This is a genomic window from Paraburkholderia sp. GAS38, from assembly GCF_050434965.1.
GTDB classification, from domain to species: domain Bacteria; phylum Pseudomonadota; class Gammaproteobacteria; order Burkholderiales; family Burkholderiaceae; genus Paraburkholderia; species Paraburkholderia phenazinium_A.
Map to the genome: position 1 here is coordinate 402,339 of NZ_JBNDJO010000001.1, position 56,895 is coordinate 459,233.

Here is a 56,895-nt window from a genome sequence, read left to right on the forward strand (position 1 = left end):
GGCGATCGACGCCGGCGATGTCGGCGAGGTGCGCCAGGTGGTGATCTCCAGCCGCGATCCGGGTATGCCGCCCCGCGATTACGTCGAGCACTCGGGCGGCATCTTCCGCGACATGGTGATTCACGATCTCGACATGGCGCGCTGGCTGCTGGGCGAAGAACCGGTCGAAGTGATGGCCATGGCGAGCCGGCTGGTCGACCCGTCGCTCGCGGCGCTCGACGATTTCGACACGGTCATGGTGCAGCTTCGCACCGCGTCGGGCAAGCAATGCCATATCAATTGCTGTCGCGAAGCGGTATACGGCTACGACCAGCGTATGGAGGTTTCAGGCTCCAAGGGCATGCTCCTGCAGGAAAACCTTCGGCCTTCGACCATCCGTCGCTGGACGAAGGAGGCCACCGACGTGCGCGAACCGCTGCTGAACTTCTTCCTCGAGCGATATGAAGCGGCCTACAAGGCTGAACTCGAAGCGTTCGTCGACGCACTGCGCACGAATTCGCCCTTGCCGACCTCGGTGCAGGACGGCCTCAAGGCCCTGCGCCTCGCCGACTGCGCGCTCGAGTCCGCGGTGTCGGGCAAAGCGGTCAAGGTGTAACGCGTAACCCGTAACCCGGAGGAGACAGGACATGACGCGAAAGATCGGTGCCCATGAAACGATAGGCGTGGCGTGCCTCGGCATTACCCACCCGCACACGTCGGGGCGGGTCAAGGCAATCCAGCGCCGTACCGATGCCAGGATGCTCGGCGCGTGGGATAAGAGCCCGCTACTTGAGCCGTTCGTGGATGCGTTTGGACTCGAAGTGCGCACGAAAGACGACATTCTTGCCGACGACAACGTGCACGTTGTTCTCGTGCACTCGAAGAGCGAGAAGATGGCCGACCTGACCATCGAAGCACTGGAGGCCGGCAAGTCGGTGCTGTGCGAAAAACCCGCCGGCCGCAGTTCGGCGGATGCGAGGCGGATCGTCGAAGCGGTCGAGCGGACGGGCGGTCTCGTGCAGGTTGGGTACTGCTGGCGCTTTGCTCCGTCGGTCGACGCCATGCAGGCGGCGCTGAAGAGCGGCCGCCTCGGCAAGGTGGTTCAGGTGCGTGCGCACGGCGGCTGTTCGCACGACGAAGCGGCAACGGCGCACATGACCCAGCCCGGCGACATCGGCGGGGCGGTCTTTGTGATTGGCTGCCACCTCGTCGACCGCATTCTTCTGCATTTCGGCATGCCGCGCTCCGTCAATGCCCGTATCACGAAGTTTCCGAACTTCCACGGCGACGAATCTCGCGAGGACGCCGCCGGCGCGGTCCTGAACTACGAAGACAAGATCGTCGTGGTCGACTTCATGTCATGGGACGTGCTGCCCTGGACGGAAAGCTGGGACATCACGGCCTATGGCACCGAAGGCATCATGTCGTCCCGTTCGCTGCCGTCGAGCTACAAGATCTACGACGCAGGGAAGGGTGCTCATCCGGAAGGATGGACCGAATGGCAGGAAACGAGCTTCCCCGAAATCTGGGCCACGAAGAAAACCGAGTATTCGCCCGACATTGCTGAAATCGGCAATCCGGTTTACTTCGACCGCGAATCGCACGCCTTCTTCGATGCGCTTCGCAACGGTACGCCGTCGGTTGTGCCAGCCATGCAGGCATACAACATCAGCCGCGTCATCGAGGCGATGTTCGCATCGTCGAAGCAGGCCGGCGCAGAGATCGTAATCGAATAAAAGGGTGAACGGCAGACCGCTTTGCGGAGGTCTGCCGACAGGAACTGCTGACGTGAGTCAGAAGCTAATTATGTAATCCTAATCAGGAGACAGATGATGAACATCATCAAGCATTTTATGGTGGTTCTGGGCGCCTCGATCGCCTTGTCCGCGGTGTCGGCACCCGCCTATGCGCAGGACAAGGGCGTCATTGGGATTTCCTTGCCGGACAAGACGGAGTCGCGGTGGATCACGGATGGCAAGAGCATTGTCGACGCGCTCAAGGCGAAGGGCTATTCCGCCGATCTCCAGTACGCCAACTACGACGTGCCGACTCAGGTCAACCAGGTGGAGAACATGCTGGCCAAAGGCGTCAAGGCGCTCGTGATTGCGCCGATCGACGGCAAGACCTTTTCGGATGCACTGGCGCTGGCGCAACAGAAGGGCATCAAGATCATCTCGTACGACCGCCTGATCAGCCAGACCAAAAACGTCGACTACTACGCCACGTTCGACAACTACGGCGTCGGTGTCCTGCAAGGTCAGAGCATCGTTGCCGCCTGGCAGAAGAAGGGCAGCAAGACGCCGTTCAACATCGAGGTCTTCGGCGGCTCGTCGGACGATAACAACGCGCATATGGTCTACGCCGGCGGGATGTCGGTACTCAAGCCGTATATCGACAGCGGGAAATTCGTGGTTCGCAGCAAGCAGGTGACATTCGATAAGGTCGCCACCCGCAATTGGGACGGCGCGACGGCCCAGTCCCGCATGGACAATCTGCTGAGCGCGTTTTACGGCAACAACCGGCTCGATGCCGTGTGGACGCCGAATGACGCCATCGCCATCGGCGTGATTTCTTCGCTCAAAGGGGTGGGTTACGGCTCAGCTCAACAGGTGATGCCGGTCGTTACAGGCCAGGATGCGGACCTGCAGAACGTCAAGGGCATCATTCGCGGCGACCAGACGACGACGGTGTTCAAGGATACGCGCAAGCTGGCCAGCATCACGGCCGATATCGTGGACGACGCGCTGACCGGCAAACCGGTACCCGTGAACGACACGAAGAGCTACAACAACGGCGCCAAGATCGTTCCGACGTATCTGGTGAAGCCCGTCCTGGTCGACAAGGACAACTTCCAGTCGGAACTCGTCTCCAGCGGCTACTACACGCAGGCGCAATTGAAGTAACGAGGTTCTGTGCTTCGCGGGTGCCGGGCGGGCGGTTACGTCCGGCACTGCGCAGACGCGTCATGTACGCGATCGACCCGAGGAATACGGCAATGGAAACCATTCTGGAGATGAGCGACATTCAGAAGAGCTTTGGCGCGGTCAAAGCCCTGAATAACGTCAATCTTAAAGTCCAAAAAGGCGAGATTCACGCCATCTGCGGCGAGAACGGCGCCGGCAAGTCGACGCTGATGAAGATCTTGAGCGGCGTCTATCCGCACGGCTCCTTCCAGGGCAACGTGGTCTACGAGGGTGAAGATCGCGCGTTCTCGGATATCTCCGATAGCGAGCACGTCGGCATCATCATCATCCACCAGGAGCTGGCGCTCGTGCCGATGCTCTCGATTACCGAGAACATTTTTCTGGGTAACGAACAGTCGAAGCGGGGCGTGATCGACTGGCAAGGCTCCCGGTCCAGGGCGAAGGAACTGCTGGCGAAGGTCGGTCTGAGCGACTCTCCCGATACGCTCGTGGGCACGCTCGGGATCGGCAAGCAGCAGTTGGTCGAAATCGCCAAGGCCTTGTCCAAGGAGGTCCGTCTGTTGATCCTGGACGAACCGACGGCCAGTCTCAACGAAAAGGACAGCGACACGCTGCTCGATCTCCTGCTGGAACTGAAGGCGCGTGGTGTGACGTCCATCATCATTTCGCACAAGCTCAACGAGATCTCGCGCGTGGCCGATGGCATCACGGTCATCCGCGACGGTTCGACGGTCGATGCGCTCGACTGCAAGGCCGAAAGCGTGAGCGAGGACCGCATTATCAAGGCCATGGTCGGGCGTGAAATGTCCGACCGTTATCCGAAGCGCGTGCCGAATATCGGCGAGGTGATTTTCGAAATCCGGGACTGGCGGGCCCAGCATCCGACCCAGCGCGATCGCGCGGTCATCAAGGGCGTCAATCTCAAGGCAAGAAAGGGCGAAATTGTCGGCATCGCCGGTCTGATGGGATCGGGACGGACCGAGCTCGCCATGAGCGTCTTTGGCCAAACCTACGGCCAGGACATTTCCGGAACCGTGCTGATGCACGGCAAGCCGGTCGACGTTTCGTCGGTACGGAAGGCCATCAAGGCAGGGCTGGCCTATGTGACCGAAGACCGTAAAGGAAACGGCCTGCTGCTCGACGACAACATCCAGCGAAACATCTCTCTCGCGAACCTCGGGGGGGTGTCGAAATTCGGGGTGGTCAACGACCACGAGGAAAGCACCGTCGCAGCAGATTTTCTGAAGAAGCTGCGTATCCGTGCCCAGGGGGTCACCCATGTTGTCGCCAATCTGTCCGGCGGCAATCAGCAGAAGGTGGTGCTGAGCAAGTGGCTTTTTTCAGGGCCTGAGGTACTCATTCTGGATGAGCCCACGCGGGGTATCGACGTGGGTGCGAAGTACGAGATTTACAGCATCATCAATCAGGCGGTTGAAGCGGGCAAGTGCGTGGTCATGATTTCTTCGGAAATGCCGGAGCTTCTTGGTATGTGCGACCGCGTTTATGTCATGAACGAAGGCCGCTTTGTGGGCGAGTTCACGGCGGAGGAGGTCTCGCAGGAGAAGATCATGCGGGCAATCATGCGAAATGGAGGCATCTAAAATGCGTAAGGCACTTTCACCGGCGGCGCCGCAGGAAGCCGTGGTCAAACAGAGCGAAATCGTTCAGGCGTTCAAGCGTGGCGCCAGCGAATACGGACTGCTGATTTCGCTCATCGTCATCATGGCGTTCTTCCAGGTGTCGACGAGCGGCGTGCTGATGCAGCCGCTGAACCTGACGAATCTTGTCCTGCAGAACAGTTACATCGTCATCATGGCGCTCGGCATGCTGATGGTAATTGTGGCCGGTCACATCGACCTGTCGGTCGGTTCGACGGCGGGGCTGGTGGGCGCGCTCGCCGCGGTGCTGATGGTCCAGTTCAATGTCAACTACGTGCTGGCCACTGTCATCTGTATCGTCACCGGCGCGCTGATTGGCGCGATCCAGGGGTACTGGATAGCATTCTGGCGGATGCCCTCGTTCATCGTCACGCTAGCCGGCATGCTGGTATTTCGCGGTCTTACCAACCTCGTATTGCAGGGGCAGTCGATCGGGCCGTTCCCGGACGAGTTCGCTGCAGTGAGCTCGGGCTTCATTCCGGATGTCTTTCACGGGCAGAATCTGCACATCACCTCCATCCTGCTCGGCATTCTGGTAGGTGTCCTGTTCTTTGTGATCGAACTTCGACACCGCGCGAGCGCAACCCGGTACGGCATGGCGAGTGGATCGTTCTCGATGTTCGTGGCGAAAAACGTCGTCCTCACCGGCCTGATTGTGTTTCTCTGCTCCATCCTTGCGTCGTATCGCGGCTTGCCGACGGTACTGGTCATCATGGGTGTGCTGATCGGCATCTACACGTTCATCATGAACCGCACCACCATTGGCCGCCGTATCTACGCCGTGGGCGGCAATGCGAAGGCAGCGAGACTGTCCGGGGTCAGCGTTCCGGCTGTCAGCTTTATGACGTTCGTGAATATGGGTGTGCTCGCTGCCCTGGCCGGTCTCATCTTCGCGGCCCGCCTGAACAGCGGAACTCCGAAAGCGGGAACGGGCTTTGAGCTCGATGTGATCGCGGCATGCTTTATCGGCGGCGCATCGGCTTCCGGCGGTGTCGGGAAGGTGGTCGGCGCGGTGGTGGGCGCGTTCATTATGGGCGTGATGAACAACGGGATGTCCATTATGGGTATTGGCGTCGACTACCAGCAGGTGATCAAGGGGGTGGTGTTGCTCGCGGCCGTTTTCGTTGATGTGTACAACAAGAACAAGGCTTGAGCGTTGGATTCCGGACGCGTAGGTAGAAGGTGCGTACGAGAAGCAGCAATTGACGGGACCTATCCGTAACGGCGGGTTCGCACGGACCACGGACATCAGTAGCAAACACGGAATCGACATGATCAAGCACATCGTTATGTGGGATGTTCGCGGTGAGACCGCCGAGCAGAAGAAAGAAACGGCGCGACTGGTGAAGCGCGCCTTCGAAAGCCTGATCGGCAAGATCCCGGGACTCACGAAGCTCGAGGTCGGCATGGACGTGAGTGGGGTCGATTACGCCTGCGACGTTGTGCTTTACACCGAGTTCGAGGATCCGGAATCGCTCGAGGCATACGCGTCCCATCCCGAGCATCTGCGCGTCAAACAGATCATCGGCGACGGCCGCATTGCCCGGCACCAGGTCGATTACGTCTGAAGCGGTGAACCATCGGAAATCTTATGTACGAATTTACGTATACGACGCCGGCCTCACGGGTGGTGTTCGGCGCCGGCAGCATGAAGCTCATCCAGCAGGAAGTCGAGACGCTGGGAGCGCGCCGGGCGTTGGTGCTGTGCACGCCTGAGCAGCGTGCCCAGGCAGAGGTCGTTTCGTCGTTGCTCGGTCCGTCGAGTGCGGGCGTCTTCGACGGGGCGCAGATGCATGTGCCCATCGAAAACGCCCGGCGTGCGCGCGAGCATGCGAAGGCCGTCGATGCAGATTGTGCGGTGGCCGTCGGGGGCGGTTCGACGATTGGGCTCGGCAAGGCGATCGCGCTTGAGTCGTCCCTGCCGATTATCGCCATTCCGACAACCTATGCCGGTTCGGAAATGACCCCTATCTACGGCATCACGGAAAATGGACTCAAGCAGACGGGCCGCGATCCCAGAGTTCTGCCGAAGACGGTGCTCTACGATCCGGAACTGTCGGCGGGCTTACCGGCTCATTTCTCGTTCGTGAGCGGTCTGAACGCCATGGCGCATGCGGCTGAAGGCTTGTACGCCAAGGATGGCAACCCGGTCATGTCGCTCATGGCTGAAGAGGGAATCCGCGCGCTCTCGAAGGGTCTGCGTGGCGTGAAGAAAAGCAGCAGCGACCCGAAGGCGCGAAGCGAGTGTCTCTACGGCGCGTGGCTCTGTGGAACGGTTCTCGGCAATGTGGGGATGGCGCTTCATCACAAGCTCTGCCACACCCTCGGAGGGACGTTCAACCTTCCGCATGCCGAGACGCATGCGATTGTTCTTCCCCATGCGCTCGCCTACAACAGCGTCGTCGCGGCGGAGTCCATGTCGCGCATTGCGCGTGCCGTGGATGCGGAGTTCGCCGCCGACGGTTTATATGAACTGAGCCGGGAACTCGGTGTGCCGCGTGGCTTGCGTGAGATCGGACTGCTCGAAAGCGACCTCGATCGGGCATGCGAGGTGGCGCTGTCGAATCCGTATTGGAATCCGCGCCCGATAGAAGCGGTGCCGCTGAGGGCATTGCTGCAACGCGCATGGGAAGGAAGCCGGCCTCGTGCGTGATGAACGCGCGGCTTCCTCAGGCCGGCGCGTCGGCGCCCCGGTATTTGACGTGCTCGATGAATGCGCGCAGCTTGGGCAAGACCTGGTGTCTGCCCGAGTGGTATAGAAAAACCCCTGGCGTGGTCACGGCGAAGGGCGTCAGCAGCGCCTGCAAACGGCCGTCCGCAAGCGGCGCTGCCGCAAGGGGGCCGGGCACCTGGGCCAGGCCCGCGCCCTGAATCGCCGCGCCGAGCAGGGTGGGGTAGTCGTGCGCGATGAGCGGCCCGGAGACGATGGCTTCAACGGCCTTGTCGCCGTCGACAAACGGCCATGGCGCGATCGACCCATTCGAGCGGCGCATGCGCAGGCAGGCGTGGTCACGCAGATCGGCGATGCGCTCCGGCCGGTTTCGCCCGCGCAGATAATCAGGGCTGCCAACAACCTGAAACGGGAACGGCTGCGTTAACCGCACCGCGACCATGTCGGCCGCGATGAACTGTCCCATCCGGACGCCGGCGTCGAACCCTTCGGCCGCGAGGTCGACCAACTCCGCGCTTGCGACGATCTCAACCTCGACCTCGGGAAAGGCGCGGCAGAAGGAGGCGATCAGGGGTTCCAGCACGATTGGCACGACGGCGCTCGGCACCGAGAGGCGTAATAGTCCGGTTGGCCGCTGTCCGAGTTCACGCGCGACCTCGCTTGCACCGACGAGTTCTTCGAAGGCGGGCTTGGCCCGGGCAAGGAATCGTTCGCCGGCTTCGGTCAGGCCGACACTGCGCGTGGTGCGGATGAAGAGCGCGGCGCCGACCCGCTCTTCGAGGATGCGTACCGTCTGGCTGATGGCGGAAGGCGTCACCCCGAGTTCCGCCGCCGCGCGACGAAAACTGCGGTGGCGGGCAACGCTCAGGAAGGCCTCGACACCGTCGAGCGCGCCTTGCCGGACTGTGAAGTTTTGCTTCATGACCCGTCAATACTATCGTGGATAGTCGCCCCGTGGAAGCAGTCCTAATATCGGCTCATCCTGAGCGCGGTGTGCGAGGCCCGCGTCGACCCACCCCTGACCGGAGTTCCGCCATGCCAACCGAAGCCCTCTTCCTCACACAGCTCGTTCTCGGCTATGTCGTGTGGCTGCTTTGCTTCACGGTGTACGTCCTACCCAGACTCAGGTTGATGGAGCGCGCCGACGCGCAACGCGCCATCGCCACGCTGCACAGCTTCCGCTTCTTCGGGCTGGTCTTCATCCTGCCCGGTGTCGTGGGACCCGGCCTGCCGGCCGGCTTCGCCCAGTTCGCGGCGTATGGCGATCTCTTGACCGGCGTGCTGGCGATGCTGGCGCTGCTCACCTTCAGAATGCGTCCGCTGTTCTGGTTCTTCGTGTTCGCCTTTAATGTCGTGGGGACGATCGACCTCAGCGCCGACTATTACCACGCGATCCGGGACGGCCTTCCCGCCGTGGCGGGCCAACTGGGCGCAACGTACGCGATCCCGATCGTCTACGTACCCTTGCTGATGATCACGCACGTCGTAGCGTTCTATTTGCTCGTGCGTCCTCAGACCGGTGCGGGTTGGGCTTTCGCGAGAACTGCAGCCGCGCGCGGCAAACGCAACGCGCCCGTCTAGCGTCAGGCCGATAACAGCTCGACGCGCTTGCGCTGCAGGAACCGGCGCACGGCCGGGTCGCGCTCGAGTCCGATCGCGAGATCGTACGCGCCGAGCGCTTCGGCCGTCGCGCCGGCACGCGCGAGCAGATCGGCACGCGCGGCCCAGTACGGCTGGTAGTCGGCCAGCCGCGGATCGTCCGCATACGGCTCGAGCGCGTCGAGCGCCGCCTGCGGGCCGTCCCGTTCCGCCTGCGCAAGCGCGCGGTTCACGGCGACCACCGGCGACGCCGCAATCGCGAGCAGCGCATCGTAGAGCTGCACGATCTCGTCCCAGTTCGGACGACGCGTCCGGCAGCGGTAGACATGCGCCGATTGCAGCGCGGCCTCGAGCTGAAAGCGTCCGATTGAGTTGAATGCGCTCGCGCGCCGCAGCAGCGCGTTGGCTGCGTCGATCATCGGTGTATCCCATGTCGCCGGGTCCTGAGCCGACAGCGGCACGTAGTCGCCGGCCGCATCGCGCCGTGCATCGCGCCGCGCCTGCGCATACAGCATCAGCGCGAGCAGACCCAGCGTCTCCGGTTCATCGGGCAGCAGTTCAACGAGCAGGTGCGCAAGAAACAGCGCCTCGCCGGCGAGGTCGCGCCGCTCGGTGTCGCCGCCGACCGGATCGGTCCACCCTTCCGCATACGCCGCATAGACCGCTTCCAGCACCGCAGCGAGCCGGCCAGGCAACTCCTCGCGCTCGGGTACGCTGAACGGAATGCGCGCTTCGCGGATCTTGTTCTTCGCCCGCACGAGGCGCTTGCTCATTGCCGCAGGCGACATCAGAAACGCGGACGCAATCGTCTTCGCTTCGAGCCCCAGCACCACCTGCAGCATCAACGGCGTGCGAATCGCCGCCTCGAGGGCAGGGTGCGTGCATGCGAACAGCAGCGCAAGCCGCCGGTCGGGCAACAGGCCCGCTTCACGCTCGTCGATTTCGTCGGCGAGGATCGCGAGCTGGTTCACCACCTCGTCGCCGACACGGCGATGACGCGCGCCGTCGAGCGCCCGGCGGCGCGCAACCGTCATCAGCCACGCTTCGGGATTCGCGGGGCAGCCTCGCTTCGGCCAGTCCGCGAGCGCGGCCGCAAACGCGTCGGCGAGCGCGTCCTCGGCCGCGGCGACGTCGCGCGTGCGCATCGCCAGCAGCGCGACGAGCTTGCCATAGCTGCGGCGCGCGACCGCCTCGGCAATCGAATGCGCGGCGGCGCCGGCGTCAGGGCCGCCGCCGGACGGACTCATGCAACGGACGGCGCGTCGTACGGGGCAGTCCAGACCGGGCGCACTTCCATGAGGCCGTGCGCCGCGCCGGGACAGCGCGACGCCCACGCGATCGCCGCGTCCAGGTTGGGCACGTCGATCAGGTAGTAACCGGCGAGCTGCTCCTTCGAATCGGAATACGGTCCGTCAAGCACCTGCGGCTTGCCGTCGAGGAGCCGCACCGTGGTGGCCGTACTCGTGTGCTGCAGCCGGTTAGCGCCTACCAGCACCTCGGCTTTTTTCAGCGATTCGGTGTAGGCCTGATACGCGGCAACCCCTTGCTGCCGCTCGCTGTCGGTCATCTTGTTCCAGCCGTTTTCTTCCGAATAGATCATCAAAAGGTAATGCATGTGAGCCTCCGTCATGGGGTTAGGGCGGCTGAACGACTTGAGCCGCCATCACAATGACGCTCGGGCCGCATGCTGACGGACAGGTGCGTCGAAAAAAATCGGTAAGGGCGCACCGGCCTCTGCGCCGGTTACGATGGCTGAAGTTTAGTGGACGCGGGAAAGAAGTTGCTCTATCAATAGGCTCGCCGTCCGCTGAACGACCTACGCCGCACCGACGCGGCGCCCCGGAAGATACGCTGACCATGAAAGGAGAGACCTCATGCCGAGTTTTGAGCGAGTGCGACCGGTGCTGCTTATCGACGCTGTCTGGCGCATGGTGCTTCGCCTCGGATTCCGGTTCGCTCGCGTCTGGTGGTCCATTCGACGGCCTCGTCACGAGGGCGCGCTAGTCGCCATCTACGTCGGGACGGCGCTGTTGCTGGTGAAGTCGTCGTACCGGGCGGAGTGGAATTTCCCCGGCGGTAGTGTCCATTCCGGTGAGACACCCGATGCCGCGGCGCAGCGCGAAATGGAAGAGGAGATTGGTCTGCCGTCGTACCCATTACGCCCCGTGGGCAGCGTCTGCGGCAATTGGGACGGGCGAAGAGATCAGGTGCATTTCTTTGAACTGCACCTCGATTGCCTACCCGAGTTGCGGCTCGATAATCGCGAGATTGTCGACGCGCGGCTGGTATCGCCGGAGGAATTGCGCGGCATCGCGCTGACAGGGGCGGTCGCTGCGTATCTCGGCGGAGATCTCAGCTGTTAGTTTGAATCTCCAACGGGTCCCGTTGATGTGCTTTTCAGCTATTTTCAGCCGGTGGGGCAGGCAGGGTTCGCCTCGCCAGCTATAAGCGGGGCCGGCTCGAACAGCTTCAATGCAATATCCTTTAAACGTCGCGATTTTTTAGTAAATCGCAATGACTCGCGCTTATCTTGCCGAATCCTTAATTTGGTCTAGCATGTGTACCATGCCGCTCCGGTGCTGGTATCAGGCGGACGTCCGCGCGGTTCGAAAGCGGTTATCAGGCGAGGAGTTGCGATGAAGAGCGACAACACCAAGGCAATGCAGTGGCGCGTGACGCTTGGTTCGATATACCGGGACAACATCGGGCAATTACAGGGCAGGTTGTTTGGAGGGCTGATCGACAAGAATGGAGCGCTTCTCGATCTGACGGTCTTCTCCCTGATCGCCGCGCAACACGTGATGCTCGATCCCGTCAGCGTCCTGCTGATGTGTCTTTATCAGAAAGTGGGGAAAGCGCAGATCGCCGATTACACTTTCGCACTGTGCGTGCCTGCGCCTTTCCCGATATCGATGGAGGCGCGGGGGCTTATCGGGTTTTTCGAGGCAACACAAAGCGGAAAGGATAAGGTCCATGTCACACGTCTCGATTTCAACACCGTCGCACCGGGGTCCACGAAGACGACTTACACCCTGAAAATCGCGGGACTGATCGGAATACCGAAAAAAATTAGCCGCCGCATACCGAATCTTTTTATGGGTTTCGATTTGACGGCGGATACGAGGCCCAATAAGAAGGTCCACCGGCTATATATGGCGGCAGCATTTGCGCTGGTCGATCAGCGTTTCAAGCTGGTAAGCAAAGGCGGCTACAAAATCGGCGCGATTCTGGTGAGCGGGAGCGGCCAGATACTGGGTTATGGCTTGAATATCTCGTATGCGCAGTTTTTCGTTCATGCCGAATTGATGGCCATCTACGACTATTTCTGCCGCACTGGAAACGTGACGTTACCGCCCGACTGCCGCCTCTATACCACGCTCAAGCCTTGCAAGATGTGCGCGGCCTATATCGTCGGCCGTTTGCCCACACGGCCTGCTGGCTTCAAGATATTCCACGCTCATGACGATGACGGCGGAGCCGCGAAAAGTACCGAACTAGACTTGCTTAACGCATCCCAGCCCGGGGTCAGCGTCCTTATCGGTTCGGACGGCTCAAAGCCGCTAAGGAGCTATTTCGAGCCGAAATACGTTGCCGACGATAAGACGGCTCACCGTCAATGGGAGGACGCAGCCCTTGAATTGACAAAGACTCAATACAATTCTGGAACGGGGGAGGGGATTGTCATGCAGTTGAAAACCGTGGCACCCGCCGAATTTCCAAAAATCGCCAATTCGCTGCTGAGAAAAGGGCAAAAATACAGCGAGAAAAAGGGAACCAACGCAAACGTGAGCAAAGCGCTGGTGCACATCCTCGATTTTCTGGAAACGTTCGGTGTGCTGAAGGCGGGAACGCTGGCTTCGCTATCGATTGCTGCACTCTTGACCGACGAGGAATTGCAGGAAATCGATGAAGCGTACACTGCGGCCGCGGTGTACGAATCTAAAAAAAGGCAGAGAGAACTGGCTGCGGCGGGGCCGTCCACCCCGCGCGGCGACCCGCGGGCGCAACCCTTCGTACTCGACCCGGACGAGCAGGCGCTCGGGCGGCAGCTCAAGCGGTCGGCGCTGCCGGGGTTGCCGGGACTTCCCGGATTGCCCGGGCTTCGGGGGCTGCCTGGCTTGCCCAATGCCCGGCCGGATGCCGCCGACGGACAGGACGAATTTCAGTAAGTCAGGGCGGATCCGGTCTGTGCGCGCCCCACTGAAGCGAGCCTTCGTTACAGCATGCCGTGCGACTTCGCATAGTCGCGCAAGGCATCGTTCATGCGTGTCTGCCAACCTTCGCCGGTTGCACGGAAAGCGTCGAGCACGTCACGGTCATAGCGGACGCTAGTCGCCACCTTGGTCACGTCGGCCGGCGGTCTGCCGCGACGCTTCAGCAGCTCGGCCGCGGCGTCTTCACCGATTCGCTTTGGAAGCGTTTCACGCGCGGGGCGCATCCGTCGAATTTCTTCGGTGCTCAGTTCTCGCGTGTCGTGATCTGCCGCGATGCCGCGATTGATCGCCGCGTCCTCTTCATCGGTCGGCATCACGATGTTTCGTTTGCTCGACATAATCATTCACCTCACGTTTGTTTGCCTTGCGAAGGCTGATGGCGCGAAGCGTTTCGTCGCGCACTGTATAGACCAGGCTTCAGAAGCCTTTCCGGCAGGCTACAAATCGTAAAACCAAAGATCTCGTGACGGAGCTATCTTGATTTAAATACTCGCATAAAAAGTGATAATTTATCTTATGTCAAATCAGATAACCGTTTCGGCACCCACCCCCGAAGCCCTGCGGCCAACCCTATCCACGACCCAAACCTCACCCTCCGCATCCCAGCCAACCCTCATCTCGACAGCGTAAAAAAACGTGCTTCAACGCATCGTCAGCACATTGGTTATCCCACTCAGTTTACGTATGATAAATGCACCACACCAGGCCTTTGACGGCACCAGAAACATGTGCGTCAAAACCTGAGCGAATTTCCATAAAGGGGAAAAAATAGAATGCCTCTAGACCCGATATACACCTCGATGGCGCTCAATGTGAATGGCACCAGCGTGACGGTGCCCTGGAAGGCCAAGGCGATTCTTACCTCCACGAACATGACCGGCGGCACCGGGCCGGCGCAATCGATCCGCCCTCCAGGTTTTCAATCGGGGGACTGCCCGCATCATCATCAGCGTGGTCATTTGATCGGCAACAAGCTCGGCGGGAGCGGAACCGATGAACGCAATCTCGTCACGCTGACTGAGGGCACCAATCATCCCGTGATGTATGAATTCGAGGCGATGGTGTACGAGAAGGTCAAAAGCAACCCAGGCATCGAGTTCACGTACGAGGTGACCGCGCGGTATGATGCGACGCGGTATTCCACTGCTCAGATTGTCGTAGGCGGCGCCGCGATGGGCGCGGCGAGTAATCCGTATTGCCCGATGCCCTGCCCGGAATCGCTGCAGATAGACTTTTTCTACGCCGAATCACCCGGGCATCTTGTTTATCCCCTACCCATTCCGATTTCCACTGGCGAAGGACTGGCTTACCACGCAGGCCCGCTTCTTATCCCCAACGGCGTGTACAAATTTCACGAAGGAAGTCCCAAACACGTTTCTAAAAACTGTTGGGCATCCTGAGGAGACGCTAAATGCCTTTCGACATTTTCCCCACGCAGGAAGATCAGGTACGCCTCGCCGGTCCGGAAACCAAGGTGACCTTGATCAGCGCTTGCGACATGAATCAGATCGGTCTCTTCAACGTGCGCGAAATCCCCGCTGCCGCGGCCGGCGGCGCCGTGCCATCCCGGCAAAACGGCGAACAATGGATCTTCACATCGAGCGTCAACCGCGCGCAAACGGACAGCCTCGACCGGGTCATGGTCTTCGTCGGCATCAAGAGAAAATTTCTGACCAAGGTCGACGACTCACTGAACGGTTGGTCCTGTCCGCGCGGCACGCCCATGGAGATCATCAAGGTGCAGCATGGACTCCCGGTACTGAGATTCAAGCGGTGATCGGCTCAGGCCTCATTTCGATTTCTCCCCCTCATTGCGCAACAGGCCAAGAAAGCTCCACAGCCTTTGTCCATCGGCATCGCCCGACGTCAATTCGCGCAGCAGCACCGGCAAGGGCGTGCGTCCCCACTCGAGCGCCCGCTGGATCAGATAAGGCACGGGGCTATGCGGCTCATAGCGCGCGAGATACTCGGCGATCACTTCCAGCTGCCGGTACGCATCGTCCCGGTTTTGCGGCACGCCGGGGGCGACGGCCTTGGCGCCCGACACGGAAGCCTCCGCCGCCGCGGTCGTATCGCCAGCCTGCGACCGGGCCGGCTCCGGGGCATTCGGATGCATAGTTAGACACTCCGTCAAAACAAGTGCTGCATGAGTCATCGTTTCCATCAGCGGGACGAAACTGGGGGCCTCGGCGCCCAACTTCGGAGTACAGAGCGCATCGAGCTGCTCGATGAGCGGGCGCGCCGCCTCGAGCGCATCGCGTTCGAGCCGCAGATGCGCAGGCGAAGTCGCCCGTACCGCGTCCTGTAGCGCCGTCATCACGCGCCCTGCTTCCTGGCGCTTCGCCGCCGGCACGTCTTGCCGCGCGGCGGCCGTCAGCGTCGCACGCTGTGCGCTTTGCCATTGCGCTAGCGTGCCGCGCAAGCCGTCGCGTCCTTCGAAGAGTTCGATCTGCGCCGACAGCAGATCCGCATAAGCGCCGGCAAGCCACGCGAACGGCGCCGCGCGAAAGCCCTGATCGCCGTCTCGCGGCAGCGGGTGCAGGTCGTCCCAATAGCGCTCGCACAATCCCACCATCAACTGAAAACAGTGCGGCAGCGCGGCCACGCCATAGCGGTTCAACCACGCCTCGCCGAGCCAGGCGGCGATCGTCAGATCCTTGCTGCGGTTCGACAGCACGCGGCGACACCCCGCCTCCACCGCCGGCCAGTCGGCCACCTTCAGCGTGGTCTGCCAGATACCGGCCGGCACGCTCGCATCGTCCGCGCGGCGCGCCGTCCGGATTGCTTCGTACTCCGGATCGTGAATCAACGATACGCCGCAGGGCTCGTCGCCCGGCAGAGGCTGCAGCAGCGCGTCGATGTCGAGTGCCGGCATCATCCGTGATCCGCCTGCGCATTGCCATTCGTGGGATAGATCACCGTCGTCGTCATGCCCCTGCCCTCATAGCCCGGCGCCGCGACCGGCAGATCCGGAATCGCCTGCGGCGTCTTCGCCGCGCCCGCCATGCTGACGCGCAGATACATCCGTGCGGTCTGGATCGTCCCGTTGCGATCGCGCACCGGGACCGTGAACAACAGCCGCGGCGGCAGGCCGGCGCTCGTGAGACTGGCGTCTTCGGGCATCACGTGCAAACGCACGAGCCGCAGCAACGCCCAGGTGTCCGAAGCGCTCCAGGTCGCGGCGCCGTGCTCGCCCGCCAGCGTCGGTTGCGCGGTGTCGAACATCGGTTGCCATGGCGCATCCTTGGCCCAGCGCAGGCTGAGCGAGACCGGCTGCCCTGGCCGCCAGCGCGCCGGCGGTTCGCCCGTTGCCGGATACGTGAGCGTGTCGCTGCCGCTCGCGAGCTTCCATTCGATCACCTGGTCGGCTCCCACCTCGTCGGCGCGATCGACGCGCCATTCGACGCTCAGCTCCACGCCCTGCAAGGTGCCGTCGGCGCCGCGCGCCAGCAAGGTATCGAGCCACGGCTTGGCGCGCGCCAGTTGCGCGATGAACGCGTCGGCGCCGTCCGCGCGCCCTCGCCCGGCCGCAGCCGCTGCCGCGAGTCCCGCTTGCGCCTGCGGCAACTGGTTGTCGAGCAAAGCCACGAACGCCGCCGTCTGCCGCAGGTCGGCGCCGGGTGCGGTCGCGTCGGCGGCAAACGGAAAGTGTCCCGCCAGATAGCGCGCGAAAAAGCTGCGGATCTGCTCGTAGGCCTGCATGCCGGTGCCCATCTGCAATCTGAAGCACTGCTCACGAGCGGACGAAACGAGCCGCGAACCCGCGCTCGCGACGATATCGCCCGCCGGCGGCACGCTGACCTGCTCGAGCGAGGCACTGCAATTGCCGAGGTCCAGCTTGTCCAGTTGATCGCCGATGATCGTCTGCACCGCGATCATCGCGCTCGCCGGGCTCTTCGCGCGGTACTGCGCGAGGTCCGCCGACAAGGCCTTCCAGCGGCTCACCAGTTGGGCATCGGCCGGCGTGAGCGGCGGTTTCTGCGCGCTCAGCCAGTCGAGCGCGCCGGCCGGACCTTCCGCCAGATCGGCAATCGCCGCCGCCTGTGCCGCCAGATAGGCCTGCAGCGCTTGCGGCGTGGCGGCGCCGAACGCGCGCAACGAACCGCCTGTGTGACCGTCCCAACCCGAAAAATCGCCGCGCACCGGGCGAAACGGGGCGAGCTGCTGCAACTGCGCGTCGGCTGTGCGCAGCACCACGACCGCCGCGTCGCTCACGCGCAACGCCACGCTGGTCGCGAGATCGTCGCGGCCCAGCGAATCGAAGGCGGCGATCAGATCCAGCGCGCTCTTATGCAATGCGTCGAATTGCGCCGCGGTGTCCGCGACCGAGCTGCTGCCTTGCTGCGCCGCCTGTTGCGTGGGCGTCGACAGCGCGGCCAGCATGCTTTTCACCGCCTCGTTGCCGGCGGCGGCCAGCAGTGCCGCCCGATAGGCGTCAGGCGCCTGCGCGAGCGGTCCCGCAACGTATTGCCGGTAGGCCGGCAAGACCGCGAGCGCGCGTTGCACGGTGCCGACATCGACGCTGCGGATCACCGTATCGGTGCTGCCGTCGGTCGCTGCGAACGGTTGTGCCAGCAAGGTGCGCAAGGCTTCACGCAAGGGCGGCAGGTCGGCGGACAGTTGCAGTCCGTTGGCCGGCGTGGCGCTCAGCACGCCCGGCAGATTGCCGTTGGCGAGCCAGCGCGCGGAGAACGCCTCGCGGGCCGCCTGCTCGTGCGCGAGCACGGCTTGCACCGGCGCTGCGCCGATCAGTTGCAGCCGTTGCGCCGTATCGAAGGTGGCCGTCAAGCCGGGCACCAGCTCCTTGTCGCGCGCGCTCGCCCAACCGTGATCGGCCGAGTCCACCTGCACCGCCAGCGCATCGATGCCGTTGGCCAGCGTGGACAGGGCCGCGTCCACCGGCGCGGCGCCCGGTGTGCGCATTTGCGCGAGCGTAGTCTGGACCTGGGTTGCGTTAGCTGTCAGCGTGGAGTCCGCATAGACCTCGTCGAACCACGCATCGAACGTCTGCTCAAAGCACGCGCTCACGCGTTGCCGCGCACTCGCGGCCTTCGCGGCATCGAGCGCCAGCGTGCCGTCATCCAGACTGGTGTCGCGCAGCGCCGCATCGACCTGTGTGCGATCCGCGACGTGTTCCGGCGGCAGATCCACACCGGCGGCTTCGTGCATCAGTTGGGTGAGCATGACGAGATTGCCGCTGCCGGCCTGGACCAGTTCGTTGTACTGTCCAATCCAATGCTCGGTTTGCGCGGCCTCGTTGACGAGTTGCGTACCGGAGACGAACGCCGGCAAGTCCTGCGGTCTGGTGCCCGTTTGCGACGCCGCGTCCGTTTCATCGGCCGGGTTCACTTCGCAAGAGGTTTGCGCCAGTTGCGCCGTGAGCCGGTCATACAGCGGTTCGAAGACCAGTCCGCGTAACACGTGCCGCTGCGCGTCGCCGAGCTGGCCCTGCAGGAACAGGTACGACAGCGGCATGAACGGCGAGCTCAGTTGCCAGCGCGGCACCTTGAACAACGCGTCCCGGGCGCTGCGCAGCGCGCTCGTAGCGGCCGCATCGCCGCGATCCGACTCGCGATAGGTGGCGCGTGCGAGCGTGAGCGAATCGTACGCCGTGCTTAGCACACGCGCGTCGCTGCGCAGATGCCACCACGCGAGTCCCATCCCCACGCACCAGCAGACGGCCAGCACGGCGGCGCACACGGTGGCCGCGCGGTGCCAACGGGTCCGCAGGGCCAGCACGCGCGGCATCGGCACGGCGAGTCCCTGGCCGCTCAGCAGCACGTCGTGCCAGAGCCTTCCGGCGAAGGTCGGCGCATTGGCGCGCAAGGCCGGCGCGGCGCCCCCCTCTTCCACAGGCAGCCGTTCAGGCACTGCGCCGATACAGTAGATGCCGCGCAACAGCGGCGCCGTGCCGTCCGCCGCGCCGCGCAGCACCAGATCGAAACGTTCGCGCAGCGGCACGCGCAAGCGGTCGAGGTGCTCGGGGAGCAGGAACAGCGCATCGCCGACGCCGCCGTTCAGCGTGCCGAGTTCGACGATGGTTTCCGTCAGCGCCGCACGCATCGCAGCAAAAGCCTCGTCGAGCCACGCTTCTTCATAGGCACGCCGCGGCGCATAGGGCGACGCCCAACCCAGCGTGGCGCTGCTCGCGGCCCCTTGCAAGCCGTCCGCGAGCGCGTCGAAACCGGGCAACGCATCGCAATCGCTGATGACGATATAGAGCGGCAACATCAAGCCGAATTGCCGCTGCAAGGCGATCAGCTTGCGCGACGACTCGAGCGCCGCCGCACTCATCTCGCGCGGCTCGCCGTCTTCGGTGATCAGCGCGCCGGCCGCAACGACCCACACGAGCGCATCCAGCGGACGTCCGGCGCGGTTACGCAGCAAGGCGCGCAGCAGCCGGCGCCACGCGCCCAGGCGGCGGTCCGCCGCAGGCGCGGCGAGCACGTCCTGCGGTTCGGCGATCAGCAGTCCTTCCGCATCGTTCCAGACGCGCCCGAACCATGCCGCTTCACCTGCCGGTGTCAAACGCCAGCCACGGCAGAGCGCATCGAGCGCGGCCGGTGCGCCGGTCGCCAGAATGCGCGGGACCGAATAAGGATCGCGCACGCTCATGCGCGCATGGGCCGCGCGTATGGTTGCGGCGAAACTGCGCAACGGCCGTTCGTCCTGGCGCGCATGCCACCAGCGCAGCAAGACGGCGAACACCAGCCCCAGCAGCAGCAAGACAATGAGACCCAGCAGGATCGCGATCAGCGTCACGGCCGGTTCCCTCCCCCATCCGCGGCCGTACGTAACACCACGGTGTTGGTATCCACCGCCGGCACCGCAGGTATGGCGGCCAGCGCATTGCTTTGCGGCAGTGCCGGCGCATCCGTCGTCGCAGGTTGTGCGCGCGGTTTGACCGGCACCCGCACGACGGCGCCGGACACACTCGTGCTGCTCGCCGGGGCGGCCGGCGCGTCAGCTAAAGCAATGGCCTGAAACTGCATCACTGAGCGCTGCACATCCGCCGTCGCGACAGACCAGAGCAGATGCGATACGCCGAGCAGCACACACACGCCGACGCCGAGCAGCGCGGCAAAACGCACATGGTCCGGAAACATCTTGCTGAGCGTGACGGTGCGGCGCGGCGCGAGCGCCACGCGTTCGAGCGGCGCAGCGAGATGGGCCGGTTCGGCATCGCGTTGCATGGCGAACGCAAACAGCGCATGACGCAGTTGATCGTGCCGCAGCGCGCCCGCCTCGCCACGCAAGCGTCCTCTGAAGCCGAGGATCAGACACGCCAGATAGACGTTGGCCAGATCGCGTTGCGACGCGTCGCGTTGCGTGAGCAGCGCTTCGATCGCATCGGGCAAGCGTTCGCCCGCCGCGCGCGTGCCGAACACCCGCACCTCGAGCGGTCTCGCCTCCCACGCGGCGTGGCCCGGCCAGTCGGAAAACAGCAGCAGTTCGTCGAGCAGCGCGACAAACGCATACTGCGCCGCTGCAATATCGGTCTCGCCGGCAGCGCCCGTCCAGGCCATCGCTTCGCGTGCGAGCCGCCGGGTGACCGAAGCCAGTTGCGTGGCCACCTTGTCGGCCACGCTCTCGCCCTGGGCGAGCACTTCCAGTGGCGCTTCCGTTGCACGGCCCAGGGCGTCGCGTGTTTCCATGGCGCGCCGGAACGCGTCGACGAACGCACGCGTGAGCGGTGCGCGTTCGTCGCCGGAGAAGGCCGTGTAGTCACTCATTCGCGCCCCGCATCGCCGGCGGGATCGTTCGCCTCGGCCGCCGGCGTGAAAAGCTGCACCGCCCATGGCGCCACGCCGCGCACACCTGCGCCGACGTCGATATGCAGCGGCTGCGACGCATCGAACCAGGTCGTGTCGAGCGCGATCACGAACATCGCCGTGTCGTCGCCGGCGCTGTACGTGGCGCGCTCGTCGCGCGACAACCGGCGGCGCGCCAGTCCGCGCATGCGTTGCCGCGACAAGGTCGGCAAATGCGGGCGCGAGGCAATTGCCGTTTGCTCCAGCCAGGTACTGGCGTCGTGCTCGGTGGCATCGCCCGGCATGCGCAGGCCGATCACCAGTTCGCCCGGCGCGCTCACGCCTGCGTCCGCCGGCGGATCGATCCAGAAGCCGCCCGCTTCGGCCGTGAACTGACGCACCCGATAACCCTGGCGCACCGTCGACAGCGCCGTGTCGATCCACTCGAGCAGCGGCTCGAACGACGCCAGCAGTTCCGCATAGTCGAACGGCGCGAAGGTCGGCACGCCACGGGTCGGTCGCAGGCTCGCGAGACTGCCCGCCATGCCGGCGAGGATGCGGTAAAGGTCGAGCGGATGCACCGCGCGCGAATGCAGCGCGGCCTCGATCTCCGGCAAGCGCATCCACAAGGCAGTGAGTTGCCGCTCGATCTGTCCGGCGTCGTCGCGCTCGCCGGCGCGCCGCGCCGCATCGAGACGGCCGGACAGGAACACACACTTCTCCCGCGCCCGCATCGCGATGCGCATGATGCGCTGACCGAGCGGCGATTCCGGGGCGACGAACGGACAAGGCGGCACATACTCGGTGAGCGCGACGCCGCCCCCCTGTTGCCGCAACTGCATCAACGGCAACCGTTCGTATTCCTGATTGCCGAGATCGGTCATCAGGTGCAGGCTTGGCCGCCACGTGGTGATCGCGGCGGGTTCGGTGCCGGTCGTCAGATCGGGCACACCCTGGCTCTGATGTTGCCGGTAGCGCGCGCCGCGCTGATCGATCTGGCCGCCGCGATAGAGCGGCGGCACGGCCAGATAGACGGTGACGAGCTGTTCCGGCGAGGTGAACGCCTGGCGCACGTCGATCTGCAGGACGGGATCTTCGGCGGCGTGACGGATTGGCAGGCCGTCAGGCAGGATCGCATCGAGCCGCGTGATGCGCACGAGCCCTTCGGCAAGCCCCGCTTCTTCCTGCTCGAGCGCGAGCACGCCCCAGTAGTGCGGCCGGGCCGCACCGGCCAGCAGCGCCGCATGTCCGGCCGCATGCAGGGCCTGGGTCTGGAAATGTTGCGGCAGCAACGGCATTCCTTCGAACCAGCAGATCGTATCCGGAAACAGATTGCGCATGATTATGGTCTAGCGGGCGATCAACTGAAGATCCTGGTCGCCCAGTTCAAGCAGCGGCTTCGATGGACCGCCGTCGAGCCGCACGCGGTGCGCGCCGACTGTCTGGTAGTCGGCGAACACCAGCACGCCGGCCGCGCGCTGCCCATCGAAGGCGAATTTGGAATCGGCAATCTGCTGGCCCGGAACGAGTTCGTACGAGACGACGCTCAGATCTTTCGGATAGTCGCGCCGCAACTGCTCGCGCTGGGCGAACCATTTGGCGGAGGGTAAGCCCAGCAGCGTGTCGAGCAATTGAGGATTCCGTACCAATACGGCATCGACGGCAATCGGAGTATCGAGGTTCGCCTGCGCCGCCACCTGGATGGCGAGCGAGTCGACCTTGACGCGCGGCAGCGACGCCGAACAGCCCGCGACGCATAGCGCCGCCACGAGCGGCATCGACCAGCGCCGGGGCGATGGGCTGCGCCGGCCGGCCGCGAGTCGCGAAGCATTGATCACGTCGATATCCCCTTTCACGTCCTGTCCGTCTGCGCCGGCTGACACCGCCGCCATGTTTCGCATGGACTCCTGGTGCAGCCGCCCTCGTATCTGTTGTCGTATGCGGGCTCTCTCAGTTCCCCGCACACGCTTGCGCATCACATCTCGCGGCGAGCGTAGTCTACAAGTACCACGGTGTACACCGCAATTGCCGCTTCGCCAGGTCGTGACTCTGCCATCAAATTGTCACTACGGGTAAGTTCTACTCCTGCGCGAGGCCTCGTTGCAAACGTTAAATTTTTGTTTGAATTTCGTCGAAGACTATCGTAGAGTATTTTTGTCTGAGCAAATCGGCCGGCGGAAATTTTTTCGGATTCCTGCCGGCTTGGCTTTCCGGGGTTCGGTGCGCCTTACGCTAGTGAAAGGTCAATGACCGCCTTTCAGGAGTGCCTTGCGCCCACTATTTCTGTTGCAGTCACGCAGTGCGGCGCGATCACGATGTCGATTGCCCGAGGGAATGCGCTCGTCTTCGCGCAGGCCTTCACGCAGCTTGATATCGCAGGCGGGATTTATCGCGCGAGAAACAAAAGAAGCGGTGCATGCACCGCGTATTAAACGCGTCGAGAGAACGAAAACAGAGGGATGACCATGGCCGACAGTACCCAACACTGGTTCGAGAGAAACCGCCCCCCGCGCGTCCAGATTACTTACGACGTCGAAACCGGCAACGCAATCGAGAAAAAGGAATTGCCGCTTGTGGTCGGCATTCTGGCCGATCTATCGGGTCAACCCGAAAAGCCGCTCGCCAAACTGTCGGAGCGCCGCTTCGTCGACATCGACCGCGACAATTTCAACGACGTGATGAACTCCATCGAGCCGCGCGTCACGCTGCAGGTCGACAACACCTTGGCTGCCGACGGCAGCAAGCTGAACGTCGCGCTCAAGTTCCAGCATATCGACGACTTCGATCCGGTGCAGATCGTGCAGCAGATCGCGCCGCTCAAGCAGCTCTACGATGCGCGGCTGCGCCTGCGCGACCTGCTCACCAAGCTCGACGGCAACGACGAGCTGGACAAGCTGTTGCAGGACGTGGTGCACAACACGCAAGGACTTGCCGAAATCAAGTCCGCTCATCCGCAGGATGGTGTCGTCGCGCAACTGCCCGCACCGGCAGAGCCGACTGAACCCGCCGGCGACGCGCCCGCCAGCGCCTGAGCCCAGCCCGCCTCGAGGAGACACTGATGTCCGATACGCAAGCCGCGGCTGCGCCCGCGCAAACGGAAACCCTGACCCTGCTCGACCGCATCGTTCACGACGGCCGCATGGCCCACGACGACGAGCAGCAGCAGCACGCCCGCGAACTGCTGGCCGAGTTCGCGCTGCAGGTGCTCGACAAGAAGATGACGGTCAGCCGCGATACGGTCGCGATGATCAACGATCACATCAAGAAGATCGACGAACTGATCAGCGAGCAGCTCAATCAGGTGCTGCACCACGCGGACATGCAGGCGCTCGAAGCCTCGTGGCGCGGCATCCATTACCTCGTGAAGAACAGCGAAACCGGCACGCGCCTGAAGCTGCGCTTGCTGAACGTGTCGAAGAAAGACCTGCAGAACGACCTGGAAAAGGCCATTGACGTCGACACCAGCGCGCTCTTCAAGAAGGTCTACGAAGAGGAATACGGCACCTTCGGCGGCCATCCGTTCAGCGTGCTGATCGGCGATTATTATTTCAGCCGCCAGACCCCCGACGTCAGCCTGCTCGAGAAGATCGCCCAGGTCGCGGCAGCGGCCCACGCCCCGTTCATCTCGGCGGCGCACCCGCAACTGTTCGACATGGGCAGCTTCACCGAACTGAGCGTGCCGCGCGACCTGTCGAAGGTGTTCGAGACCATCGACATGGCCCGCTGGCGCGAATTCCGCAAGAGCGAAGACTCGCGCTACGTGGCGCTGGTGTTGCCGCATATTTTGATGCGCCGTCCTTATCATCCGGACAGCAATCCGGTGGAAGGCATGAGCTTCGTCGAAGACGTCGACGGCACCCAGCATTCCAAGTACCTGTGGGGCAACGCGGCCTACGCCTTGGGCCAGCGCATCACCAACGCCTACGCGCAATTCAGCTGGTGCGCCGCGATTCGCGGTGTGGAAGGCGGCGGCGCGGTCGAGAAACTGCCGGATCATATCTTCCAGACGGCCTCCGGCGACAAGGCGATGAAATGCCCGACCGAGATCTCGATCACCGACCGGCGCGAGAAGGAACTGGATTCGCTCGGCTTCATCGCACTGTGCCACAAGAAGGGCGAGGGTCAGGCGGTGTTCTTCGGCGGCCAGACCGCCAACAAGCCGGCGGTCTACAACACCAACGAAGCCACCGCTAATGCGCGCATTTCGGCCATGCTGCCGTATGTGCTCGCCGCCTCGCGCTTCGCGCATTACATCAAGGTGATCATGCGCGACAAGGTGGGCAGCTTCATGACGCGCGACAACGTGCGTACTTACCTGAACACCTGGATCGCCGACTACGTGCTGCTCAACGACAATGCGCCGCAGGAAATCAAGGCGCAGTATCCGCTGCGCGAGGCGCGCGTCGACGTGACGGAGGTGGCCGGCAAGCCCGGCGCCTACAAGGCGACGGTGTTCCTGCGGCCGCACTTCCAGCTCGAGGAGCTCACCGCTTCGATCAGACTGGTCGCCTCGCTGCCGCCGCCTGCCGCGGCCTGATTCTCGCGGGCCCTACGGCACCTCCCTGCCATCTGCGCGGCGCGGCCATTCCGGCACGCGCCGCTTCTACACGTTTCAGGAGCGCTCAGTCATGGATTCGATCATTCTCGATCTCGGCACCGACATCAAAGGCGAATGCACCATTGAAGGCTATACCGACAAGATCGAAGTGATGTCATACAGCCACAACGTGGCGATGCAGGTCACCAACGACGTCAGCAACTCGGAGCGCACCTCGGGCAAGCCGCATGTCGGCGAGTTCACCGTGACGAAGTTCGTCGACGTCTCGACGCCGACGCTGAACGAATACTGCTGCTCCGGCAAGGCGGTGGCGACCGCGACGGTGATCGTGGGCCGCAACGCCGCCGAAGGCGACGGCAAGATCATGCCGTTCATCACCTACACGCTCAACAACGTCGTGTTCAGCAACGTCAGCGTGTCGGGTGGCGCCGGCGGCAAGCCGGTCGAAACGCTGTCGCTGAACTTCACCAAGATCAAGTGGGAACTGACCGCGCAGAAGGACGACGGCACCAAGGAAGGCACCGCCGCCTCGACCTGGGATATGGCCGCCAACAAGCTCGTCAAGGGTGGGAGCTAAATCTGACGCCGCCACTCGCCCACCGTCTGCGCGCCGGGTCTGCGAGGCAGCATGCCGTCCGCTGACGCCCCGGTTGCGCCGATGCCGCTGTTCGAGCGGCTCGAAGACGACGCCCCGTTCGTGTCCGCCGAAGTGCCGGCGCGGCGCACGCTCACGTCCAATGGGCTGCGCGATTCGGTGCGCGCCGAACTGATCCGGCTGCTCAATACGCGACGTGGGCGCAGCAGCGCCCGCCGTCCGCTCGACGTGCTCGATTACGGCCTGAAAGACTGGAGCGCGAACGACGCCGCGCGCGCCGCGGATCGCAGCGGGCTCGAGCGCGCGGTGGTCGAAGCGATCGCGGCGTTCGAGCCGCGTCTGACGCACCCCAGCGCCCAGATCGAACCGGAGCCGGATGCACCCTGGCGGCTGCGGCTGCGCATCATGGGCACCCTCGACGCCGGCGCCGGTCCCTTGCCGGTCGCCTTCGTCGCACAACTCGCCGACGGCCAGCCGGTCGGAGTGGTCGATGAACGAATCGCTTGACGACCTGCTGCTCGACTACTACCAGCGCGAACTGACCTATTTGCGGCGCGCCAGCGAGAGCTTCGCGCAACGCTATCCGAAGATCGCCCGCCGCCTCGAACTGGGGTCCGGCGAAAGTGCCGATCCGCATGTCGAACGCCTGATCGAAAGCTTCGCTGTCCTGACGGCACGTATCCAGCGCACGCTCGACGACGAATACTCGGAGCTGACCGACGGCCTGCTCGAGCAGTTTTACCCTTATGCCGCGCGGCCGTTGCCGTCCATGACGATCGTGCAGCTCGAAGCGGACCCGACCCAGGGCAGCGTCGCCACCGGTTACGCGGTGCCGCGCCAGACGCCACTGGTCCACGTGACGCCCGACGGCACGGCGGTGCGCTGGCGCACCTCGGCGGACGTGACGCTCTGGCCGATCGCGCTCGAAGCGGCCGAGATGCTCAATGCCGAAGAGGCGCAGACGGCCACCGGCGACCCGGGCGTGCAAGCGGCGCTGCGCTTGTCGCTGCGCTGCACGGGGCTGCACCGCTTCGGCCAGTTGCCGATCAAACGCTTGCGAGTGCGGCTCGCGGGTTCGCCCGTCAGCGCCGCGACGCTTTACGATCTGCTGTGCGCGCATGGCGCGGGCGTTTACGTGCAAGCGCCGGGTGCCCGCGCGCAAGCGCTTGCCGGCAAGCCGGAACCGGTTGGCTTCGACGACGAGGAAGCGCTGCTGCCGCTCGAAGACGGCGTGCACCCGGCGTGCCGCCTGCTGGTCGAATATTTCGCCTTCCCCGAGAAGTTTGCGTTCTTCGATCTGCCGTTCGAACCGCCCGCGGACACCGGCGAGCGCATCGATCTGCTGATTGGACTCGACGCGGCGCCGAGCGGCCGCCTCACGCTCCAGGCGCATGACTTCGCGCTCGGCTGCACGCCGGCGCTGAATCTGTTCGCCCGAACCTCGGAGCCGTTGCGTCCCGACGGCACCCAACGGGAGCTACGCGTGAGCCCCGACGCGCACCGAGAGGCCTGCACCGAAATCTACGCCGTGCGCAAGGTGCGCTCGGTGAGCGGCCGTGAGGTCGTCGAAGTGCCGCCCTACTACGGCGTGCAGCACGGCAGCGGTTCGACACTCTACTGGCACGCCCGGCGCGTGACCGGCATGCATCCGTCGCGGCCGGGCAGCGACATGATGCTGACCTTCGTCGACGCCTGCTTCGATCCGGCGAGTCCCGCCGCGCGCACGCTTACCGCCGAGCTGCTCTGCACCAACCGGCATCTGGCGCACACGCTGGAACCCGGCACGCTGCTGGCGTTCGAGCAACCGGGCCCGGTGGCCAGCGTGCGCATCGCCCATCGTCCGACCCGGCAAAGCTTTGCCGCACTCGACGGCAGTTCGCGCTGGCGCCTCGCTTCGCAGTTCGTGCTCAATCACACGCCGCTGGTCTCTGGCCCGCAGGCGCTGCAGTCCTTGCGCGAGATGCTGGAACTGCACAACCTCGCGACCAACCCCAGCGCGCGCCGGCAAGTCAGCGGGCTCATGAGCGTGAGCAGCGAAGCGATCGTCGGGCATGTGGGCGCGGACTTGTGGCGCGGCTGGCAAAACGGCTTGAAGGTGCGCATCGAACTCGACCACACGCATTTCGTCGGCGCCAGTCCGGTCATGTTCTCCGGCGTGCTGGCCCACTTCTTCTCGCTGTATGCGAGTGTCAATCGTTTCGTGCATACCGCGTTGATGCGCGACGGCAGGGAGATTCACGCATGGCGGCCACTCCAGGGCAGCCCGCTCGTTCTGTAGCGCAGCGGCTCTTCGACGAACCGTATGCCTTCGAATTTGCGCAGGCGGTGCGGCTGCTCGAACTGCTGCGGCCCGGCTCGGTGCCGCTCGGCACCGGTCTCGATCCACGCGCCGAAGCGCTTGCGCTAGCCGGAGCGCTCGCGCCGGTGTTCGCGCCGAGCGCCCTTGGCGCATTGCGGCGCGCCGCGCCGCGTGCCCTCTCCGCGGAGGCCGAGGCCGAGGCGGCGCCCCTCAACGGCGCAGACGGCGCCGCGCCGCAACCCGAACTGCAAGTCAACATGTTCGGACTGGGCGGTCCCGACGGTCCGTTGCCGGACGCGTATCAGGAATGGCTGCAGGACCGCTTGCGGCAGAAGGACACCTCCGCGGTCGCTTTCCTCAACCTGTTTCAGCACCGGCTGCTGGCGCTGCTCTACCGGGCGCAGCGCAAGTACCGCGTCGCCGATCCGTTTCTCGCGCCGGCCCACAGTCCCGCGCAGACCATCTTGCGCGGCTTGACCGGCCTGCCGCTGGCAAGGCGCGATAGCGCGCCGCCGGTCGGCGGCCTCGACGTCTCGGCGACCCTCGCGCGGGCCGGGCTGATGGCTAACCGGCGCCGCTCGCTCGCCGGCTTCGACGTGATCGCGCAGCATCATTTCGGCGTGCCGGTGCGCACCTCGCCGTTCGCAGGCGGCTGGCGCACACTGGCCGACGAAAGCCAGAGCCGCATCGGCCGGCGCGGTCGCAATCATTACCTTGGACAAGGTGCGGTGGTCGGCTCGCGGATCTGGGACGAGCATCGCGGCATTCGCATTGCGATCGGCCCGCTGCCGCTCGACGGCTATGAATCGTTTCTGCCAGGCGGCCGTTGTCATGCGGATCTGCATGCGCTTGCCTCCGCGTATTTCGGCGCCGATCTCTATCATCACCTCGACCTGCATCTCGCGGCGGGCCAGCAGCCCAAGGCGCAGTTGTCGCGGCAAGCGCCTTTGCGACTCGGCTGGACCGCATGGGTCGGCGCGAGCGACACGCCGCCAGCCCGCACCGCGCATATGCGGCTCGGTCCCGTGCGGCCCGGCGAACGCAGCGGCAGCGCAGGATGAGCCTCGATCTGAAGACGCTGGTCGGCACCCTCGAACGCTCGACGCGCGGTGCGCTGGAACGCGCCGCGCAGCGCTGCCTGCAACTGACCCATTTCGAAGTGGAGATCGAGCATCTGCTGCTCGAGCTGATCGACATCGAGGGCGGCGACCTCGCTTGCGTGCTGCCGCACTTCGCACTGGAGCGCGATGCGCTGATCGCCGAGATCAATCGCGCGCTCGAAAAATTCAAGCGCGGCAATACCCGCACGCCGTCGTTCTCGCGCAATCTCGTCATGCTGCTGCAGGATGCGCTTGTTCTGTCTACCGTCGTGCTGCAGGAGCCGCTGGTCAGTTCGGGCACCCTGCTGCTGGCTTTGCTCGAAAGCGATGCGATGTGCGCGCAGTTGTCGGCCAGCGTGCCGTCGATCCTGCGCGTCTCGCGCGCCGCGTTGCGCATGAATCTGAAAGCGTGGCTCGAACCGTCGAGCGAACCCGGTGTGGGAGGCACAGGTTCGCTCGCGGGCGGTATGAGCGGCCTGGGCGGTGTAGGTGGCCTGGGCGGTTCAAGCCGCGCAAGCGGCGCCGGTAGCGCGGCAGCATCCGCGCTCGAGCAATACACGCTGGACCTGACCGCCGAAGCGCGCGCCGGACGCATCGATCCGATCGTCGGCCGTAACGGCGAAATTCGCCAGACCGTCGATATCCTGCTGCGGCGCCGGCAAAACAATCCGATCCTGGTGGGGGCGCCCGGCGTGGGCAAGACGGCGGTCGTCGAAGGCCTGGCCCTGCGGATTGCCGCGGGCGAGGTGCCGCCGCCGCTCGCCGCGGTCGCGCTGCGCGTGCTCGACCTCGCCTTGCTGCAGGCGGGCGCGGGCGTCAAGGGCGAGTTCGAGCAACGCCTGAAGAGTGTGATCGACGAGGTCAAGCGCTCGGCGCAGCCGGTCATTCTCTTTATCGACGAGGCCCATACGATGATCGGCGCCGGTGGCGCCGAGGGGCAAAGCGACGTCGCCAACCTGCTGAAGCCGGCGCTCGCGCGCGGCGAGTTGCGCACGATCGCGGCCACCACGTGGCTCGAATACAAGAAGTATTTCGAAAAGGACCCTGCCCTCGCGCGGCGCTTTCAGTTGGTGCAGGTCGAAGAACCCGACGAGCAGACCGCCGTCGCGATGCTGCGCGGCGTCGCCACCAAACTCGAGGAACATCATGGCGTCGCCGTGCTGGAAGCGGCGATCGTCGATGCCGTGAAGCTGTCGCATCGCTATATTTCCGGCCGCCAGTTGCCCGACAAGGCGATTGCGGTGCTCGATACGGCCTGCGCGCGTGTCGCGTTGGCGCAACACGACACGCCGCCGCAACTGGAAGCCGCACGCCATCGCGAACGCGCGCTGCACGAGGAACTGACGCGGCTCAAGCGTGAACTGGTGCTCGGCGCGAACCACGCGGCACGGCTTGCCGTGCTCGACGCCGAGCATCAACGCAACGCGGCGCTCGCGCGTGAACTCGAGGCGCGTTGGCACGACGAGTCCGCCGCGGTGCGCGAAATCCTCAGCGCGCGGGCGCGGCTCGCCACGCTAGACCAGACCTTGCGCACAGACCCGCAGGGACCGCCCGGACTCAGCGAGGAGCTCGACGACCTGAGCGCCGAACTCGCCCGGCTCGAAAGCGGGCTCGAAGCGATTCGCGACGACGATCCCATGGTGCCGGTCTGCGTCGACTCGAAGGCGGTGGCCGCGGTGATCGCGAGTTGGACCGGGATTCCGGTCGGCAAGATGCTGGCCGACGAAGTGCATGCGGTGCGCACGCTGAAGGTGCGCCTCGCGCAACGCATCATCGGCCAGGAGGCCGCGCTCGACCGCATCGCCAAACGCATCCAGGCCTATCGCGCGGGTCTCACCGATCCCTTGAAGCCGGTGGGCGTGTTCCTGCTGGTCGGACCGACGGGCGTCGGCAAGACCGAGACGGCCTACGCGCTCGCCGATGCGTTGTACGGCGGCGAGCGCAATCTGATCGCGGTGAATCTATCGGAGTACCAGGAAGCGCATACCGTGTCGCAACTGAAGGGCGCGCCGCCGGGTTACGTCGGTTACGGCATGGGCGGCATGCTGACGGAGGCGGTGCGTCGTCGGCCCTACAGCGTGGTGCTGCTCGACGAGATCGAGAAGGCCCATCCCGATGTGCTCGAGGCGTTCTATAACGTCTTCGATAAAGGCACCATGGAGGACGGCACCGGCCTGAGCGTCGATTTCCGCAACACGGTGATTCTGGCGACCAGCAATGTGGGCGCCGAACTGCTGCTGCACACGCCAGCCGACCTGCTCGCCACCGACGCCTTCGCGCGCAAGCTGCGCGACGTACTGCTGGAGGCCTTCCGCCCGGCGTTTCTGGCGCGCATGACCGCGGTGCCGTATCGCGCGCTCGACGACACAGTGCTGCGCGGCATCATCGAAAGGAAACTGGAGGAGTTGAGAGTGCGATACCACGCGTTCACCGGCAAGCAGTTCGATTTCGACGCGGGCATCGTCAACGCGGTGCTGGCGCGCTGCCGTTCGGCCGGCGCGCGCGAAATCGACAACGTGCTGATGAACGAACTGGTCGGCACGCTCGCCCAGTGGGCGCTCGAATGACGCCCGCGCTCACGGCACGCTCTCCTCGCTATGACCACCCGCCTTACTCACTTGTGATGACATGCCCCGTCCCATCCCGACCGACGACACCACCCGCCTCGCGTTCGCCGGCGCGCCGTTCGATACCTTGTTCCCCGCGCAGTTCAGCGGCCGCGAAGCGATCGGCGCCGTCGCCGAGTTGAGCGTGCGCGCCATCGGCGCGGCACCGCCCGTTGCGCTGGCCGGCTTCACGGGCAAGCACGCCACGCTCTCTCTCGTGTGGGGCGAGACGCCGCGCCTGCTCGATGCCGTCTGTACGCGAGCGGCGCAATTGCCGTCGACCGTCGACGGCAGCCATTACGCATTCGAATTGCGCTCGTGGCTCTGGCTGCTCACGCTCGCCTCCAACAACCGGATCTTCCAGGGCAAGACCACACAGCAGATTGTCGAAGCCGTTTTCAGCGGCCACAGCGCGACGGATTTTTCGTTCTCGTTGACCGGCACTTACACGGCACGCGAATACTGCGTGCAGTATGCCGAGACCGACTTCGCCTTCGTCAGCCGCCTGTGCGAAGAGGAAGGCTGGTTCTACTTCTTCCAGCACGAGAGCGGCAAGCACACGCTGATGGTGGCCGACCATACCGATGTCTTCGCGACGCTGCCGGGCGCCGCGACGCTCGCCTACACACCGGGCCTTACCGGCGAGCGCGAAAGCGGCCAGATTCTCTACTGCGAACTGGTCGAGCAAAGCGTGAGCGGCGTGTTCGCCAGTTCCGACTACGCGTATCTGACGCCCACCTCGCAATTGTTTTCGCAGGCCGAGGCCGTGGCCGCCGACCCCAAGGTCTACGAATACCCCGGCCGCTATCAGACGAGCGGCGACGCCGCCTCGATCACCAAGCGGCGCATTGACGAGTTGCGCAGCAGCGCGCGCCGCCTGATCGGCGAAAGCGACTGCCGCGCACTGCTGCCCGGCTACAAGTTCACGCTGAGCGACCACGAGTCGACCGACGCCAACATCGAGTGGGTGGTGGCGAGCGTGGTCCACGACGCGAATCACGACAAGTATCGCAACCGCTTCGAGGCCTTCCCCGGCACCACGGCATACCGCCCGCCGCGCACGACGCCGCGCCCCGTGATGCCGACGCAGACGGCAACCGTGGTGGGCAAGGCGGGCGAGGAACTCTGGACCGATCAGTACGGACGCGTCAAGGTGCAGTTCCATTGGGATCGGGACGGCACGAACGACGAGAACAGTTCGTGCTGGGTCCGTGTCGCGCAACCGTGGGCCAGCAAGCGCTTCGGCGCGCAATTCATGCCGCGCATCGGCGACGAGGTGGTGGTCACCTTCGTCGATGCGGATCCGGATCGCCCGCTGATTACGGGCAGCGTCTATAACGGTGCGAACCAGCCGCCCTATACGCTGCCCGACAACCAGACGCAGTCGGGCATCAAGACGAGCAGTTCGAAGGGCAACGCCGGTTTCAACGAACTGCGCTTCGAAGATAAAAAGGATAACGAAGAAGTTTTCCTGCAGGCGCAAAAAGACCTGAACGCGAAGGTGCTGAACGACGCCACCTGGACCGTCGGCCACGACGAAACCCGCACCATCCAGAATGCGCGCACGCACACGGTGAAAGAAGCCGACGACACCCTGGTGGTGGAAAAAGGCAATCGCAGTGCAACGGTGAAAACCGGCAACGAAACCGTCGATATCGCCGGCACCCGCACCGTCAAGGCCGGCGGCGACGAAACGCGCAGCGTCGGCGGCAATCTCGCGCAGACCGTCAGCGGCAATTTCACGCTGAGCGTGGACGGCAATCTGACCATCAAGGTCGGCGGCACCCTCACGCTGCAAAGCACCGGCGACCTCAGCGCGAAGACCGACGGCTCGATGAGCCATCAGGCGGCGGTGTCCTTGACCAATCAGGCCGGCACATCGTTGACGAACAAGTCGGACGGCACGCTCTCGAACGAGGCGCAAAGCGTGTCGAACAAAGGTTCGGTCGAACAGACCGTGGACGGGGGCGCCATGCTGACCGTCAAGGGCGGCATTGTGAAGATCAATTGAGCCGGCCATGAGCAGCCAACCTCAGGATGTGAGCGTGAAGCACGGCGACTCCGGTGTCGAAGGTACGCTGGTGGGCGGCGCGCTGCACGGCGCCGCGCGCATTTATGCGGATGGCGTGATGCTGGCGATTCTGCGCTACGTGCATGGCCGCCTGGGCGGTCCGGCGACGCTTCTCTATCCGGATGGCAAGCCGTCCGCGCAACTCCACTACCTCGACGACAAGCTCGATGGCAAAGCGGTGTACTACGCGCAGGACGGCACGGTGCAACGTGAGGCGCACTATGTGCGCGGCGCGTTGAACGGCGACAGCAAGACCTATCTGCCGGACGGCACCCTGCTCGAGCACGCCCGCTACCGGCAGGGCAAGCTGCACGGCCTCGTCGAGCGCTTCCATAGCAACGGCCGGCTCGCCGAGCGGCATCTGTATGGCGCGGGCAAGCCGCTTCAGCCCGGCGAACGTTATGCCATGGATGGCCGGCCGCTCGATGCCGAGGGCAAGCCGTTGTCGCGCTGGCGCGTGGGGTGGCGCAAGCTGTCCGGCACCCCACCCGCCCAGCAGTGAGCGCTCAGGGCACCAGCGTACTGGTTTGCCCCGGCTGCGCGACCTTGATGACGCCACCCCATGCGCAGATCAGCGTGCCTTGCGCATCGAGCGCAGGGCCTGGGCCGATCAGCACGGTCGGCGCGCCGCCCGGGATCCATGGCGCGGGCGTGACCGGCACGCAGGGCATCGGCGTAAACACGCCGAGCGCCGCCGCGGTAGCGGCAATCACCGCGGGGTTCGCCACGCTCTGGCACATCGCGAACGGCGTGATGTTGACCACCGGAATGGAATCGAGCAGCGTGGCCGCCGGCACGCCGCCGACCATCGTACGATTGGCAGGCAACACGTTCAGCACGCCTGGCGCGCCGCCGAACGAACATTGCAGCGTGGCGCCCGCGCATACCTGTAGATTTGCCATACGGCCTCACTGTTTCAGCAACCGCTGTGCCCGGCAACGGCCAGCGGGAACGTGTCGTTTTTCCGTCTGGAGTTACCGCCGGGTAGCGCCTATCCTTGTCTCACACCTGAGCAGCAAGGTGAACCCAAAACGGAGAAAATCAAATGACAGTCTCGATCTCGCGTCGCGCTCTCATGCTTCTCGCCGGTCTCGCCCTGGCGGGCGCCGTCACCCTGGCTCAAGCAGCTCCCGTCTCCTTTACCGTACCACTCTCCGGCGATCAGCAGGTCCCACCCGTGCAAACCCCGGGCAGCGGCACCGCTAACCTCACCTATGATGCCAGCACACATGTGGTGACGTGGAACATCACCTTCAGCGGCTTGACGGGGCCGGCCACCATGGCGCATTTCCACGGCCCGGCGCCGGCGGGTAAAAACGCCGGCGTGAAAGTCTGGATCTCGCAGAAAGGCAATATGGAGGTGACGAGCCCGCTCAGCGGTCAAGCCACGCTCTCGGCGGACGACGCCCAGATATTCGAAGCGGGCAATATGTATATCAACATCCACACCAAGGCCAATCCGGGTGGCGAAATCCGCGGCCAGGTGATGCCGCCGAAGGGCAACTGAACTGAGGCGATCGCTCATGCAGCAGCTTGCGCGGTACTGCATGCATTGTGTGTGCAAGCCCGTTCCGCCGGCAACACGCCTAGAGATACACCGCAAGCAGAATAACCGCCGCCGCGCCGATCGACAGCAGCAGCAAGGCCAATAGCACAGGCTTTTGCCGCGGCGCGGCGATCGCCGACGGCAGCGGTTTGTAGCCGCTCAGCATCGGCCGCAGGAGATTGTGTCCCTTCACCACGGCGTACAGCGCGATCACGCAGACGTGCAGCGCGACCGCCGCCAGCAGCACGTCCCACCCCACCGCATGCAGCGTCGAAATGGCGTTGGCGAGCCACGCCGGCACGTGTTCGCTGAGCGGTCCTTCGTCGGCGACCTCGTTGTACACGTACAGGCCGCTAAGCGTTTCCATCAGCAGCAGCGCGAGCAGGAGCAGCACCATCCAGCCGCCCGCCGCGTTGTGGCCCACCTGCAGATCCGGCTCGCGGCGAAACAGATGATGCAGATGCCGCCACGCCGACGCGGGCGACGCCACGAAGCTGCGAAACCGTGCGGTCTCGCTACCGAAGCAGCCCCACAGCAGGCGGAACAGCACGAGGGCCAGCAGCGCTTCGCCGATCCGCACGTGCCAGTCCATCCAGTTCAGCTTCAGCGTCGCATACGCCCCCGCGACCAGCAGCACCACCAGCCAGTGAAACAGCCGGGTCGGCGCATCCCACACCAGCACGCGGCGACGAACCGGTTGCCCCGGCGGCGGTACGGGTTCGTCAGCGTTCATGCGTCGCGCCTCCCGGGGCAAGCGTCTACCGCCATGCCGAATCTATCTAGAACAGATACAAGCCCGCCACGAACACGACGCCCGAGAACAGCAGCGCCGTCACGCAATAGCCCATGATGTCGCGCACGCCGAGTCCGGCAATCGCCAGCGCCGGCAGCGCCCAGAACGGTTGCGCCATGTTGGTCCAGGCCTCGCCGTAGGCGATCGCCATGGCCGACTTGCCGAGGTCCGCGTGCAACGCTTGCGCTGCCGGCATCACGAAGGGCCCCTGCACCACCCAATGACCGCCGCCGCTCGGCACCGCGAAATTGATCACCGCCGAACTCAGGAACGCCAGCAGCGGGAAGGTATGGACGTTGGCAATATCCACGAACCAGCGCGTGATCACGCCGGCGAGTCCCGAATGATCCATCAGCGCCTGAATGCCGGCGTAAAACGGAAACTGGATCATGATGCCCGAGGCGCCTTTCGCTGCCACGCCGACTGCGCGTGCATAGGCCATCGGCGTTTTGTGCAGCACCATGCCGGCGGCGAGGAACACGAGGTTCACCGTATCGATGTCCAGCGTAAACCCCTTCTGCACCGTCCGCACGACGAGATACACCGCGCACACCAGCGCGACCAGCAGCGCCAGCACGCGGCTCTCTTCGAGCCGCTCGGCGAGCGTCGCATCGGCGGGCAGCACGCGTTCCACCGACGGCGGATCTTCGAGCAGCGCCGGGTCCACGGCCACCACGTCCTCGGGCCTGGGCATCATCAGCCGCGCGAGAATCGGCAGCAGCACGATCAGCCCGAACGTGATGAACGCGTTGTAGCCGGTGAAGATCGTGTGCGAGACCGGAATCAGCCCGACGGTCTTTTCCAGCGGATTACCCTTGGTGGCCGCAACCAGCGGCACGGAACCGGAGAGTCCGCCGTGCCACGTCAGGAAGCCCATGTAGGCGCTTGCCACCAGCAGACGGTAGTCGGTGCCCTGCACGCGCCGCGCGACTTCGCGCGCCAGCATCGCGCCCAGCACCAGGCCGAAGCCCCAGTTGATCGCGCACGCCACGGCGCCGCAAAACGCCACCAGCATCACGCCTTGCGCGGGCGTGCGCGCGGAGCTGGCCAGCGCCACCAGCAGCCGCTTGACCGGTCCCGAACTGGCGAGCGCATGACCGGTCACCAGGATCATCGCCATCTGCATCGAGAAGGCCAGCAGGTTCCAGAAACCGCTGCCCCACATGGTGACCAGTTCGGCGGGCGCCTTCGGCGTCAGGCTGAATGCCAGCACAAAGGTCGCAATGGTCAGGAAGATCGCGAAGATCAACGGATCAGGCAGGACGCGATGGACCACCTGGGTAAAGAAACGCGAGATACGCTGAATCAAGTGTCTACTCCTCGTCACCGGTACTAGTTTTTAGTGGGCGGCTTAACGGTGCATTTTTTCTTTCGCCCACGTCCCCGGCCGCGATTCTTGCATGAAATGCAGGCCTTTGCTGCGGCGCGCACAAAGCAAAGCCGGCCGTCAGCTCACACTGACGACCGGCTTTTTACTGTCACGCCCTGCTTTCGCCAAGGGCGTGGCGGGTGCAACACCCTCAGAACTTGTGGCGCAGACCGACGCTGACCAGTTCCTGCGTGTTGGTGCCGCCGTAGCCATACGAACCCACCGAGGCTTGCGCGGCGACCACGGCGGTGCCGTCGGCGCTAAGCGTTTCGCCGCTGGCGTGCTGCCATGCGCCCACCAGGTACACGTCGGTACGCTTGGACAGGTTGTAGTCCGCGCCCACCGAAACCTGGTGGTACGTCGCGCCGGTGTCGCCGCTCGACTTCGTATAGCTGTAGCCCACGCCCAGCAGGATCGCCGGCGTGGCCTGGTAGTCGAGGAAGCCCTGGCCCGTGTTGAATTTCTCCGTCGACGCGAACGCCGATTGTCCGTCCGCCTTGTACTGCGCGTTGCTGTAGCCCGCGCCGAACGTGAACGGACCGGCCACATACTGCGCCGCGACGCGGGCAATATTGATGGACTTCGCGCTCTGCAGGCCGAGGTTGATCAGCGAGCCGTCGAAGGTGCCGTCGGAGGTGCCGCCCCAGCCGGTGCCGGTGGTCGTGGAAGGCCGCACGAGACCGTCGACCGACGGATTGTCGGCCACGAAGTAACCCGCCGCCACCGAGATCGGACCGTTGTTATACGACGCGGCCGCCGACCAGGTCTGTCCCGAGCCGGTCTGTCCCGCCACACCGCCGAACGCGTACATACCTTCGACCTGCAGGCCCGAGAACACCGGCGACACGTACTTGATCGCGTTGTTGGTGCGCGAACTGTTGTCGTAGTTGTCGACGTCGCCTGCGGTGGCGAACGTGCTGCCGAAATAGTTGTCGGCCGTGATGCCCTGCACCAGGTCGACGAGCGGATCATATTGGCGACCCAGCGTGAAAGTGCCGTACTGGTCCGCGCTCAAACCCACGAACGCCTGACGGCCCCATTCGCGGCCGCCTTGCGCCAGCGCACCCGTGCTCGGGTTAAAGCCGTTTTCCAACTGGAAGATGGCCTTCAGACCGCCACCCAGGTCTTCCTGGCCTTTCAGGCCCCAACGGCTGCCGGACAGATCGCCGTTACTCGCATTGCCGACCGACCACTGATTTTGCCCGGCCGCATTGGCGTTATGAACAAAGGTAATGGCGGTATCAATCGTGCCGTAAAGCGTAACACTGCTTTGTGCTTGCGCGGCGCCCGCAACGCCCAGCAGTGTCAGCGAGAGAGTGGAAAGCGCGATTCTTTTCATCATTTCTCCGTGCCAATGAATGATTCAGTTATTGCGAAATGGACAATAACGCGACGCACTCTTCCGGAACACTGAAAAATATTACCTGTCGCGAAAAGTTAACAGGCAGAAAATCCTTACCAAACAACGGACTGACGGACTATTGCGGGAGTGGAAATACTCATTTGACGCAAAGACTAGTATTAATGCGCCATTCGCTAAAATGCGAAATTCCATTCATCATACTGCCGATTCATTATACTTTTCGCAAGAAAGCGGGCTGAAATATTCGTGCAGTAGTTAGTTCAACGAGCGAATGGGCATTCAAGCAATTTCCGTACGCGGCTCAGTATTGCCGCTTTAAGTCCGTGCGCTTATCCGGGTGTGGCTGGGGCGCGGCGGTAATGAATATGGGCCGGCACCTGCAACGAATCGGGATGCGCATTGCCTTCGAGCATGTCGAACACGCCGCGCAGGCTGTGCTCGGCCAGTTGCCGGCTGTCCTGCACGATCGCGTCGATGGCGAGCGGCAGGCAGTCGAGCAGTTGATGGTCGTCGAACGACATCAGGCGGCCCGGTGCCTGGGTCAGCCTATGGGCCTCGCTCATGAACGACAGCGCGCCTTCCAGCAAGGTGATCGAGCCGGTGAACAACGCCTGCGGATAACGGCCATGGGTCGCGAACCACGCTTGCATCAGGGCGTGGCCGGATTCGCGCTGGTAGTCGCGCTGGTGGACCCAGTCCGCGGCTTCGTTCAAACCGTGCTCGGCCAGCGCCTGGCGATAGCCCGCCAGACGGTCGCGGCTCGCCGAGAGTTCCGACTGACCGCCGAAGTACACCACCTCGGTCACGCCGTCCTTGATCGCATCGCCTACGAGCGTCGCGACGATTCCCGTCGCATCGGTCACGACAGACGGAATCGCGCTGCCTTCGACGCGGCGGTCGGCGAACACCAGCGGCAGGCGCTTCACCCACTTCTGGTAGCGCTCGGGGTCGGCCGTGCACGGCACCACGACGAGGCCGTCCACCTGGTGCGAGACGAGGTGGGCAATCCCCTCGGTTTCGCGGACCGGGTCTTCGTCGCTCGTCACCACGACCAACTGGCAACCGTACTGGCCGCGGCATTGCCATTCCATGGCCTGGGCCAGCGCGGAGTGCACGGAGTTGGTGAGGTCGGGGATCACGAGGCCAATCGTATTGCTGCGCCGCGAGCGCAGGGCACGCGCCGATTGCGACGGCGTGAAATGGTGTTCCTTCGCGACCTGCAGGACCCGCTCGACGGTCGCCGCGGAGATGCGATAGCGCTCGGCATAGCCGTTCAGCACCATGCTCGCGGTGGTGCGGGACACGTTCGCCAGACGGGCGATGTCGTCAATGGTCAGACGCTCGAACTGGGTCACGCGGACTTCCTCGCGGCAGGTGGGCCGACGCCCTCGATCACGAAGCCCTGGCAGCGCCTGCAGCGGCACGATGGCCCAAGGCCGACGCGTCATTGCGCCAGACAGGTAGTGGGGGGAACGCCGCCACGCGGGTGGTTACCGGGCGGCGGCGAGCACTGCATCGACGTTGATATCAGTGCCAGATGGTACTACGGGGACGCGCGGCTGGAAACCGGCTTACTGTTTGTACAGATTCAGCGGAACCGGGATGAACTTGTCCACGGCCTGGCCGTCCACCAGCTTCTTCGCGGTCTGCACGCCGTACTGGCCGATCAGTTCCGGCTGCTGCTGCACGGTGGCGGCCATCGTGCCGGCCTTGACGGCGGCGATGGCGTCGTCGGTGGCGTCGAAGCCCACCACCGCCACGTTCTTCAGGCCGGCGGCCTGCAGCGCCTTGACCGCGCCGAGCGCCATCTCGTCGTTCTGCGCGAACACGCCCTGAATGTCCTTATTGCTCTGGATGATGTTTTCCATCACCGACAAGCCCTTGGCGCGATCGAAGTCAGCCGGCTGCCTGGTGACGATCTTCACACCGCCCTTCGCGTCCACTTCCGTATCGAAGCCGGCGCCGCGCTCGTTGGCGGCGGACGAACCCGGAATGCCCTGCAGTTCGACCACGTTGCCCTTGCCGCCCAGCTTGTCGACGAGGAAGTCCGCCGCCATCTTGCCGCCGGCCTTGTTGTCGGAGGCAATGTGCGAGCTGACTTCGGCGCCGTTCACGCTGCGGTCGAGCGAGATCACCTTGATGCCCTTGTCCGTTGCTTCCTTCACGACGTTGGCGACGGCCGACGAATCGGTCGGGTTGATCAGGATCACGCTGACCTTCTTCTGGATCAGATCTTCGACGCTCGCCTGCTGCCTGGCCGGGTCGTTCTGCGCATCCACGGTGATCAGCGTCACGCCGTCCTTCTTCGCTTCGTCTTCGGCGCCCTTGCGCAGCGAGACGAAGAACGGGTTGTTGAGCGTCGAGATCGACAGGCCGATCGTCACGGCGCCGCCCGCGGCCGGGGCGGAGGCGTCGCTCGCGCCCGCCGCCGCGGTGCTGTCCGGGCCCTGTTTCGAACAGGCGGCGATGCCGACCAAGAGCAATGCTGCGAACAGCGGGGAGATGATTTTCTTCATTGTCGTCCTCCTGAGTCCTTTGAGTAGAGTGTGACGTGGATCGTTTAGTGGTACTACGCGGCTTGCGCCGCTACTGCTTTAGAAAAATCGGTTTGCGGCCGCGCTCATACAGACGAGCGCGGCACAGAGGCGCCCTACTTCTTGTTGCCCCGGTCGATCAGCACGGCCAGCAGGATCACCCCGCCCTTGATGACCTGCTGGTAGAACGACGAGACATCCATGAGATTCAGACCGTTGTTCAGCACGCCGATCAGCAAGGCGCCCACCAGCGTGCCGAAAATCCAGCCGCGCCCGCCCGTCAGGCTGGTGCCGCCGAGCACCACGGCGGCAATGGCGTCGAGCTCGTAGCCGGTGCCCGCGGTCGGTTGCGCGGAATTCAGGCGCGAGGTCAGCACGACGCCGGCAAGCGCCGCCATCACGCCGGAAATGGTGTACACCCACAACTGGATGCGATCGACCTTCACGCCCGAGAGCTTCGCCGATTCGGCATTGCCGCCCGTCGCGTAGACGTGGCGTCCGAACACCGACTTCTTCAGCACGAACCAGAAGACCGCGAACATGATCAGCATCAGCACGACCGGGATCGGCACCAGCCGCGCCACATAGCCGCCGCCCAGCAGCGAAAAGAAATCGCTGTTGAAGCTGCTGATCGGGCTGCCGTTGGAGACCACCAGCGCGAGGCCGCGCAGCACGGTCATCGAACCGAGCGTGGCGATGAACGGCGCCACCTTGCCCTTGCTGATGACGAGGCCGTTGAAGAGCCCCATCACGCCGCCGGCCGCGATGCCGGCGAGCGTCGCCAGCACGGCCGGCACGCCGCTTTGCATGAGGCTCGCAATGATCACGGATGAGAGCGCCAGCACCGAGCCCGCCGAGAGGTCGATGCCGCCCAGCAGGATCACGAGCGTCATGCCGAACGCGATCAGCGCGTTGATCGACGCCTGGCGCATCACATTGAGCAGGTTGTCGAGCGTCAGGAAGTTGGGGCTGACGATGGAAAGCCCCACCGCGATGATCAGCAGCGCGATGAACGGCCCGAGCTTTTGCAGCGTGGCCTTGGTACTGGGTGTCATGGTCAATTGCGACATGTCGTGTCTCGCTCGTTTCTCGCTCGGATCTGGATGTCGGCGCTTTGGGTCGCCGTCAAACGTTGAACAGGGGCGTTGCCGCCGTGCCGTTCAGGGTGTCTCGTTCAATGATTGGCTCGGTGCGTTTTCAGGCCGCTGCGGGAGTCGCCACCGTCGCCGCATGGCCGCCGGTAGCGGCCGTCATGATCAGCTCCTGGGTCGCGCCGGCCGCCTCGAAAATGCCGTTCTGCCTGCCCTGGTGCATCACCAGAATGCGATCGCTCATGGCCAGCACTTCCGGCAATTCCGACGACACCATCACGATCGCCACGCCCTGCGACGCGAGCTGGTTGATGATGGTGTAGATCTCGGCCTTGCCGCCCACATCCACGCCACGCGTCGGTTCGTCGAGCAGCAGCACCTTGGGCGGCTCGACGAGCCACTTGGCGAATACCACCTTCTGCTGATTGCCGCCGGAGAGCGACTTGACGTCCAGCTCCGCATCACGGGTGCGAATGCGTAGCTGCTTGATAAGATCGGCGACGGCCGCGCGTTCGGCGCCGTCGTTCACCACGCCGAAGCGGGCGTAGCGGTCCAGATGGACCAAGGTCGCGTTTTCGCGCACCGACATGCCGAGCACGAGGCCCTGGCTTTTGCGGTCTTCGGTGACAAAGCCGATGCCGGCGTCGATCGCACCCGACGCGTCGCGCACCTCGAGCGTGCGGCCATCGAGCGTCACGGTCCCCGCCGTCTTGCGGTTAAGGCCGAACAGCGTGCGCAGAATCTCGCTGCGGCCGGCGCCCATCAGGCCGGCCACGCCCAGCACTTCGCCGGCGCGCACGTCGAATGAAATGCCGGAGATGTTGCCGTCGTCGGCGAGGCCCGCTACCTTGAAGCGCACTTCACCCGGCGTCTGGGCGCGCTTCGGAAAGCGCTCGCCTAGCTCGCGGCCCACCATCAGGCGCACCACTTCGTCGAAACTGGTGTCCTGCACCGCGCGTTCGCCGACGAACTGGCCGTCGCGCAACACGCTGACCTTGTCGCAGATGCGGAAGATTTCTTCCATGCGGTGCGAGACGTACACCAGCGCGACGCCGCGCGCCTTCAGCGCGAGCATGATCTCGAACAGCGTCTCGATCTCGCGATGCGTGAGGGCCGCGGTCGGCTCGTCCATTACGAGCACGCGCGCATCGAGCGAGAGCGCCTTGGCGATTTCCACCAGTTGCTGCTGGCCGATCGAGAGGTGTCCGGCTTCGGCTTGCGGATCGATGCGCTCGGCGCCCACCATGTCGAGCCACTTGCGCGCCTGCTTGCGCATGGCCGCGGAATCCACCACGCCAAAGCGGCTCGGCTCGCGGCCAAGAAACAGGTTCTCCATCACCGACAACTGCGGAATCAGGTTCAATTCCTGGTGGATGATGGCGATGCCGGCGCGCTCGGCTTCAACGGTGTTGCGGATCGGCGTGGGCTTGCCGTCGATCAGGATCTCGCCCGCATCGGCCTGGTAGACGCCGCTCAGAATCTTCATGAGCGTCGACTTGCCCGCGCCGTTCTCGCCCATCAGCGCGTGAATTTCACCGGCGCCGAGATTGAATTCGACACCGTCGAGCACGCGCACCGGCCCGAACGCCTTGCCGATGCCCCGCATGGTCACTTGCATGACACGCCTCTCTCAAGAAAACGCCGGGGCGCTCAAAATATCACGCCCGAGTGCAGGATCACGTTCGCGTACGGACTGCACTCGCCCGTGCGGATCACCGCTTTGGCCTGCTGGCAGAGGCGCTTGAAGGTCTCGTGCGGCACCTCGTCGACGGCAACCTGGGCGTCGCGCAGTTGCGCCATGCGTGCGACCACCGCGGCGTTGTGCGTGAGGCTCTCGCTCGCGAACACGGCACGCTCCACCTTGAAGTCGGCCAGCACGCTGTCCAGCACGTCGAAGAAGCCGGGCACGCCGAGGGTCAGCGAGACGTCGATGCATTCGACGCCGTCGGGAATCGGCAGGCCGCAGTCGGCGATCACGACGCTGTCGGTATGGCCCATGCCGGCCAGCACGCGTGCGATGTCGCGATTCAGGTGTCCGAGTCTTTTCATGCTTGAGCCTTCAGAAACTGTTCGAGTTCGGCGAGCGTGGGCATGCCGCCCTGCGCGCCCGCACGGGTCACCGACAAGGCGCCGGCTGCATTGGCGCGGCGCATGGCTTCGTCCGCACCGAGATGCCAGAACGCGGCGAGCGCGCCGTTGAAGGTATCGCCCGCGCCGGTGGTATCCACAGCGGTCACGCTGAAGCCGGCCTGGTGCAGTAGTTCGCCGTCCGCACGCGTGGTGTAGGCGCCGTCCTCGCCATGCGTCATCGCAATCCGGCCCGGCATGCGCTTGAGCACCTCGGCCCAGTCGGTACCGGCGGTTTGCAAGGCGGTCGCCAGTTCGTGCTCGTTGGGCGTCAGCAAGGTTGTCAGCGCAACCAGTTCGGCGGGCAAGGCGACGGCGGGCGCCGGATTGAGAAAGAACGGCTTGCCGAGACGGTGCGCGAGTTGCGCGGCATGCAGGACCGTGGCGAGCGGCACTTCCAGTTGCGCGAGTACGACGTCGGCCCCGGCAAACGCTTCGTGAGCGCGGTCGAGATCGGCCGGCGAGAGTTCGTGGTTGGCGCCCGGCACGACGAGAATGGCGTTGTCGCCGCCGCACAGCGTGATCGCAGCCATGCCGGTGGCTTCGCGGCCGGTGGAGACCCAGCGCGTGTCGATGCCTTCGCGCTCGAGCGTCGCCTTCATCAGATCGCCGAACGCATCCGCGCCGACACAGCCGATCATCGTGACCTCGGCGCCGAGACGCGCCGCGGCCACCGCCTGGTTGGCACCCTTGCCACCGGGATAGGTGGCGAAGCGCTGGCCGAACAGCGTTTCCCCGAGCCGTGGAAACACCTCGGTCGCCACCACCATGTCCATGTTGATGCTGCCTACTACGACCACGCGTGCCATACCGCTCCTTCGGACATCCCAACCCGCGCCGGAACGCAGGGGTCAATTTTTGCCGTGCTAAAACGTAATCAGCTTTGGAGCGGATTTATACCAGAGCCGTTCGTCCGACGGAAGATGACCCAGGGTTTAACCCGATACGGGAGGGATGGGGCGTTGCCCGAGGCGCTGTGGAATCAGCACCGGCAAGCGCAGCAGGAAGCCGAAGAAAAGCCGCAAATGCATCCACGACAACAGCAGGTTGTCGCGCAGATAGTTGAAATGCGACACGCCGCCCTCGTCGGCGCGGAAATAGCGCACCGGGGCTTCGATCTGGATAGGTCGCACGCCTTCCCAGCACAGGCGCACGGCGGCTTCCGGATCGAAATCGAAGCGCCGCATCCAGACGTGACGGCTCATCACGTCGCGCAAAGGCACGACCGGGTACACGCGAAACCCGTACAACGAATCGCCGATGCCCGACCATAAGGTTTCGAGGTTGGCGCAGACGTTGGACAGGCGCCGCCCATAGACGCGCGCTTTCGGCGCCTTCGAGTCGAACTTCGGCAGGCCCAGCACCATCGCATCGGGCTGGGCTTGCGAAGCGGCCATGAAACGCGCGATCAGATTGGCCGGGTGCTGGCCGTCGGAATCCATCGTCAGGACATGCGTGAAACCGCGCCGCGCCGCTTCCTCCAGACCGGTCAGCACAGCCGCGCCCTTGCCCTGGTTGTGCGGCAGCACGATCACGTGCAAGCCGGCATCCTGCTCGGCCATGGCGAGCAGACGCTCAGTACTGCCATCCGTGCTGCCGTCGACGATCACCCAGACGGGGCTCCAGTGTTCACGCGCGCTACGCACGGTGTCATAGACTTTTTCACCGGGGTTGTAGCTCGGGATCAGAACCAGATGAGTCGACGATGGGCGGGTTGTACGCATGGGAACAGCAAATTGCATAGAAGTCTTAACGGGTTCGCCGGTGGCCGGCAGAGGTTCGCGCAGGGCCTTCATCGCGACACCATCTGCGTCTCGGCCGCTTCGCCAGGCGCCTCGCGCAGATTGCGCCGGCGCGCGCGCCAGGCCTGCCAGGTGCGCGGCGCGTTGAGCAGCACCGACACGTAGTACACGCCCTTGAACAGGCCGAGCGAACGCCAGATTGGCGTGTCTTCGAAGATGTCGCCCGCCAGCAGCGACAGCAGCGCCTCTTTCATGCGCAGCACGTTGCGCGGCGCCATGAAGAGCTCGCGCATGGCGGGCGACGTCATGCGGTAGATGAACCACGAGAACGCTTTCGGCCCATGCCGCAGGCGCTTGTCGAAGCGCGCGAGCGCCGCGTCGGCGCGGGCGGGATCGCGCAGGCAGACGTCGATCGCTTCGGCGCCGGCGAAGGCGCTTTGCATCGCCAGCATCACGCCGGATGAGAACACCGGATCGATGAATGCGAAGGCGTCGCCGAGCAGCAGGAAATTGCGTCCGTGCGTGAGCTCGCCGCTGTACGAATAGTTGCCCGTGGCGTGCACGTCGTGCACCCGCTCGGCATGCTTCAGGCGTTCGGCGAGCGGCGCGCACAGCGCGATGGTGTCGGCAAAGAAGTCCTCGACCGCGCGGCCTTTCGGACGGCTCTTCAGATAGTACGGCCACACCACGGCGCCGACGCTGGTCGTGCCGTCGGCGAGCGGAATGAACCAGAACCAGCCGTGCTCGAACCAGTACACGGTGATGTTGCCTTCGTGCTCGCCGGGGTTACGCTGCGCGCCGCGAAAGTGGCCGTACAGCGCGGAGCTGTTGTGCCTGTCGTTGCGGCGCTTGCTCTTGAACTGGTTCGCGAGCAGCGTGTCGCGGCCCGAGGCGTCCACCACGAAGCGCGCCCGCACCTGCTCCTCGCGGCCGTCTTCGTGTTGCGCGCGGATCACCGCGCCGGCGTCGTCCGGCAGAAACGCGACATCGCGCGCATGACAGCCCTCCACCACCTCGACGCCATGCGCGGCGGCATTGCGCAGCAGCAGATGATCGAGTTCCGAGCGGCGCACCTGGTAGGCGCCGGGCATCGATTTGTCCCACGCTTCGGCGAACAGAAAACGCTCCATCCGGTTGTCGTGCTGCGGCGAAACGAATTCGGCGCCGAGCTTGACCATGCCGATCGCCCTCACCTGCTCGCCCACGCCGAGGCGGTCGAAGAGCCGCAGATTGGCGGGCAACAACGACTCGCCGATATGAAAGCGCGGATGCCGTGCCTTTTCCAGCAGACGCACGCGGTAGCCGCGATCGGCGAGCAAGGTGCCGGCGCTCGAACCCGCGGGGCCGCCGCCGATCACCACGACGTCCCAGAGCGCGGCGTCCGTGTGGTCAGCGTGTTCAATGCGTTCAGGTGAGTCGGATTGAATTGCTTCGGCCATCGTTTTCCTCTGCATTGCTGACGTTACCCGCGGTGCGGTACGGTGCGGTGGCCGGCATTCCGGTGGCCGGCCATCCGGCCTTCCTGCGGTCCTGAGTTAAGAGCCACGCGCCCTCGCTGCGCCACCTCAGACGCACAACTTGTGCCTGACCTTTGCGCCTGGCATCGCCTGGTCCGGCCTCGCCTCGCTCGCCTCAGCCGAGACCGCCGTTGATCGACAACACCTGGCCCGTGACATAGGCAGCGGCGTCGGACACGAGGTACGCCACCATCGACGCCACCTCTTCCGGCTGGCCGGCACGCTGCGCGGGCACCAGTTGCTTGATCCGTTCAGGCGGAAAGGCCGCGCCGGCCATCGGCGAGTCGATGATGCCGGGCGCCACCGCATTCACGGTGATGCCACGCGACGCCAGTTCAAGCGAGAGCGATTTGGTCGCGCCGATCAAACCGGCCTTCGCCGCGGCATAGTTCACCTGGCCACGATTACCCATCACGCCGGCCACCGACGCCATGTTGACGATACGCCCCCAGCGGGTGCGGATCATCGGCATCAAAAGCGGCTGCGTCACGTTGAAAAAACCGTTCAGCGACACGTCGATCACGCTGCGCCATTGCTGCTGCGTCATGCCGGGCATCGGCGCGTCGTCGTGAATCCCTGCGTTGTTGATGAGGATCTGCACCGGCGCGCTTTCCAGCAGCACTTCCAGCGCCTGCTGGGTCGCCTCGGCATCGGTCACGTCGAAGGCAATGGCGTGCGCGGTGCCGCCTGCGGCGACGATCCGCTGTGCCGTGGCCTCGGCCTGCGCGAGGCCGCGATTGGCATGCACCCACACTTCGTGGCCTGCCTTGGCCAACGCTTCGCTGATGGCTTGACCCAACGCGCCGCTGCCCCCTGTCACAAGCGCTCGCATCGATTCTCCATTACTGAATGCTTTCGATTTTCACCGGGAACGCACAGACCGTGACGCTCCATGAGATGCGCGCCGGCCATCAGCGGACGCGATGCGCCTCCACATAGGCCGCGAGCGCGCCGAGCGTGGCGAAAATCTTCTGATTGTCCGGGTTGTCCGAACGCAGTTCGAAGCCGTACTTCTTCGAAATCAACAGCGCGATTTCAAGGATATCGATCGAGTCGAGCCCTAACCCGTCGCCGTACAACGGCGTATCGGCCGTGACGGTATCGAGTTGCACGTCTTCGAGATTCAATTCGCCGACGATCAGCGCGGCGAGCTCTTCTTCCAGTTTATTCATTGTCTTATGTGCCGGGATCCATGCCAATGGAAGGGGTGAGAGCGGCCAGTACCCGAGCCTTGCGCGAGCCCTGGCTGCGCGGCCTCCACCCCTGTCGGACCGGCAATCTGCCCGCTTTTCAAGATTGTAAGTCTGGGGCGATTCTAGACGAAGCCGTTGCGCCTCGTATACCCAGAAAGGGTTACACGACGTTTTGCCCTGCACGCGCGCCGCGTAAGGGTGCGAAAGGCGAAACCCGCCCTGCGCCTGAGTGGGGACGGTACGCTAGAATTGCGCCCGCCGCGCTCGCGACGCGCGGCCACACAAACAGTTACAAAACCGGTTGCGAACCCGGCGCGCCAGGGCGAGTCTGTTATCAGGTTCCGATCGGGAACAGAAAATGCGTGATACAGATATCGTCGGAGAACGGCGCGCTATTCATGTGATGAAAGAACCGGCGCTTCGGCTACGAACCGGCTTGGAAAAATTCCCCTATATGCAGCGTATCGACCTTATTCCTGATGTGTTCTGCGAGGCCTTCCACAGGGCGGCGTCCGGTGGAAAGCGGCCTGCGTTGTCCCCTGCATGGTCCCGTTACGCCGGAGGCGCGTCATGGCGCAGCTAAACCGTATCGTGCGTGGCGCGGCCACGGTCGGCGTGATCGCCGCCTGCGAGCTCGGCACGCACTACGCGGCCAGCACGCCGGGCGCCGAGGGTTTCGGCCTCGCCGTGGTGGTGGCTCCGCTGCTCCTGATCGCGCTCGCCGCGGCTGCCCGCACGCCGCAACGCGTCTGGCTGTTGCCGCTATGGGCGTGCGGCTGCGTCGCGCTATGGTTGGGACGCGCACCGCTCGTGCGTCACTTCGAATGGGGCGCGTATCTCGAACATCTGAGCATCAACCTCGTCATGGCGTTCGTGTTCGGCCGCACCTTGGCAGCCGGCCGCCAGCCGCTGTGCAGCCAGTTCGCCGCCGTGGTGCATGGCACGCTGACGCCGTCGGTCGCGCACTACACCCGCCAGATCACGGTCGCGTGGGCGGCGTTCTTTCTCGCCATCGCGGGCCTGTCGACGCTGCTGTTCGTCACGGCGCCACTGGTTGTATGGTCAACCTTCGCCAATTACATGACGCTGCCGCTGGTCGCGGTCATGTTCGTCGGGGAACATGCCTGGCGGCGCGTGGCGCTGCCCAATGTGCAGCGCTCCAGCATGATCGCCGCCGCCCGCGCTTACCGTCATACGATGCACGGCCGCGCCGAACGCGCACAATGAATTCAGGTTTAATCTCCGCACGGCGTCGAGCGACACCCGTGCGGACTCACAGCCACTGCTTCGACTGACGCTATGCCGAGCCTTCCTCTGCTGTTCCACTCGTCGTCCACCCAGACGATTGCCTGGCGCGACGGCTCGCCGGTCTCCGTGCGCGCGTTTCTCGCCGACGTGACACGTGTCGCGAAGGCGCTGCCCGAGGGCGGCCATGTGTTCAACATGTGCACCGACCGCTATCGTTTCGCGGTCGGCCTGTGCGCGACGCTGGTGGCCGGCAAGATCAGCCTGCTGCCTTCCGCGCATACGCCGGAAGCGGTGCGGCAACTGGCGTCGTTCGCACCGGACACGTTCTGTCTGCACGATAGCGCCCACTGCAGCGTCGAGTTGCCGCGTTTCTGTTTTCCTTCGGAGTCCGGTGAAGTTGATGCGCCCGCTCGCGTTCAAGCCGGCGCCGACGCCCATGCAGACACCCATGCCGATATCGCCGTGCCGCGGATCGACGCCGGGCAGGTCATGGCCTATCTGTTCACCTCCGGTTCGACCGGCGTGCCGGTGCCGCACGGCAAGAAGTGGGGCGATCTGGTCAAGTGCCTGCGCACCTCGGCGGCCCGCCTTGGGCTGAACGGGATGGGCGCCTGCACGCTGGTCGGCACCGTACCGCCGCAGCATATGTACGGCTTCGAGAACACGGTGTTGCTGGCGCTGATCGGCGGCTTCGCCTTCAGTAACGGGCAACCGTTTTACCCCGGCGATATCGCCGCGGAACTCGCCGCCGTTCCGCAACCGCGCGTGCTGGTGACCTCGCCGGTTCATCTGCGCGCGTTGATGATGTCGGGCCAGGCGTTGCCGCCGGTTTCGTTGATGGTGTCGGCGACCGCGCCGCTGGCGGCGGACCTGGCGCGCACCGCCGAGGCTCGCCTCGATGCGCCGCTGCTCGAGATCTACGGCAGTACGGAAAGCGGCCAGATCGCCACGCGCCGCACCGCGCAGCGAGCGGACTGGCGGCTCTATCCGGACATCCGACTGGAGACCCGGCGTCGGGCGAACGCCGGACACGCTGCGGATGCACCGAGCGACAAAACCGATGAGCCGGACGATGCCACCGTCTGGGTCTCCGGCGGCCATATCGAAGTGCCGGTGCCGATGGGCGACGCGCTCGAACTGCTCGACGCCGGCCATTTTCTGCTGCATGGCCGCAAGGGCGATCTCATCAATATCGCCGGCAAGCGGACCTCGCTCGGCTACCTGAATCATCAGTTGAACGAGATATCCGGCGTGGTCGATGGCGTGTTCTTCATGCCGGACGAGCCCGCCAGCGCCGACGCTACCACGCGACGCGGCGAGCATGTCACGCGTCTGCTGGCGTTCGTGGTGGCGCCGGACCTTGCGCCCGCCGATCTGCAGCGCGCGCTGCGCGAACGCATCGACGCGGCGTTCATGCCGCGCCCGTTGTTCTTCGTCGACGCGCTGCCGCGCAACGCCACCGGCAAGCTGCCGCGCGACGTCCTCACGCGCCTCGTCGAGCAACACGCGCGCGCGGCGTTGACCGCCACCACGCGCTCGGACGCCAATGCGCCGGCCAGCCCGATCGCGGCGCGCGCGGCAAGCTCGACCATAGAGCGGACGCTCGCCCCTTCGACAACCCGGCCGGCCACGCACCCCCTCACCTTCACGATCCCCGCCGACCACGCCGCCCTCCCCGGACACTTCCCCGGCCAGCCGATCGTGCCGGGCGTGGTGCTGCTCGACCATGCCATCAGCGCGATCGGCGCCGCGCTGAACCGTTCGCTCGACGCCTGCCGCCTCAGTTCCGCCAAGTTCCCGAGTCCGGCTGAAGCGGGCGCGCCGCTCGATCTCGTGTTCGAAACCACCGCCAGCGGCGCGATCCGCTTCACCGTCAGCGCAGGACAACGCGCGGTTGCCAGCGGCGTGCTGGCCGCACCCGAGCCGGTCGCGGAGACCGTGTCATGAAGCGGCCCGCCTGGACCCAGCGCGAGGAGCGCAGCAACCTGCCGATGATGCGCTTCATGACGTGGCTGTCGCTGCGCCTCGGCCGGCGCCTGAGCCGTATCGTGATTGCGCCGGCCAGCATCTATTTCGTGCTGTTTTCGCCGGCCGCCTGCAAGGCCTCGCGCGCCTACCTCACGCGTGCGCTAGGCCGGCCGGCGACCTGGCGCGATGTCTGGCGGCATATCGTGGCGTTCGGCGCGACCATCCACGACCGCATCTATCTGCTCAACGAACGCTTCGATCTGTTCGACCTGCGTCTGTCCGGCGAACAACTGATCAGCGCCACGCTTGCCGAAGGACACGGCGCGTTTCTGATCGGCGCACATCTGGGCAGCTTCGAAGTGGTGCGCGCGGTCGGCCGCACCCAGCCGAATCTGCGCGTGGCCGTCACCATGTACGAGGACAACGCTCGCCGTATCAATGCGATTCTCGCTTCCATCAATCCGGCCGCGAAACAGGACGTGATCGGGCTGGGCCAGGTCGATTCCATGCTGAAGGTGCGCGAGTATCTCGACAGCGGCAGCATGATCGGCATTCTCGCCGACCGCACCTTGCTGGGCGATGCGCGCGACTCGGTGCGCTGGGTCGATTTTCTCGGCAAGCCGGCCGCGTTTCCGCTCGGGCCGCTGCATATGGCGGCCATGCTTAGGCGTCCGGTGATCTTCATGACCGGCTTGTATCGCGGCGGCAACCGCTACGATATCCACTTCGAAACACTGGCGGATTTCTCGCAGGTCGAACGCAGCGAACGCGGCGCCGCAGTCGAGGCCGCCCTCGTGCGTTATGTCGCCTTGCTGGAGCAGCACTGCCGCGCGGCGCCCTATAACTGGTTCAACTATTTCGACTTCTGGCAAACCGAATCCGCCGCTGAAACAGCCGCTACGGCTGCCGGGGCCGCCGCTCGAAGCGGCGCTAAAGCGGTGACCGCCAGCGCGGATCTGACCACTCCCAGCAGGAACACCTGACGCATGATTGCCGCACGCCCACCGTCCCGTGAACCACTACCGTTGCGTCGCAAGGCTCGCGTGCTCGCCGCGCTCGTGACCCTCGTCGCAGCGGCCTTCGTCACGGACGTCACGGACATCGCAAACGCAGCGGACACCGCGCAAGCGGCCACTCCCGGCGCTTCCGGCTGGAATCTCGACCGCCTGATGTCCACGCTCGGCCAGAAGAAATCGGGGCATGCGAGCTTCGTGGAAACCAAGTACCTGTCGATCGCCACCGATCCTGTCACTTCCTCGGGCGAACTGGTGTTCACCGCACCCGACCATCTGGAAAAGCGCACCGACAATCCGAAGCCGGAAGACCTCGTGGTCGACGGCGACAAGCTGACCATCGCCCGTAACGGTCACAAGTACACGCTCGCGCTGACGCAGTATCCGGAGTTGTCGGCCTTTATCGAGAGCCTTCGCGCGACGCTGACGGGCAACCGCTTCGCGCTCGAGCAGGTGTACAAGGTGGCGGTCGCGGGCAGCGGCGACGACTGGACCTTGACGCTCACGCCGCTCGATGCGCGCATGCTGAAGACGGTCAGCACCATCACGCTGACCGGCACGCGCGACCTGCTGCATACGGTCGCGATCCAGCAGGCCGACGGCGATCATTCGCTGATGCGCCTGCAAAACGACGCGGCCCAGTGATGCGCGAGCCGCCTTCCGCCGGCACGTCACCGCGCGGCATCGGCCGGCCGCTGAGGCAGCGCGCTGTGCTGGTGTGGCTCGTGTTCCTGCTGGCGTGCGCCGTCATCATTAGCCGTACTACCTTTACCGCCGACCTGTCCGCGTTCCTGCCGCGCTCGCCGAGCGCCGGGCAGCGCGTGCTGGTCGACCAGTTGCGCGACGGCCTGGTGTCGCGGCTGATTCTGGTTGGCATCGAAGGCGGCGACCCCGCCGCACGGGCGACGCTCTCGCGCAATGTGGCGGCCGCCCTGCGCGGCGATGCGCAGTTCGCCTCGGTCAACAACGGCGAGCCGGTCAGCGAGGCGCGCGATCAGCAGTTCATCTTCGCGCATCGCTATATGCTGAGTCCGGCGGTGACGCCGCAGCGCTTTTCGGTCGACGGGCTGCATCAGGCGCTCGGCGACAGTCTCGATCTGCTGGGCTCGTCGGCGGGCATGTTCACCAAGGACCTGCTGCCGCACGATCCGACCGGCGAAGTCGCCGCGCTCGTCAACCGGCTCGACAGCGGCGCGCAGCCGTCGTCGCAGGACGGCGTGTGGGCCTCGCGCGACGGCAAGCGGGCGGTGCTGGTCGTGCAGACCGCGGGCGCGGGCTCCGACACCGATGCCCAGGCCCGTGCCATCGCCACCGTGCAGCACGCTTTCGATGCCGCTACGCACGCCCTGCCGAACCCCGCGTCCTACCATCTGCTGATGACCGGACCGGGCGTGTTTTCCGTCGAAACGCGCGACAACATCAAGCACGACGTCGCGCGGCTTTCCGCCGTCAGCCTCGCGCTGATCGTCGCGCTGCTGCTGGTGGTGTACCGCTCGCCTCTCACGCTCGTGCTCGGTTTGCTGCCGGTGCTGTCGGGCGTCGCAGCGGGGTTGGCTGCCGTCAGCCTCGCGTTCGGCACAGTGCATGGCATCACGCTCGGTTTCGGCACGACGCTGATCGGCGAAGCGGTGGATTATTCGATCTATCTGTTCGTGCAGTCCTCGCGTGTGCAGGCCCAAGGCACGACACTCGCCGCCGGTTCGTCGGCCACGCGCGGCGACCCTGCGCTGCGCGAATGGATTGCCCAGTACTGGCCGACCATCCGCCTCGGCGTGCTGACTTCGATCTGCGGTTTCGCCTCGATGCTGTTCTCCGGTTTTCCCGGTCTCGTGCAACTCGGGCTGTATTCGATCGCCGGTTTGACGACGGCCGCGCTCGTCACGCGCTTCGTGCTGCCGCATCTGCGCGGCGCCCGTTTTGCGATTCGCGACGTCGCCCCGCTCGGCGCGGCACTCGCGAGGATCACCGCCGCTGCGCCGCGCTTGCGCTGGCCGCTGGTGGCGTTGCTGGTGGCGTCGGTTGCCACGCTCGTGTTTCATCGCGGCCAGGTCTGGAGCCACGAACTCTCCGCGCTCAGTCCGGTGTCGCGCCAAAGCCTGGCGCTCGACGAAAGCCTGCGCGCCGATGTCGGCGCACCCGATGTGCGTTATCTGGTCGTGATCTCGGGCGCAAGCCAGGAAGCGGTGCTGGAAGGCGCAGAAAAGGTCTCGGCGCAATTGCAGCCGCTGGTGGACAAAGGCGTGCTGGCCGGGTTCGAAAGCCCTGCGCTTTACCTGCCGAGCGTGGCCGCGCAGCGTGCCCGCCTTGCCAGCCTGCCGTCCGCCGAGGTGCTCGCCACGCGCATGCGCGAGGCGGTCGCGAACCAGTCGATTGGCGTCAAGCCGGACGCTTTCGCCCCGTTCATCGCCGACGTTCAGGCGGCCCGCCAGCAACCGCTCTTGCAACGTGCGGATCTGCGCGGCACGTCCATGGCGCTTGCGGTCGACGCCTTGCTGACCGAACGCGCCGGCCGCTGGAGCGCGATGCTGTCGCTGCGTGCACCGGATAGCGCGCATCGCGCAGCACAGGCCGGCACGGCGAACGAACCCAGTCTCGACGCCGACACGATCCGCGCGGCCGTAGCCGGCGCACAAGTGCCGGACGCGCTCTTCGTCGACATGAAGGCCGAAGCCGATCGTCTCTACATCAACTACGTGCGCGAGGACATCCACCTGTCGCTGGCCGGGCTCGGCGCGATCGTCGTACTGCTGCTGATCGCCTTGCGTTCGCCGCAGGCCGTGGTGCGCACGCTCGCCCCACTGATCGCCGCGGTGCTGGTGGTCTGTGCGGGGCTCGCGCTGGCAGGCGAACAACTGACGATTCTTCACCTGATCGGCATGCTGCTGATCGTCGCGGTAGGGTCGAACTACGCGCTGTTTTTCAACCAGCCGAACCATGGGTCGAGCGGTGTACCCAGCATCGCGCCGCAGACGCTCGTCTCGCTGCTGATCGCCAATCTGGCGACGGTGGCCGGCTTCGGGCTGCTGGCGTTGGCACGTGTGCCGCTGCTCAAGGCGTTCGGTCTGACGGTGGGTCCGGGTGCGATTCTCGCCTTGCTGTTTTCGGCGATTCTCGCGCCGGCCATCACGCGTGCGACACGCGTGACACCGCCGGTGGCGACTGAGCAACGCAGCGGAGAGCGCGTATGAACTCGACGCCTCCTCACCTGCTTTCCGCTTCGCGCGCCACGCCGGCGGCACCCGGCACGGCACGGCGCTGGAAGCCGTCGCCGTTTATCAAGGGCTCGGCCGTGCTGCATGCCGGCGCGGCTGCCGCGGTCGTGCTGCAGCCCGCGCTATGGCCGTGGGCGGTGGGCAGCGTGGTCGC

General features: G+C 64.8%; 52 protein-coding genes (2 of these 52 running past the window's edge). 29 read left to right on the forward strand and 23 right to left on the reverse strand.

Features of this window, described 5'->3' with window-relative positions; genetic code table 11:
* The 7 genes from iolG to P3T42_RS01710 form a co-directional block, all read left to right on the forward strand.
* Nucleotides 1-595 carry the 3' portion of an inositol 2-dehydrogenase gene (gene iolG, locus P3T42_RS01680; RefSeq protein WP_429304987.1) on the forward strand. The gene continues 398 nt to the left of window position 1, outside the view, so 595 of the gene's 993 nt are visible here — the last part of the coding sequence; its start codon lies off the left edge, out of view; it ends in the stop codon at nt 593-595.
* A 31-nt stretch (nt 596-626) separates the two neighbouring features.
* Nucleotides 627-1,715 carry a Gfo/Idh/MocA family protein gene (locus tag P3T42_RS01685; RefSeq protein WP_074299080.1) on the forward strand — a complete coding sequence of 363 codons (1,089 nt, stop codon included), beginning with the start codon at nt 627-629 and terminating at the stop codon, nt 1,713-1,715.
* Nucleotides 1,716-1,811: 96 nt separating this feature from the next.
* The gene (gene chvE / locus P3T42_RS01690; protein WP_143788537.1) at nt 1,812-2,882 is read left to right on the forward strand and encodes a multiple monosaccharide ABC transporter substrate-binding protein; all 1,071 of its coding nucleotides are present in this window, start codon (nt 1,812-1,814) and stop codon (nt 2,880-2,882) included.
* A 92-nt stretch (nt 2,883-2,974) separates the two neighbouring features.
* Nucleotides 2,975-4,504 carry a multiple monosaccharide ABC transporter ATP-binding protein gene (gene mmsA / locus P3T42_RS01695; RefSeq protein ID WP_429304988.1) on the forward strand — a complete coding sequence of 510 codons (1,530 nt, stop codon included), beginning with the start codon at nt 2,975-2,977 and terminating at the stop codon, nt 4,502-4,504.
* 1 nt (nt 4,505) lies between these two features.
* Nucleotides 4,506-5,714 (forward strand): multiple monosaccharide ABC transporter permease, encoded by a 1,209-nt coding sequence (mmsB, locus tag P3T42_RS01700; RefSeq protein ID WP_429304989.1) that lies wholly within the window; start codon nt 4,506-4,508, stop codon nt 5,712-5,714.
* A gap of 118 nt (nt 5,715-5,832) precedes the next feature.
* Entirely contained in the window at nt 5,833-6,129 is a 297-nt protein-coding gene (locus P3T42_RS01705) for a Dabb family protein (RefSeq protein ID WP_074299071.1), read from the forward strand.
* 23 nt (nt 6,130-6,152) lie between these two features.
* The gene (locus P3T42_RS01710) at nt 6,153-7,214 is read left to right on the forward strand and encodes a maleylacetate reductase (protein ID WP_429304990.1); all 1,062 of its coding nucleotides are present in this window, start codon (nt 6,153-6,155) and stop codon (nt 7,212-7,214) included.
* A 16-nt stretch (nt 7,215-7,230) separates the two neighbouring features.
* Here P3T42_RS01710 and P3T42_RS01715 read toward each other — a convergent pair whose 3' ends face one another.
* Nucleotides 7,231-8,154 carry a LysR family transcriptional regulator gene (locus P3T42_RS01715; protein ID WP_429304991.1) on the reverse strand — a complete coding sequence of 308 codons (924 nt, stop codon included), beginning with the start codon at nt 8,152-8,154 and terminating at the stop codon, nt 7,231-7,233.
* A gap of 113 nt (nt 8,155-8,267) precedes the next feature.
* On the opposite strand from P3T42_RS01715, the gene P3T42_RS01720 reads away from it, so the two are divergent.
* The gene (locus tag P3T42_RS01720) at nt 8,268-8,813 is read left to right on the forward strand and encodes a hypothetical protein (protein WP_429304992.1); all 546 of its coding nucleotides are present in this window, start codon (nt 8,268-8,270) and stop codon (nt 8,811-8,813) included.
* Nucleotides 8,814-8,815: 2 nt separating this feature from the next.
* Here P3T42_RS01720 and P3T42_RS01725 read toward each other — a convergent pair whose 3' ends face one another.
* Together P3T42_RS01725 and P3T42_RS01730 are read right to left on the reverse strand one after the other, a co-directional pair.
* On the reverse strand, nt 8,816-10,078 hold the full coding sequence (locus tag P3T42_RS01725; protein ID WP_429304993.1) for an RNA polymerase sigma factor: 1,263 nt from the start codon (nt 10,076-10,078) through the stop codon (nt 8,816-8,818).
* Nucleotides 10,075-10,446, reverse strand: a complete 372-nt coding sequence (locus tag P3T42_RS01730) for a YciI family protein (protein WP_074299061.1) — start codon at nt 10,444-10,446, stop codon at nt 10,075-10,077. The genes P3T42_RS01725 and P3T42_RS01730 overlap by 4 nt, the downstream gene beginning before the upstream one ends.
* Before the next feature lie 259 nt (nt 10,447-10,705).
* Between P3T42_RS01730 and P3T42_RS01735 the strand changes: the two genes are divergently transcribed.
* Together P3T42_RS01735 and P3T42_RS01740 are read left to right on the forward strand one after the other, a co-directional pair.
* Nucleotides 10,706-11,194: an NUDIX domain-containing protein gene (locus P3T42_RS01735; protein WP_429304994.1), complete on the forward strand. Its 489-nt coding sequence runs from the start codon at nt 10,706-10,708 to the stop codon at nt 11,192-11,194.
* Between the two features lie 273 nt (nt 11,195-11,467).
* A complete protein-coding gene (locus P3T42_RS01740) occupies nt 11,468-13,000 on the forward strand; it encodes a Bd3614 family nucleic acid deaminase (RefSeq protein WP_429304995.1) in 1,533 nt (510 codons plus the stop codon).
* 47 nt (nt 13,001-13,047) lie between these two features.
* Here the strand turns inward: P3T42_RS01740 and P3T42_RS01745 are convergent, their stop codons facing one another.
* Entirely contained in the window at nt 13,048-13,383 is a 336-nt protein-coding gene (locus tag P3T42_RS01745) for a BrnA antitoxin family protein (protein ID WP_429304996.1), read from the reverse strand.
* A gap of 462 nt (nt 13,384-13,845) precedes the next feature.
* On the opposite strand from P3T42_RS01745, the gene P3T42_RS01750 reads away from it, so the two are divergent.
* A complete protein-coding gene (locus tag P3T42_RS01750; RefSeq protein WP_429304997.1) occupies nt 13,846-14,445 on the forward strand; it encodes a DNA/RNA non-specific endonuclease in 600 nt (199 codons plus the stop codon).
* 11 nt (nt 14,446-14,456) lie between these two features.
* On the forward strand, nt 14,457-14,822 hold the full coding sequence (locus P3T42_RS01755; RefSeq protein WP_074299023.1) for a hypothetical protein: 366 nt from the start codon (nt 14,457-14,459) through the stop codon (nt 14,820-14,822).
* Between the two features lie 12 nt (nt 14,823-14,834).
* Here P3T42_RS01755 and tssA read toward each other — a convergent pair whose 3' ends face one another.
* The 5 genes from tssA to P3T42_RS01780 are packed head-to-tail and all read right to left on the reverse strand — an operon-like array spanning nt 14,835 to nt 22,697.
* Nucleotides 14,835-15,923 carry a type VI secretion system protein TssA gene (tssA, locus tag P3T42_RS01760; protein ID WP_074299021.1) on the reverse strand — a complete coding sequence of 363 codons (1,089 nt, stop codon included), beginning with the start codon at nt 15,921-15,923 and terminating at the stop codon, nt 14,835-14,837.
* A complete protein-coding gene (locus tag P3T42_RS01765) occupies nt 15,920-19,807 on the reverse strand; it encodes a type VI secretion system protein (RefSeq protein WP_429304998.1) in 3,888 nt (1,295 codons plus the stop codon). Before P3T42_RS01765 ends, tssA begins: the two co-directional genes overlap by 4 nt.
* Nucleotides 19,804-20,778, reverse strand: coding sequence for a DotU family type IV/VI secretion system protein (locus P3T42_RS01770; protein ID WP_429304999.1), 975 nt, complete (start codon nt 20,776-20,778; stop codon nt 19,804-19,806). Before P3T42_RS01770 ends, P3T42_RS01765 begins: the two co-directional genes overlap by 4 nt.
* On the reverse strand, nt 20,775-22,136 hold the full coding sequence (tssK, locus tag P3T42_RS01775; protein ID WP_429305000.1) for a type VI secretion system baseplate subunit TssK: 1,362 nt from the start codon (nt 22,134-22,136) through the stop codon (nt 20,775-20,777). Before tssK ends, P3T42_RS01770 begins: the two co-directional genes overlap by 4 nt.
* 9 nt (nt 22,137-22,145) lie before the next feature.
* Nucleotides 22,146-22,697, reverse strand: a complete 552-nt coding sequence (locus P3T42_RS01780; RefSeq protein ID WP_216352729.1) for a hypothetical protein — start codon at nt 22,695-22,697, stop codon at nt 22,146-22,148.
* Between the two features lie 345 nt (nt 22,698-23,042).
* Here P3T42_RS01780 and P3T42_RS01785 point away from each other — a divergent pair, with 345 nt between their 5' ends.
* From P3T42_RS01785 to P3T42_RS01830, 10 genes are all read left to right on the forward strand, one after another.
* A complete protein-coding gene (locus P3T42_RS01785) occupies nt 23,043-23,228 on the forward strand; it encodes a hypothetical protein (protein WP_074299013.1) in 186 nt (61 codons plus the stop codon).
* 33 nt (nt 23,229-23,261) lie between these two features.
* Complete coding sequence (gene tssB / locus P3T42_RS01790; RefSeq protein ID WP_429305001.1) at nt 23,262-23,828, forward strand: type VI secretion system contractile sheath small subunit; 567 nt, start codon at nt 23,262-23,264, stop codon at nt 23,826-23,828.
* 26 nt (nt 23,829-23,854) lie between these two features.
* Entirely contained in the window at nt 23,855-25,333 is a 1,479-nt protein-coding gene (gene tssC, locus P3T42_RS01795; protein ID WP_074299011.1) for a type VI secretion system contractile sheath large subunit, read from the forward strand.
* Nucleotides 25,334-25,424: 91 nt separating this feature from the next.
* Complete coding sequence (locus tag P3T42_RS01800; protein ID WP_074299009.1) at nt 25,425-25,931, forward strand: Hcp family type VI secretion system effector; 507 nt, start codon at nt 25,425-25,427, stop codon at nt 25,929-25,931.
* A gap of 51 nt (nt 25,932-25,982) precedes the next feature.
* The gene (gene tssE, locus P3T42_RS01805; protein ID WP_074299007.1) at nt 25,983-26,456 is read left to right on the forward strand and encodes a type VI secretion system baseplate subunit TssE; all 474 of its coding nucleotides are present in this window, start codon (nt 25,983-25,985) and stop codon (nt 26,454-26,456) included.
* A complete protein-coding gene (tssF, locus tag P3T42_RS01810) occupies nt 26,440-28,227 on the forward strand; it encodes a type VI secretion system baseplate subunit TssF (RefSeq protein ID WP_429305002.1) in 1,788 nt (595 codons plus the stop codon). Before tssE ends, tssF begins: the two co-directional genes overlap by 17 nt.
* A complete protein-coding gene (gene tssG, locus P3T42_RS01815) occupies nt 28,191-29,309 on the forward strand; it encodes a type VI secretion system baseplate subunit TssG (protein ID WP_429305003.1) in 1,119 nt (372 codons plus the stop codon). The genes tssF and tssG overlap by 37 nt, the downstream gene beginning before the upstream one ends.
* The gene (gene tssH / locus P3T42_RS01820; protein WP_074299001.1) at nt 29,306-31,915 is read left to right on the forward strand and encodes a type VI secretion system ATPase TssH; all 2,610 of its coding nucleotides are present in this window, start codon (nt 29,306-29,308) and stop codon (nt 31,913-31,915) included. The genes tssG and tssH overlap by 4 nt, the downstream gene beginning before the upstream one ends.
* Before the next feature lie 61 nt (nt 31,916-31,976).
* On the forward strand, nt 31,977-33,965 hold the full coding sequence (locus P3T42_RS01825) for a type VI secretion system Vgr family protein (protein ID WP_429305004.1): 1,989 nt from the start codon (nt 31,977-31,979) through the stop codon (nt 33,963-33,965).
* 7 nt (nt 33,966-33,972) lie between these two features.
* The gene (locus P3T42_RS01830) at nt 33,973-34,527 is read left to right on the forward strand and encodes a toxin-antitoxin system YwqK family antitoxin (protein ID WP_074298997.1); all 555 of its coding nucleotides are present in this window, start codon (nt 33,973-33,975) and stop codon (nt 34,525-34,527) included.
* A gap of 4 nt (nt 34,528-34,531) precedes the next feature.
* Here the strand turns inward: P3T42_RS01830 and P3T42_RS01835 are convergent, their stop codons facing one another.
* Nucleotides 34,532-34,927 carry a DUF4280 domain-containing protein gene (locus tag P3T42_RS01835; RefSeq protein WP_429305005.1) on the reverse strand — a complete coding sequence of 132 codons (396 nt, stop codon included), beginning with the start codon at nt 34,925-34,927 and terminating at the stop codon, nt 34,532-34,534.
* Nucleotides 34,928-35,070: 143 nt separating this feature from the next.
* On the opposite strand from P3T42_RS01835, the gene P3T42_RS01840 reads away from it, so the two are divergent.
* Nucleotides 35,071-35,532: a CHRD domain-containing protein gene (locus tag P3T42_RS01840; RefSeq protein ID WP_429305006.1), complete on the forward strand. Its 462-nt coding sequence runs from the start codon at nt 35,071-35,073 to the stop codon at nt 35,530-35,532.
* A 79-nt stretch (nt 35,533-35,611) separates the two neighbouring features.
* On the opposite strand, the gene P3T42_RS01845 is transcribed toward P3T42_RS01840, so the two are convergent.
* The 13 genes from P3T42_RS01845 to P3T42_RS01905 form a co-directional block, all read right to left on the reverse strand.
* Nucleotides 35,612-36,304, reverse strand: coding sequence for a cytochrome b/b6 domain-containing protein (locus P3T42_RS01845; protein WP_429305007.1), 693 nt, complete (start codon nt 36,302-36,304; stop codon nt 35,612-35,614).
* Between the two features lie 46 nt (nt 36,305-36,350).
* Entirely contained in the window at nt 36,351-37,673 is a 1,323-nt protein-coding gene (locus P3T42_RS01850) for a TIGR00366 family protein (RefSeq protein WP_429305008.1), read from the reverse strand.
* Between the two features lie 211 nt (nt 37,674-37,884).
* On the reverse strand, nt 37,885-39,072 hold the full coding sequence (locus P3T42_RS01855) for a porin (RefSeq protein ID WP_429305251.1): 1,188 nt from the start codon (nt 39,070-39,072) through the stop codon (nt 37,885-37,887).
* 353 nt (nt 39,073-39,425) lie between these two features.
* Nucleotides 39,426-40,451, reverse strand: coding sequence for a LacI family DNA-binding transcriptional regulator (locus P3T42_RS01860; RefSeq protein ID WP_429305009.1), 1,026 nt, complete (start codon nt 40,449-40,451; stop codon nt 39,426-39,428).
* A gap of 216 nt (nt 40,452-40,667) precedes the next feature.
* Entirely contained in the window at nt 40,668-41,612 is a 945-nt protein-coding gene (rbsB, locus tag P3T42_RS01865) for a ribose ABC transporter substrate-binding protein RbsB (RefSeq protein ID WP_429305010.1), read from the reverse strand.
* A 134-nt stretch (nt 41,613-41,746) separates the two neighbouring features.
* Nucleotides 41,747-42,700, reverse strand: a complete 954-nt coding sequence (locus P3T42_RS01870; RefSeq protein ID WP_074298983.1) for an ABC transporter permease — start codon at nt 42,698-42,700, stop codon at nt 41,747-41,749.
* 127 nt (nt 42,701-42,827) lie between these two features.
* On the reverse strand, nt 42,828-44,339 hold the full coding sequence (locus tag P3T42_RS01875) for a sugar ABC transporter ATP-binding protein (RefSeq protein WP_429305011.1): 1,512 nt from the start codon (nt 44,337-44,339) through the stop codon (nt 42,828-42,830).
* A 32-nt stretch (nt 44,340-44,371) separates the two neighbouring features.
* Nucleotides 44,372-44,770, reverse strand: a complete 399-nt coding sequence (gene rbsD, locus P3T42_RS01880; protein WP_074298979.1) for a D-ribose pyranase — start codon at nt 44,768-44,770, stop codon at nt 44,372-44,374.
* Nucleotides 44,767-45,657: a ribokinase gene (gene rbsK, locus P3T42_RS01885; protein ID WP_074298978.1), complete on the reverse strand. Its 891-nt coding sequence runs from the start codon at nt 45,655-45,657 to the stop codon at nt 44,767-44,769. Before rbsK ends, rbsD begins: the two co-directional genes overlap by 4 nt.
* Before the next feature lie 126 nt (nt 45,658-45,783).
* On the reverse strand, nt 45,784-46,572 hold the full coding sequence (locus P3T42_RS01890) for a glycosyltransferase family 2 protein (protein WP_074301613.1): 789 nt from the start codon (nt 46,570-46,572) through the stop codon (nt 45,784-45,786).
* 68 nt (nt 46,573-46,640) lie between these two features.
* Nucleotides 46,641-48,029, reverse strand: a complete 1,389-nt coding sequence (locus P3T42_RS01895; RefSeq protein ID WP_429305012.1) for an NAD(P)/FAD-dependent oxidoreductase — start codon at nt 48,027-48,029, stop codon at nt 46,641-46,643.
* Nucleotides 48,030-48,222: 193 nt separating this feature from the next.
* Complete coding sequence (gene fabG / locus P3T42_RS01900) at nt 48,223-48,939, reverse strand: 3-oxoacyl-ACP reductase FabG (RefSeq protein WP_429305013.1); 717 nt, start codon at nt 48,937-48,939, stop codon at nt 48,223-48,225.
* 79 nt (nt 48,940-49,018) lie between these two features.
* Nucleotides 49,019-49,297: a phosphopantetheine-binding protein gene (locus P3T42_RS01905; RefSeq protein ID WP_290439582.1), complete on the reverse strand. Its 279-nt coding sequence runs from the start codon at nt 49,295-49,297 to the stop codon at nt 49,019-49,021.
* 573 nt (nt 49,298-49,870) lie between these two features.
* On the opposite strand from P3T42_RS01905, the gene P3T42_RS01910 reads away from it, so the two are divergent.
* The 6 genes from P3T42_RS01910 to P3T42_RS01935 form a co-directional block, all read left to right on the forward strand.
* Nucleotides 49,871-50,527: a hypothetical protein gene (locus P3T42_RS01910; RefSeq protein WP_429305014.1), complete on the forward strand. Its 657-nt coding sequence runs from the start codon at nt 49,871-49,873 to the stop codon at nt 50,525-50,527.
* A gap of 72 nt (nt 50,528-50,599) precedes the next feature.
* Nucleotides 50,600-52,495: an AMP-binding protein gene (locus P3T42_RS01915; RefSeq protein WP_429305015.1), complete on the forward strand. Its 1,896-nt coding sequence runs from the start codon at nt 50,600-50,602 to the stop codon at nt 52,493-52,495.
* Nucleotides 52,492-53,499: an acyl-CoA synthetase gene (locus P3T42_RS01920; RefSeq protein ID WP_429305016.1), complete on the forward strand. Its 1,008-nt coding sequence runs from the start codon at nt 52,492-52,494 to the stop codon at nt 53,497-53,499. Before P3T42_RS01915 ends, P3T42_RS01920 begins: the two co-directional genes overlap by 4 nt.
* A gap of 3 nt (nt 53,500-53,502) precedes the next feature.
* On the forward strand, nt 53,503-54,174 hold the full coding sequence (locus tag P3T42_RS01925; RefSeq protein ID WP_429305017.1) for an outer membrane lipoprotein carrier protein LolA: 672 nt from the start codon (nt 53,503-53,505) through the stop codon (nt 54,172-54,174).
* The gene (locus P3T42_RS01930) at nt 54,174-56,717 is read left to right on the forward strand and encodes an MMPL family transporter (RefSeq protein WP_429305018.1); all 2,544 of its coding nucleotides are present in this window, start codon (nt 54,174-54,176) and stop codon (nt 56,715-56,717) included. Before P3T42_RS01925 ends, P3T42_RS01930 begins: the two co-directional genes overlap by 1 nt.
* On the forward strand, nt 56,714-56,895 hold the 5' portion of the coding sequence (locus P3T42_RS01935) for a polysaccharide deacetylase family protein (protein ID WP_074298960.1). It continues 700 nt past the right edge of the window; the window shows 182 of its 882 coding nt (coding positions 1-182); the start codon lies at nt 56,714-56,716; its stop codon lies off the right edge, out of view. The genes P3T42_RS01930 and P3T42_RS01935 overlap by 4 nt, the downstream gene beginning before the upstream one ends.

Excerpts from the sequence above, each read along its gene's own strand:
- P3T42_RS01890 (WP_074301613.1), bottom strand. The coding sequence starts at position 46,572 with ATGCGTACAACCCGCCCATCGTCGACTCATCTGGTTCTGATCCCGAGC.
- P3T42_RS01770 (WP_429304999.1), bottom strand. The coding sequence starts at position 20,778 with ATGAGTGACTACACGGCCTTCTCCGGCGACGAACGCGCACCGCTCACG.
- tssK (WP_429305000.1), bottom strand. The coding sequence starts at position 22,136 with ATGCGCAATCTGTTTCCGGATACGATCTGCTGGTTCGAAGGAATGCCG.
- P3T42_RS01750 (WP_429304997.1), top strand. The coding sequence starts at position 13,846 with ATGGCGCTCAATGTGAATGGCACCAGCGTGACGGTGCCCTGGAAGGCC.
- P3T42_RS01720 (WP_429304992.1), top strand. The coding sequence starts at position 8,268 with ATGCCAACCGAAGCCCTCTTCCTCACACAGCTCGTTCTCGGCTATGTC.
- P3T42_RS01870 (WP_074298983.1), bottom strand. The coding sequence starts at position 42,700 with ATGTCGCAATTGACCATGACACCCAGTACCAAGGCCACGCTGCAAAAG.
- P3T42_RS01710 (WP_429304990.1), top strand. The coding sequence starts at position 6,153 with ATGTACGAATTTACGTATACGACGCCGGCCTCACGGGTGGTGTTCGGC.
- P3T42_RS01915 (WP_429305015.1), top strand. The coding sequence starts at position 50,600 with ATGCCGAGCCTTCCTCTGCTGTTCCACTCGTCGTCCACCCAGACGATT.
- P3T42_RS01735 (WP_429304994.1), top strand. The coding sequence starts at position 10,706 with ATGCCGAGTTTTGAGCGAGTGCGACCGGTGCTGCTTATCGACGCTGTC.
- P3T42_RS01785 (WP_074299013.1), top strand. The coding sequence starts at position 23,043 with ATGACCGCCTTTCAGGAGTGCCTTGCGCCCACTATTTCTGTTGCAGTC.
- rbsB (WP_429305010.1), bottom strand. The coding sequence starts at position 41,612 with ATGAAGAAAATCATCTCCCCGCTGTTCGCAGCATTGCTCTTGGTCGGC.
- tssG (WP_429305003.1), top strand. The coding sequence starts at position 28,191 with ATGGCGGCCACTCCAGGGCAGCCCGCTCGTTCTGTAGCGCAGCGGCTC.
- P3T42_RS01925 (WP_429305017.1), top strand. The coding sequence starts at position 53,503 with ATGATTGCCGCACGCCCACCGTCCCGTGAACCACTACCGTTGCGTCGC.
- fabG (WP_429305013.1), bottom strand. The coding sequence starts at position 48,939 with ATGCGAGCGCTTGTGACAGGGGGCAGCGGCGCGTTGGGTCAAGCCATC.
- P3T42_RS01685 (WP_074299080.1), top strand. The coding sequence starts at position 627 with ATGACGCGAAAGATCGGTGCCCATGAAACGATAGGCGTGGCGTGCCTC.
- mmsA (WP_429304988.1), top strand. The coding sequence starts at position 2,975 with ATGGAAACCATTCTGGAGATGAGCGACATTCAGAAGAGCTTTGGCGCG.
- rbsD (WP_074298979.1), bottom strand. The coding sequence starts at position 44,770 with ATGAAAAGACTCGGACACCTGAATCGCGACATCGCACGCGTGCTGGCC.
- P3T42_RS01830 (WP_074298997.1), top strand. The coding sequence starts at position 33,973 with ATGAGCAGCCAACCTCAGGATGTGAGCGTGAAGCACGGCGACTCCGGT.
- P3T42_RS01845 (WP_429305007.1), bottom strand. The coding sequence starts at position 36,304 with ATGAACGCTGACGAACCCGTACCGCCGCCGGGGCAACCGGTTCGTCGC.
- tssH (WP_074299001.1), top strand. The coding sequence starts at position 29,306 with ATGAGCCTCGATCTGAAGACGCTGGTCGGCACCCTCGAACGCTCGACG.
- P3T42_RS01920 (WP_429305016.1), top strand. The coding sequence starts at position 52,492 with ATGAAGCGGCCCGCCTGGACCCAGCGCGAGGAGCGCAGCAACCTGCCG.
- P3T42_RS01705 (WP_074299071.1), top strand. The coding sequence starts at position 5,833 with ATGATCAAGCACATCGTTATGTGGGATGTTCGCGGTGAGACCGCCGAG.
- P3T42_RS01875 (WP_429305011.1), bottom strand. The coding sequence starts at position 44,339 with ATGCAAGTGACCATGCGGGGCATCGGCAAGGCGTTCGGGCCGGTGCGC.
- P3T42_RS01855 (WP_429305251.1), bottom strand. The coding sequence starts at position 39,072 with ATGAAAAGAATCGCGCTTTCCACTCTCTCGCTGACACTGCTGGGCGTT.
- P3T42_RS01715 (WP_429304991.1), bottom strand. The coding sequence starts at position 8,154 with ATGAAGCAAAACTTCACAGTCCGGCAAGGCGCGCTCGACGGTGTCGAG.
- tssF (WP_429305002.1), top strand. The coding sequence starts at position 26,440 with ATGAACGAATCGCTTGACGACCTGCTGCTCGACTACTACCAGCGCGAA.
- P3T42_RS01800 (WP_074299009.1), top strand. The coding sequence starts at position 25,425 with ATGGATTCGATCATTCTCGATCTCGGCACCGACATCAAAGGCGAATGC.
- P3T42_RS01745 (WP_429304996.1), bottom strand. The coding sequence starts at position 13,383 with ATGTCGAGCAAACGAAACATCGTGATGCCGACCGATGAAGAGGACGCG.
- P3T42_RS01840 (WP_429305006.1), top strand. The coding sequence starts at position 35,071 with ATGACAGTCTCGATCTCGCGTCGCGCTCTCATGCTTCTCGCCGGTCTC.
- tssE (WP_074299007.1), top strand. The coding sequence starts at position 25,983 with ATGCCGTCCGCTGACGCCCCGGTTGCGCCGATGCCGCTGTTCGAGCGG.
- P3T42_RS01930 (WP_429305018.1), top strand. The coding sequence starts at position 54,174 with ATGCGCGAGCCGCCTTCCGCCGGCACGTCACCGCGCGGCATCGGCCGG.
- P3T42_RS01895 (WP_429305012.1), bottom strand. The coding sequence starts at position 48,029 with ATGGCCGAAGCAATTCAATCCGACTCACCTGAACGCATTGAACACGCT.
- P3T42_RS01755 (WP_074299023.1), top strand. The coding sequence starts at position 14,457 with ATGCCTTTCGACATTTTCCCCACGCAGGAAGATCAGGTACGCCTCGCC.
- P3T42_RS01730 (WP_074299061.1), bottom strand. The coding sequence starts at position 10,446 with ATGCATTACCTTTTGATGATCTATTCGGAAGAAAACGGCTGGAACAAG.
- P3T42_RS01825 (WP_429305004.1), top strand. The coding sequence starts at position 31,977 with ATGCCCCGTCCCATCCCGACCGACGACACCACCCGCCTCGCGTTCGCC.
- P3T42_RS01910 (WP_429305014.1), top strand. The coding sequence starts at position 49,871 with ATGGCGCAGCTAAACCGTATCGTGCGTGGCGCGGCCACGGTCGGCGTG.
- tssA (WP_074299021.1), bottom strand. The coding sequence starts at position 15,923 with ATGATGCCGGCACTCGACATCGACGCGCTGCTGCAGCCTCTGCCGGGC.
- P3T42_RS01780 (WP_216352729.1), bottom strand. The coding sequence starts at position 22,697 with ATGCGAAACATGGCGGCGGTGTCAGCCGGCGCAGACGGACAGGACGTG.
- tssB (WP_429305001.1), top strand. The coding sequence starts at position 23,262 with ATGGCCGACAGTACCCAACACTGGTTCGAGAGAAACCGCCCCCCGCGC.
- P3T42_RS01835 (WP_429305005.1), bottom strand. The coding sequence starts at position 34,927 with ATGGCAAATCTACAGGTATGCGCGGGCGCCACGCTGCAATGTTCGTTC.
- chvE (WP_143788537.1), top strand. The coding sequence starts at position 1,812 with ATGAACATCATCAAGCATTTTATGGTGGTTCTGGGCGCCTCGATCGCC.
- P3T42_RS01725 (WP_429304993.1), bottom strand. The coding sequence starts at position 10,078 with ATGAGTCCGTCCGGCGGCGGCCCTGACGCCGGCGCCGCCGCGCATTCG.
- mmsB (WP_429304989.1), top strand. The coding sequence starts at position 4,506 with ATGCGTAAGGCACTTTCACCGGCGGCGCCGCAGGAAGCCGTGGTCAAA.
- rbsK (WP_074298978.1), bottom strand. The coding sequence starts at position 45,657 with ATGGCACGCGTGGTCGTAGTAGGCAGCATCAACATGGACATGGTGGTG.
- P3T42_RS01740 (WP_429304995.1), top strand. The coding sequence starts at position 11,468 with ATGAAGAGCGACAACACCAAGGCAATGCAGTGGCGCGTGACGCTTGGT.
- tssC (WP_074299011.1), top strand. The coding sequence starts at position 23,855 with ATGTCCGATACGCAAGCCGCGGCTGCGCCCGCGCAAACGGAAACCCTG.